This is a genomic window from Staphylococcus cohnii species complex 1663, assembly GCF_041008415.1.
GTDB classification, from domain to species: domain Bacteria; phylum Bacillota; class Bacilli; order Staphylococcales; family Staphylococcaceae; genus Staphylococcus; species Staphylococcus ureilyticus.
This window is the reverse complement of sequence record NZ_JBFDVL010000009.1, coordinates 1-57,671: the sequence shown is the minus strand read 5'-3', so window position 1 is coordinate 57,671 and position 57,671 is coordinate 1. Positions and strand designations below refer to the sequence as shown.

Sequence of the window (57,671 nt, the reverse complement as noted above, 5' to 3'; positions counted from 1 at the left end):
TGCAATCGTTGGACCGTCTCCTTGTGCACTAAATGTTGCGACAATACCATTTCTTCCAACGGGCGACCGCACCTCGCATGATAGTTGGCTGAGTTGATTTAGGATGTAGTCGCGTGTATGATACTCCTCAAATGATAATTCAGGATATTGATGCAAATAGCGACGTATTTGTATCATTCTGTTTTCCTTTTCTCTTGCTAGTTGAAACCAATCAAACAACTTCAACCCTTCTTCCTTAAAATGATTATTCTATTATATCATTTTAAATGACTTTACTGTAGAGACAATTATTGTGACTTTAATTAGATTGTAGAAAACGCTTTAATAAATCGTGTGATTCTACTTTCCTGATACAAGAAAATGGGTTATGATAGGATTAAATAGTAGATAACTCAAAGGGGGATTTCCAGTGGTACAGTCACTACATGGCTTTTTAGATGAAAATATTCAATATTTAAAAGATAATGGACTTTATAATGAAATTGATACAATTGAAGGTGCAAATGGACCAGAGATTAAAATAAACGGGAAAAACTATGTTAATTTGTCTTCAAATAACTATTTAGGACTTGCAACAGATGAAGATTTAAAACAAGCTGCCAAAGATGCCATAGACACTCATGGCGTAGGTGCAGGTGCAGTAAGATCTATTAACGGTACATTAGACCTTCATGACGAATTGGAAGAAACACTTGCGAAGTTTAAAGGTACAGAGGCAGCGATTGCATACCAATCAGGTTTTAATTGTAATATGGCAGCCATTTCAGCTGTGATGAATAAAAATGATGCTATCCTATCAGATGAATTAAACCACGCATCAATTATTGATGGATGTCGTTTATCTAAAGCGAAAATTATACGCGTCAACCATTCAGATATGGACGATTTACGCGCTAAAGCGAAAGAAGCTGTTGAATCTGGACAATACAATAAAGTAATGTATATTACTGACGGTGTATTTAGTATGGATGGCGATGTTGCTAAATTACCAGAAATCGTAGAAATTGCAGAAGAATTCGGTTTAATCACATATGTTGATGACGCACATGGCTCTGGTGTCATGGGTAACGGTGCAGGTACAGTGAAACATTTTGGCCTTCAAGATAAAATTGACTTCCAAATCGGTACATTATCTAAAGCGATTGGTGTTGTCGGTGGTTATGTAGCTGGTACACAATCATTGATCGATTGGTTGAAAGCACAATCAAGACCATTCTTATTCTCAACATCATTAGCGCCTGGTGATACAAAAGCCATCACTGAAGCTGTTAAGAAATTAATGGCATCAACAGAATTACACGACAAACTTTGGGAAAATGGTAATTACTTAAAAGACGGATTGAAAAAATTAGGTTTTGACATTGGTAATTCTGAATCACCAATTACACCAGTAATCATAGGTGACGAAAAAGAAACACAAGCATTTAGTAGTCGCTTAAAAGATGAAGGTATCTATGTGAAATCTATCGTCTTTCCAACAGTACCAAAAGGTACAGGTCGTGTTCGTAATATGCCTACAGCTGCACATACAAAAGAAATGCTTGATCAAGCATTAGCGGCATATGAAAAAGTAGGTAAAGAACTAGGTACAATTTAACGCTAACTCCAATTTATAAAACGAATGAATATAAAAATAAATGAAGCAACAAAATGCTAGACTGCTTATGTCCTATTTGTATGGGCATGGGCTGTCTAGCTTTTTTGATTTTAATCACTTTGATAGGGTATAAGTTTAACAATTATGAAAGTATATACATAAATCACAATTTATTTAGAGGATAGGGTGATACAATGACAAAACTAATATTATTAAGAGGTAACTCTGGTAGTGGCAAAACGACTATTGCCCGTAACTTACAAAGCATGTTGGGGAATGGTGTCATGCGCGTGGGTCAAGATGAAATAAGACGCCATATGTTAAACGTCTCAGATAGACCAGGCAATTTATCAATTGAGCTAATAAAATACATTACACTATTTGGCATAACACATTGCAAATATGTTATTGTAGAGGGTATTTTCAATAAAGAAAAATATGGTAATATGTTACAGAGCATTATTTCAAGTACGCATATTAAAAGCTATATTTATTATTTCGACTTACCTTATGCAGAAACCGTGAGAAGACATCACTCAAAAACATATACGGATTTCAGTGCACAAAAACTTGCAAGCTGGTTTGTTGAAAAAGATACACTAAATGTAAAAAACGAGAAATTGATTACTGAAATGATGACACAAAATGATATACTCACGATGATCTTGAATGACCTACATGACGAGTGAAAAACGTCCGTAGAAGTAGTTCATATTTTTAATAAATTAAAAGGTTGATTTTATGCCAAATGATGTTATAGTTTTGGTTGCTGACGCCTTATGTTAAGGGGTTTTTCAATGAAAAATAATTTAGGGTTGCATTTCACTACACAACGGCTTATCATTAGACCGTTAGAAGAAAATGATTATGAGTCATGGTTGTCAGGATTTGTTAATCGTTATCCTGCGCAATACAAGCATGATAAAGGCCAAGTCGACATGTCAGATGCTACGGAACCATGGTTTGCGGCAATGGTTTTAAAGCATCAACAAGCCATTAAAGATGATGATTTGTATATATTTGGCATCTTTGATAAAACGGGACGTCATCTTGGTATGCTTAACATTAAAAATTTAAGCCGCGATCAATTTCAATGGGCAGAAATCGGTTATTTTATCCATAATCAATACTGGCATCAAGGGTATGCTTATGAAGCTTTATCAGAACTTGTGAAACAAACGAAAGAGACTTTAAAGTTTCATAGAATAGAAGCACACATCAATTTGGATAATCAACCTTCTATTCAGTTAATTGAAAAATTAGGCTTTGCATTTGAATGTATTCGAAAAGGATTTATTTTCGAACATGGACAATGGACTGACAACTACGTGTATTATCTCAATACACATGACGAACCAATGGGATAGCAACTAAAAGGAAGGAGTGTCAACATGGTTGAATTTAGAGAGTTAACAATGGCTGACGAAACATTATATTGTGATTATATGAAAGAATGGATAGATCACGATGAAAAGGTAGTGCCTGAGATTACGAATATTACCAAATACAATAATTTTGAAGAAATTGTACATGAATTAGCAGATAACAAATCTAATGATGAGACAGTAGATAATACGACATTGTTTTTAATTGATGATGATAAGATTATTGGCGCTGCCAATATTCGCCATCATTTGAATGAAAAATTAAAAATCATTGGCGGCCATGTTGGCTACGGTGTTCGTAAGAGCTACCGAGGCAAGGGCTTTGGGAATAAAATTTTGAAAAAGTCATTAGACTACTTATCACGTATTGGCGTACAAGAAGCGCTGATTACTTGTGAAAAAGATAATGAAGCCTCTGCAGCTGTCATCTTACACAATGGTGGGGAAGAAATAGAATCTTCAACATTAGATGATGGCACAGTCGTTCGTCGCTTCCAGATAGAAATCGCATAAAAAACATAATAATTAAAAGTTGCCATGTAAGAAAATGGCAACTTTTTTTATATTTATTTATGAAAACGGCAACATGAAATAAAAGACTTCGCAAAAAATTTCAAGTATAATTGTTTTTAACACTAGGTATTAATTTTAAAAAAGAAGTGAGGTTATAACATGTCTAAAGTCATTCAAGACATACATACAGCATTTGAGCATTTAGAAAATGGCATGACAGTACTTGCCGGTGGTTTTGGGCTATGCGGGATACCAGAGCATGCCATTGAAGCGATTCGTACAAAAGGTACAAAAGGATTAACCGTAGTGAGTAATAACTGTGGTGTAGATGATTTTGGATTGGGCCGTTTACTTGAGAAAAAACAAATAGATAAAATGGTTAGCTCGTATGTGGGTGAAAATAAAATATTTGAGCAACAACTGATCAATGGTGAGTTAGATGTAACACTAACACCTCAAGGTACGTTGGCTGAAAAACTACGTGCAGGCGGTGCAGGTATTCCAGCATTTTACACAAAAACAGGTGTGGGTACTTTGATTGCTGAAGGTAAAGAATCACGAGAATTTGACGGTGAAACGTACATTATGGAACGTGCCATTACAGGCGATTTTGGTATTGTGAAGGCTCAAAAGGCGGATACATTTGGTAATTTAGTATTTGAAAAAACAGCGCGTAATTTTAATCCTTTATGTGCTATGGCCGCCAAGACTACTGTCGTTGAAGTAGAAGAAATTGTTGAATTAGGTGAAATTGACCCAGATGATGTACATCTGTCAGGTGTATATGTGGATTATATCTATCTAGGAAAACATTTTGAAAAACGCATAGAAAAACGTACAGTGAAGGAGGTACAACATGGATAAACAAACACAACGTAAGAAGATTATCCAGCGTGCAGCACAAGAAATTCATAGTGATATGGTAATAAATTTAGGTATTGGTATGCCAACACTTGTAGCAAATGAGATGAATGATCATGTGGAAAATGTCTTTTTCCAATCTGAAAATGGTTTGCTTGGTATTGGCCCATATCCTACTGAAGATGAAGTGGATCCAGATTTGATTAATGCAGGTAAAGAAACGGTTACTGCTGCTAAAGGGGCTTCCTATTTCGATAATGCAGAATCATTTGCGATGATACGCGGTGGGCATATTGATTTAGCAATTCTTGGTGGTATGGAAGTTTCGGAAACAGGTGATTTAGCAAACTACATGATTCCTGGCAAGCTCGTAAAAGGTATGGGTGGTGCGATGGATTTGGTGGTTGGAGCTCAAAAAGTGGTCGTTATCATGGACCATATGAATAAACACGGTGAATCTAAGATAAAATCAAAATGTGAGTTGCCTTTAACAGGCGCAGGTGTTGTTAATACGTTAATCACAGATTTAGCTGTTTTTAAATTTGAAGATAAAGTTATGAAATTGGTTGAACTTCAAGAAGATGCCACACTTGAACAGGTACAAACCCATACAGATGCTTATTTTATAAATTGCTTGAATCATTAGCTGTTTTCCACATATTGTACGATGTATTCATAGGTAGATTATTATCTATTTTTAAAAGATTAGCTCTTAATCAAACTTAAAATTCCGAGTAATTATGTTATTGTAACAATAGAGATTGAATTAATGACAAAGGTTCGGAGTTTGATATGAAGAAAAATGCAGAACTGAAAAGTATTGTAATCGCTATTATATTTGCAGCGGCTGCAGATGTGGTTCCTAACGCCATATTTCATAAAATCTTGTTGTTAATCGGTATTTTAGCATTTATTTATATGTTGATTACACATTTAAAGTTTACGTTATATCATATTAAAATAGAGGATAATCAGCAACAAACATGGTTTAGTGTGAAAACGGATTATTGGTTGCTGTTTATTAAAAATATGTTGGCCATAACGCTATTATTAGCGATATATTGTGTGTCTGTGTATGTCGATAATCATATGGCTTGGATTATCATTCCTTTACTTGTCGTTGGATTTATAGGAATAATCTTATTTGAAAATAAATTTGAAAAGAAGAGCAACATTTTAGAGTCAGAAAATGTAAAAGAATAGAGGTGGCTTATGAAATTTATTGATGCACATGAACAAGCTGAATTATTAAACATGGAAGAAGTCGTTGAAGCGGTCGCAGAATCTTTACAGGCCTATTCTGAAGGGAAGACGGATACCCCTTTACGTTATGTACTTCCTTTTAATGAAGACAATCGTTATCTAGTTATGCCGGCTTTATCTGATGAATTGAAAGTTGTGGGGCTTAAAACAGTAACAATGGCCCCTAATAATACAAAGATAGGTAAAAATACCATTGTTGGTTCTGTCATATTATCAGATTATGAAACTGGTGAAACATTAGCTGTATTAGAAGGTTCTTACTTAACCAAAATTCGTACAGGCGCAATTTCTGGCGTAGCTACAAAATACCTTGCTCGTCAAAATGCAGAAACATTATGTGTCATAGGCACAGGCGATCAAGCACAAGGATTAATTGAAGCTGTATTAGCTGTTAGAGATATCAAACATATTCAACTGTATAATAGAACTCACCGTAAAGCAGTGACATTTGCAGAAACGATTCAACAGCAATATCAATCCGTAGATGTGACAGTGATGGAAGATGTTGATGATGCTATAGCTAATGCTGATGTTATTGTCACTGCAACCAACGCCACGCAACCTGTTTTTAATAAATCATTAGAAGCTGGAGTGCATGTGAATGCTGTAGGTTCTTTTAAATCAGATATGCAAGAGTTGCCTTCACACGCTATAGCCAATGCAGATAAAGTAGTTGTAGAAGCATCGGAAGCGGCATTAGAAGAAACAGGAGATTTAATTACCCCAATAAAAGAAGGTCTGTTTGGAGAAAAAGATTTATATGGCGAACTAGGTGAAATTGTCAGTTCTCATTTAGCTGGACGCGAAAGTGATGATGAAATTACCGTATTTAAATCTGTAGGTGTAGCCATTGTAGATATTATTGTGGCTAACTATTTTTATCAAAAAGCACAGAAAAATAATGACGTGCAGTAATTTATATATAAGGTCGATAAAGTAAAATTTTGATAGGCTATAGTAAAATTATTAAGCGTTTCGCTGTATTGCTTTATAGTATAATGTAGGTATTATTTTATACTTTAAAGGATACTTATGGCGGAACGCTTTTTATAATGATTTTTAAAATCAAAATTTTCAAACTATACTTAGACCAAAAATAAAACATATTATAAATAACTTTATTTAAATAAGGATCAAAAGATTTTTTGTAAAGTTCTTGGTAGCATTATTCAATTATTATTACAATTTCACCTCGATTTCTTTTGATTTGTTCGTCAAAATTGTTAAACTCATACTAATATATAGAAGACGTAAATTAACTAAATTTATAATTTTATTTGTAATACTATTTTATTTTTATAATAAAAATCAGGTGTTCAACGTATTATATTAATAAAATTGACGATAAGTATATTATGACTTGAGTATATAGGAGGATGAAAAATGAAACTACTAATTACAGGTGGTGCTGGATTTATTGGCTCGCACTTAGCAGAACACTTTAACAAAGCTAATGAGGTGTTTATATTAGACAATTTAAGCACAGGGCATCGTTCGAATGTCGAATTTATAGATGATGCGCATTTCATTGAAAATGATGTAATTAATACATCATTTGTGACATCCTTAGTGGAGCAAGAACAATTTGATATCGTCATTCATTTAGCAGCCGTAGTTAGTGTTGTAGAAACAATAAATGACCCTATAAAGTCTCAGTCTGTCAATATAAATGGCACATTAAATCTCTTAGAAGCCAATCGTCAATATAATCATAATTTGAAGAAATTTATTTTTGCATCGTCAGCAGCCGTATATGGTAATACCGAAGGATTACCAAAACAAGTCGAAACGTTCATTGATCCTGAATCACCTTACGCTGTGGAAAAATATGCTGGGGAACAATATACAAAAATTTACAATACACTATATCAACTGCCAACAACTGCTTTAAGATTCTTTAATATATATGGACCGAGACAAGATCCTCATTCACCATACTCTGGTGTATTATCTATTATAGATAATAAATTTAAAAATAACGAAACATTCACATTTTTTGGGGATGGAGAGCAAACGAGAGATTTTGTATATGTAAAGGATTTGGTGCGAGCAGTTTCAATAGTGTTAGATAATGAAGTAACGAATGGCAAAATTTACAACTTAGCTACTGGTAAACAAATATCATTATTAGAAATTTTCGATAAGTTCAAAATGGTTTATAATAAAACTATAAATTATCAGTTTGCTGAATCAAGAAGCGGGGATATTAAACATTCTTGTGCTGATATCAAAGGTTTGGAAGCGCTAGGATTTAATCCACAATATGATATTATGTCAGGTTTAACTGAATATATTAATTACTCGAATACAGATAAGAAAAACTAAGAGGTGGAAGAATGATTGGTAAAACGAAAAAGTTTGTATTAAATCAGACAAAAAGAAAATTAAAATTCATTTCGGAACCATTGAAATTACAACTTAGAAGTAAATACACAAGAAATATTATGCATTATGCAAATCTATATAAAACGATTGAAGTAGATGACAAGCATATTTTGTATCAAGTTAGAGATGGACAAAGTATGACAGATAGTCCTTATGCAATATTTAAATATTTAATGAGCCATCCTGATTATCAAAAATATATACATATTTGGGTCGTAGCATCTCAAAAAATGCAAAAAGCATTTTCTAAAAAATATAATAAATATAAAAATGTAAAATTTATAGTTAAAGAAAGTGAAGACTATTTACATTATTTAACAAAGTGTAAATATCTCATCAATAATGCGACGTTTCCAACGTATTTTACGAAAAAGCCAAATCAAATATATGTTAATACTTGGCATGGTACACCTTTAAAAGCAATGGGGTTAGATATCAAACATAATTTATTAGAATCACAAAATACAATTCGTAACTTTTTAAGTTCTGACTATATTATTTCACCTAACCAACATACGACAGATATTTTTAAAAAAGCATTTAAATTAGACGGTTTAAATGATGAAGCAATTTTAGAAATTGGTTATCCTAGAATAGATGCAACGCTAAATGCACAGTCAAAAGAAGTTATGCAGAAATTAAAGCAACAAGGCATTAAATTAACAGATGCGCCGATTTTACTCTTTTCACCGACATGGCGTGGCCAAACGGTCAGTACACCAGAAGATAATATTGAAGAAATTGAAGCGCTGATTGAGTCATTAAATAAACAAACACATTATCAAGTGTTATTAAAAGTGCATCCGTTTATTTATAAAAAAGCAGTAGGTAATAAAAAATTAAAAAAATACTTAGTGGAAGATACATTTGATACGAATGAATTACTCAGTATTGTTGATTTGCTTGTAACTGATTACTCAAGTATCTTTTTTGATTATTTAGTTACAGATAAACCTATTATTTTTTATACACCCGATTATAAAGCCTATGAAGAAGACAGAGGATTTTACCTTCCTGTGGATAGTCTTCCAGGTCCAAGTGTGCACTCAATTGAAGCATTGGTAGCTACTGTCCAAGTGTCACAGCGCATGCTAGCACAATATAAGGGGAACTATCAAAAATATAAACAAAAATTTGTGAATTACGATGATGGACAAGTAACGGAAAGAGTTGTCAATCAAGTGTTTCATCATGATGCACCCAAAAATGGCGTTCAAAACAACAGAAAAGAGCGTATTTTAATATATCCAGGTGGTATGAAACCTAATGGCATAACAACATCGATCCTGAATTTATTAGAAAATGTTGATTATGATAGATATGATATTACGGTTTATCTTGGATTCAATAGAAATAAAGATGTGATAGATAATCTATATAGCTTAAATGACAATGTGAGGGTTATTTTAAGAAAAGGACCATTGTTGGCAAACACTTCAGAATACTATCGTAACCTATTGGTACGCAATAGAGGCATCAAATCGAAAATTGAAGAAAAAATTTATCCGGATGCATTGTATCAACGCGAATTTAGAAAAGTGTTTGGTAACTCAGCGTTTGATGTCGTTATGGATTTCAGTGGCTATGCGATGTTTTGGTCTGAAATCTTGTTAGCGAGCAAAGCTAAAAGAAAATTAATCTACTTGCACAGTGATATGAAAATGGATATGGAGCGTAAAGTGAACGGTGTGAGACCGCATTACGCTAATCTAAAAGGTGTGATGTCCTTATATCCTTATTATGATAAGCTCGTAAGTGTGTCTGAAGTGACTAAGCAGGAAAATGTTAAAAAAATAGCGAATAGAAAAACAAAAGATAAATTTAAATCATCGATGAATACTATTAACTTAGATAGAATTTATAATTTGGTGGATGAAGATAATGATATCTTTATGAAAAATGGGGAACGTGTCATTGTAAGAGAACAGGATAAGCAAATTACAAGCGTACCGTTCCATAAATCCGATTATAAAGTGATGACAATGGGAAGATTATCTCCTGAAAAAGGATTTGATAATTTGATTCAAGCGTTTAGCGGCGTGGTGGAAGCAAATCCTAACGCGAAATTATACATTTTAGGTGATGGCCCACTCAAAAATCAACTAAATAAACTAATTACGTCATTAGATTTATCAGAGCATGTATTTTTAATGGGACAAAAAAGAAATCCATTTAATATTATGAGAGATTGTGATCTATTTGTTTTACCGTCTTATTACGAAGGGCAATCAATGGTCTTATTAGAGGCGTTGACTGTTGGTATAGATATTCTGGCATCAGATATACCAGCCAATCAATATGTACTTGATTATGGCAAGTATGGAATGTTGAGTTTTAATGATGCTGAATCATTACAAACAAGCATACAACAGTTTATTAATAAGGAAACACCTGTTTATGCCAAATTTGATCCAGAATTATATAATAAAGAAGCGATTGAACAATTTTATCATTTATTAGATGACTAAAGTATCATATAACTGAGGGATGAGAAATAATGCTCAAGCCCAAAATAAAGGACGCATCCATATGAAATGGATGCGTCCTTTTTATATTTAAAAGCCTTCAATTTATACTGTGCTTGTTTATTTGAAATGCCATGTTTATATAGTAACTTTTACACTTTAACTATGATGTTTATAATTATTGATAACCATAGGGTGTAGTGTATTTCTTCCTACAACAATTCTTATATATGGAATAAAAGATAGTATTATCGCTAATCCAATACAAAATCCAAGTGTGAAAATAGAACTTAAGATTAAAAATAGTGGTGGGAATGTAACAAATGATGCTAGCGATCTAGAAATAAAATCTACAATGATTTGGTGTGCTAAGTATATGAAAAATGATATTTCGCTTATTAAAAACACAAATACTAAATTAAACCGAGTTAAAAATTTAGATAAATAGACGATAAATACAAAACTGATTGCAGAAAATAAGACTAAATCAAATCGATTAGACTCATTTAGATGTACGTCTAAATAAGAAAAATTAAATGCCATATAGGATAAAGCCAATAGCCAAATCAATAGAAGCCAAACTAAATGACGCTTTAAAAAATGAATAACAGTATCATAATATTTACCGAAGTAGAAACCAACAACAAAGTAAAATAGCCAATATAAAATAATGGTTCTACTGAACAAAGGATAAAAATCCCAGAATTCAAGATAAGCAGTACTGTAATACATTAAATAAGAATGTCCAAAACTAATGATAAAGGTAACAACAAGTACAAAAATAGGATTGGCTTTACTCAATAATTTATAAAATAAGCGATGTAATATATAAAACTGAAAAATAACAAGTACAAACCATCCGAAAAATTTACCTTCCACTACGATATTTAAAAAGATTTCCCAAAATGATTTATCTGAATTATCACCAAGAAATAGTCTAAAAGTGATAAATAAACCAAATATAGCATAAGGAATTAAAATAAATTTCAAACGCTTAAGTAAAAAGTTTTGCGGAATTTTAGTTGAATATCGCATACCTAATAATGTTTCGGACAAAATAATAAAGCAAGGTGTTGCAAATAATAAAATAACTTGTAAAAAACTATAAAATGATTTTTCAAATTGTGAAATGTGATAATCGTTTACTAAACCGGTTAAACAATGGACGATGACTATTGCGATACAAAATATCGCTCTAGCATAGGTGAGTTCCATTTTCCTCTCCAAAATAAAAACTCCTCTCAAAATCCATTCCATAATATGATAATTAGTATTAAAAGTAAAGTTTATATGAATTTATTTTTATAATAATTATATATAAAGCCTAGCACTTTCTAATATGAAATTTGGGTAAGTTTAAGAAAAAAATGATATGCTTACATATATTTAAAATAGTCACTGAAAAATAGCTACTAGCAGTTAATTAAAAAACTAAAAAATTGAAAGGAACAACGTTATGAAATCAATCTTACTAATTGGTCAATCAAATATGGCAGGAAGAGGATTTTTAGATAGTGTAAATCCCATCATTGATGAACGTATTTTTATGCTTAGAAATGGTAGATGACAAATGATGGAAGAACCGATACATAGCGATCGTTCTGTCGCTGGAATTGGACCAGCTGCATCGTTTGCAAAGCAATGGCTCGATGATCATCCAAATGAAACAATAGGGTTCATTCCATGTGCTGATGGAGGTACTTCTATTGAAGAATGGTCAGATGAAAGTATGCTGACGCGGCATGCTGTAAGTGAAGCGAGATTTGCTATGGAAACGTCTGAATTGATTGGTGTTTTATGGCATCAAGGTGAAAGTGATAGTCAAAATAATAAATTTCAAACATATGAAACAAAATTATCACACCTCATTGATTATTTTAGAGAAGCACTTGAATTGCCTAAACTTACTTTTGTCATTGGATTGTTAGGAACGTTTTTAGGAAAAGAAGGGTTTGGCGCTAGTGCTACAGAGTATCAAGAAATTAATAACAGTATCAAGAACGTCGCGCAGAAACAACATGATTGTTACTTTGTTACAGCAGAAGGCTTAACGGCAAATCCAGATGGTATTCATATAGATGGATTCTCACAACGCTTGTTTGGGATTAGGTATTATGATGCATTTTCAAAATCAAAGGACGTCGTCAATCCTTTAGATAATGAGAGCGAAAGAGAACAAGATTTATATAAAACTGAATTTACTAAAAATGAACAAATGTATATGCTTGTGGCTAGGTTATCTAAAAATGAAATCACGTATCAAGATTTTATCAATGAAATGTCACAAATGAATAAATAATAATCTGGAAAATTATCATTTTTAAAAATATTTATTTTTTTCGTTCAATCTATGTCTAAAAAGCCTTTCAAAACACACGAGATGTGTGTACATTTGAAAGGCTTGTTGTATTTTATCATCCCAATACGGTTATGTTAATCGTCCATGTGTGATTTTAGTAAGTGCGTCATTTGTAGCAAATATTTTAGCATTTACAGTTGGGACACCCATGGATTGTAGGCGCTCACTATGCATATTTAAATAGTTTTTAGCATTTTTGTAACTATCAAATGCATAAATGCCACCCGCTTCTTTTTCATCAGCATTTTCTGTCCAAATTTTCCATAAAAAACCTGGTTCTCCATTTATAGATTTCGCTAAATCAGCGAATTGTCTGGACATCTCTTGTCCAAAAGGACCATCGATTGGAAAATCAACTTGTAAAATATAGATCATGATAAACCATCCTTTTTAAATTATTTATTATGTTTACTATACCAATTAAAAATACATTGCAGTATGGTTTTAGCTCAAGCACTTTTCTAATATAAACAATAAAATGTTTAACATAACATCAAAGCTACATTAATAAAGTATTTTCATATTTAATTTGTACTAATCTTCATAAAAAGTGTAATTTTACTTGAAAATAAAATGGAGAGGTGTATGATGAAAGTGAACAATTACACTTTGCATATGGAAGACTACAAATAAGGAGTGATTTATTATGCGGAAAGTTGGAAAGTTAATTTCAGCAACTGTCGTTGTATCTACACTGGTTGTCGGTTCTTCAGCAGCATATATCTCAACGAGTAGTCCAACAGCGCAAGCAGCAGAGCAAGTCCAAAAGTGGGGACACGGTGAAGGTGGCGCAAGCGGTGCAAATAGTGAAAATGGTGTTCGTTCACAAGCACAAACAACACCTTGGTATAATTACGAAGGTTATACAACATATGATCCAACTTTTACACAAGATTATAACTTCGTACGTGCTTTAAAATATGACAATGTTACGATTGATGGTTATAAAGTTGACACTAATGCCAAGAAAGAATTTGATCATTCTAAGAAAATTTATGATACAAGCGTAGAATTTAATAGTGACAATGAAGTGGTGCAACTTACTTTCTTCACAAAACCTGATTCAGTATCTAAGTCAACATTTAAGAAGGCTCATACTTCAAATGAAATCATAGGAGAAGGTAAATTAGGCAATAAAGATGGCACTTATGTGAAATATGAAACAAATAATGGCTTTTATACTGCTTTCTTTGATCAAAATGATAATTTGGTGGAAATAACAATTGGTCAGTAGTTTAAATAGTATTAAAAAAGTTAAGATTCAACTCAGAGATGATTTGAAATCGCGCGTTTTTGAGATTATAACAACAGTTACTTTAATTGAAATTGTATGCTTTGGCTGGGGCAAATTAAATGTTTCAGCCTATTCTGTTGTATAGTCAATAAAATAAAGTATTTATTAAGAGTGAATGTAGCAGATTTTGTTGATGAAAAGCTTAATTGCAGTATTTTTAAATTTTAAAGTTACTGAAGGTATATATTTAGTCCCAATTATTTCTACTCGTTAATGGTTAGGCGTAATAAAGATAATTGTGTTTTGTTATATTTATGATTATAGTTAAACGTAAGTATAGCGTATTGCTTTCAAATGTGAATAGGGGGATTGAAAACTTGAAAAAATTCTATTTAAGTGCTTTGTTTGGGCTTTTTTTACTCACAGTGACAGGAATGGTTGCTGATGCAAAAAGTTTTGATCAAATAGAACAAGATAATGATACAATTATAGGGGTTTATGGTGTCAATACAGCTAATGGCAAAGTGGTACAGCACAGATCAGGTGAACGGTTTGCATTTGCATCTACATATAAAGCAATTTCAAGTGGTATATTATTACAAAACAGGCCAACGTCAGAACTAAATAAAAAAATAGCGATATCCAAAGGTGACATTGTCGCTTATTCACCCGTCACTGAAAAATATATCGGCAAGCAAATGACGTTAAAAGCATTAATAAAAGCTTCTATGTTGCAGAGTGATAATACAGCTAATAATAAAGTCATCGAAGAAATAGGTGGAATTAAAGAATTTCAACAATCACTCATACATCGTGGAGACCATATATCTAATCCACAAAGACTCGAACCAGATTTAAATTTATATGATCCACAAAGTACAGATGATACAACCACACCTAAAAGAGCTGCAACAACGTTCAATCATCTTCTACAGAGTGAAAATATGAGCAAAGCTAACCTTGAATTACTAAAGCATACAATGATTCATAATGAAACTGGAGATACGTTAATAAAAGCAGCTGTATCTAAGGATGATGTTGTAGGAGATAAAAGTGGTCAAGGTTTAACCTATGGTAGTCGAAACGATTTAGCTTTTATATATCCAAAAAAGCAAAATAAGCCAATTATTCTTGCTATTTACACGAAAAAATCAGATAAAGATGCGAAACCTGATGATAAAGTTATTCAAACAGCGGCAGAAACAGCTATTAAGTCATTAAAATAAATTCAAGTAAGCGAAACTTAGATTGGTGCAGAGGGGTTAAATATGGAAATAAAGCAAATGAAATATTTTGTAGAAGTTGTGAAAAATGGGGGGATGACACAAGCATCCGAGCATTTATATATTGCGCAATCTACAATAAGTAAAAATATTAAAAGTATTGAAGACGAATTTAATATCACTTTATTTGATAGAAGAAAAAAGCATATTATTTTAACGGATATCGGCCAGATTTTTTATGATAAATGCGTGGAAGCTTTAGCGGTGCTAGATGATTTATCATTAGAAATGGGAGATGTAACAAATTTAGAAAAAGGCCATATTAGAGTTGGTATATCAGCAATTATGAACGTGAGACTTTTTACAGAAAGTTTAAATCATTTTCATAGTAAATATCCAAAAGTGACATACGAAGTTATTGAAGGTGGAGGCAAAGCTGTAGAGTCTTATTTAAATAATGATGAAATTGATGTAGGCATTACTACGTTACCTGTAGATAATGATATCTACCATGCTATCCCACTATATAATGAAAAGTTATTGCTAGTCGTAAACAAAGATGCGATGCTTGCGAAACAAGGACCAGTCTATCTAGGTGATTTGAAAAATGAACGTTTTATTATGTTTCATGATGATTACTATTTAAAAGATCAAATTATTGAAAGTTGTAGAAAAGTTGGTTTTCATCCAAAAACGGTTGCTAAAATGTCTCAAATTACTTTTATTGAAAATATGATCCGAGATGGCATCGGTGTGAGTATATTACCAGAAAGTATCGTAAATATTTTAAATGAAGACCTTGTGGGTATAGAAATTTCAGGTGCAGATGTGTCATGGAATTTGGGAGTTATTTGGAAAAAAGATAGCTATATGAATTATGTAACTCACGAATGGATTAAATTTTTAAAAGATACTAGATAATGATGCTTAACAAAGCGATTATAGTTTATGAAATATGTATTCCATAAGAGAATGTTATATATTCCAACTATGTATTTTAATCATATTTCAGTGCGTAATATAATAGACATATAGAGGTAGTAAGTACTGATGATTAATAGAAGAATAAAAGTTAAAACATTTATGATAATCCCTAGCGCCAAAATATTAACTATATAAGCGTTTCATAATTTAAAGCTCATAACAAATTTATATAGAATTTAACTAATATAATAACTCTCCCCATTCATTCACTAAAATAAGGACACCCTATTCTTATTCATTATTATATTATTGAGCAATGATATTTAAAAACTAAGCTTATCTTCTAAATCAGTACAGTTTAATAAACGACCCTCTTGTCAAACATCAAACAAACATATAAACATGCCCAAACCTTAGCAATAGGTTTGGGCATGTTTATTTTAAATGTTTTTTTGTATTTTAGGGTGAAGATGATAGGCCGACTCAGTTGCTTCATCTTTAATAACTTTATCTAAAGTTGCTACAATCGTTTGAGCAATTTCAGCGGTTGGAACGCCAATCGCGTTGACTGGGTAATCTAATTTTTTAATTTGAGGGATATTGTCATAAGAATACAAGATAGGGTGATCTTGTGGTCCTAGTGCATTTATTGTACCGACTGTTATATCATAGCTGCCACAAATCACGCCTGGTGCAAGTGCGTGTGTTTGTAAAAATTGTTTAACGGCAGATTCCGTTTCAATTGCATTCAAACTTGTAGAATCAATGATACGATAATTTATCTTGTGTTTGTCACAATATTGAGCAATCGCTTCTTTTTTTGCGATTTGACGTGTATCATTTGTATGTATATCACCAATATAATCAATGTGATCAATGTCCTGATCGACCAATGCTTCAATTGCCATGATCATCGCTTCTGAATGGTTTACGTTTATAATCGGATAAGGGATGTCACGATCGACACCATAGGCAACGACTGGGACATTGTTATAAATTTCTGGAGATAAGTTTGTTGCGTCACCTTCATCAAAAATGACGATACCATCACAACCGAATTCAACAAATTTTTTCGAAGCGGCAGCGACATCGTCTATCGACACAAACATGACATAACCTAAATCTTTGATAGCGTGATTGATTTCTGAAATAAGGTGTGTAACCGCTACACGATCTACAGAAGGCCAGATTAATCCAATTGTGCCACTTTTCTTTGAAACAAGTGCTCTAGCAGAATGATTAGGTATATAATTCATTTCTAAAGCTTTTTGTTGAATTAAATTTTTGGTTTTTGGTTTTACGAGATGAGAATTTTTAAGTGCTTTACTAACTGTGGAATAGCTGACACCACAGGCTTCAGCAACATCTTTTAAAGTTACAGCCATAAAATTTCTCCTTGAAATTGATTGATTTAAATGCAAATTAATTATACCATAGAGATAAGCATTACAATATTTTTTTGTACAAAAATAACAACGTTGTTATTTTGAAGGGTATTGTAATTGATATCATTTTTGAGGGGTTGAAGACATGGATTCAATGAATACAATGAAAGAGATTCAACAAGGCAAACACATTGCTGTCATGCGAACTGAAGATGCAAAATCTTTTTTAGATATTGCACATACCATTATTGATAAAGGCCTACACACAATTGAGGTTACTTTAACAACGCCGAACGCTATAGAAATTATAGCTGAATTATCAAAAAGAGACGACGCATTGATTGGTGCAGGAACAGTGTTAGACAGTATTTCTGCACGTACTGCCATTTTAAATGGTGCGAAATTTATCGTTAGCCCATCTTTTGATAAAGAAACAGCGAAAATCGCTAACTTATATGATGTACCATATATTCCGGGCTGTATGACTGTTAAAGAAATGGTTGAATCATTACGTTATGGTTGCAAAGTCCTTAAATTATTCCCAGCAACGCAATTCACACCTAAGTCAATTAAAGATTTCAAAGGGCCATTACCACAAATTGAAATTGTGCCTACAGGTGGCGTTGGTAAAGAAAACCATAAAGCATGGTTAGATGCTGGAAGTTTTGCAGTTGGCATTGGAAGCGAAATAACAAAAATTTATCAACAAGAAGGAAAAGATGCTTTAGAAAGATATATTTCAGAAATAAAAAGTGAGGTATAACAATGACGGTCTATGGTTTTGGTGAAGTATTATTACGTTACACGCCACCAAATTATGAACAGTTGAAAGATGCCAATACGTTTAAAGTAAATGTTGGTGGTGCAGAATTGAACGCACTTGTGACATTAGCACAATTTGGACATACGACTGAAATGTTAACGGTATTACCCAATCACGCGCTAGGACATTTAGCATTACAAAAAATGTTTCAAACACGTGTAGGTACTGCTTCAGTGAAATATAATAATGGCCGAATTGGTACATATTATATGGAAGAGAGTTTCGGCTTTCGTAGTGGCAAAGTGATTTATGATCGCGAACATTCAACATTTGCGAATCATGGTGAAGATGTAATGGAAGAAATCAATGCTCAAAGTGGAGATTTCTTTGTATTTACAGGTATTACGTTAGCTGTAAATAAAATGATTCGTCATCAAATTGTCGATGTATTAAAGCAACTAAAGCAACAAGGCGTTAACATAGTGTTCGATATTAATTTTAGAAGTAACTTATGGTCAAAAGAAACAGCAGTACCAATAATAAAGTCAATTTTACCATTTGTCGATGTTCTATTTTTTGGAAAAAAAGATGCTACACATTTGCTCGAAACTAATGATTTAGATGATGATATACAGATATGTGCAAAAACAATTCGATCCGAATACGACATTGATTTGATGGCTTCAAGTAATAGAAATATAGAACAAAGTACATTACAAGGTATTATGCTGACAAAAGAAAAATATATTGAAGGCCAAGCATATACTTACACTGTTTTAAACAGAATCGGTGCTGGTGATGCATTTATGGCAGGTGTATTACATGGATTGAATAAAGCATGGCAACCAGAAGATACAGTAGATTTTGCAACAAAATGTTCTGTTCTACAACATACGACAAATGAAGATGCACTAAGTGTACAAGAAAGTGATGTATTTAATTTATCAACGCATTTTGGAGAACTGAAACGATAAAAATTGCAATATAAGGGGTATAATCTTTATGAAGAAATTTACACTCCTTCTTGTAAGCGCATTCTTTACGATGGGGATGGTATCGATGTTGCTTACAAATAAGGAGACGATTGCTAAAACAAAGACAAAAGAGATCATGTTAGCGCATAATCAGCCAACGGAACATCCTGTCCATAAATCTTTAAAAATTTTTAAAGATAGATTAGAAAAAGAATCACATGGTCAAATAAAAGTGAATATTTATCCGAATGGTCAGCTCGGTAGTGAGCGTGAAGCAATAGAAATGACACAGACGAATGCAATTCAAATGACTAAAGTTTCGGCTGGGGCATTGGAAAGTTTTTCGCCAACGTATTCATTATTTAATATGCCGTATTTATTTGAGTCAGAAGAAAATTATCGACACGTAATGAAACGTAAAAACGTACAAGACGCTTTCTTTAAATCGACAGGGGACCAAGGATTTTTAGGTATTACTTATTATGATGCAGGTATGCGTAGTATCTATACGAAAGACAAAGAAATCAAAGACAACAAAGATTTGAAAGGCTTGAAGATTCGTGTTCAGCCAGGCAAAACAAGTGTAGATTTAATTAAATCGTTAGGTGGCACGCCAACACCGATGGATTATGGTGAAGTGTATACTGCAATGCAATCAGGTGTTATTGATGCAGCAGAAAATAATGAAACATCTTTAACAACGAATAACCATGGTGAAGTTGCAAAAAATTATTACTACACAGAACATGCAACCGTACCTGATATTTTAATCATGAACAAAGAGACCTATGACAGCTTGACGAAACAACAACAAAAATGGTTAGAAGATGCAGCAGATTATTCCACAAAAAAACATGAAGTAATTTGGGATAAAGCAGTGAGCGATGCTAAAAAAACAGCGACAGAAAAAATGGACGTGAAGTTTCACGATGTAGACAAATCTACATTTAAAGCGACTTCAAAACCTCTTCAAGATGAATTTAAAAATAATCCGGATACGAAAGCGGATTATAAACTAATCGAGAAGGAGGAACAGCGCTATGAAAAAAGCAAAGCAAATCATTGATAAATTGTTGTTAACGCTAGCTGGTATAACGCTTTTTGTTATGGTTATTTTATCGGTTTATCAAGTTGCAACACGCTTTATTTTTAACACACCGAGTACGACGAGTGAAGAAATTGTTAGATTCTTGTTGATATGGTTTGGGTTATTGAGTGCAAGCTATGTCTTTGGAATCAAACAGCATATTGCCATTGTATTTATCAGAGAAAAATTGCCTGAGAAAGTACAGTTATACTTGGAAAAGATTTCGGACATTATATTAATTATCGTGGCACTCGTGCTCATGATTTGGGGCGGTTTTGAAGTTGTGAAGTTAACTTGGTCTCAAATCGCGCCGTCAACAGGTTTATCAATGGCTGCAATGTATGGTGCATTGCCAGTTTCAGGAATATTTATTATTTTCTATGCATTTTATAATTTATTTAGTAAAGAGACAATGACTACAATTCAAGCGCGTGATGAGCTTGAAGGCGGTGATGGCTTATGACAATGATTGCGGGATTAGTATTATTCATCACTTTCTTCATCTTTCTTATCATTGGCTTACCGATTGCATTAGCGATTATTTTAAGTTCTATTATTACGCTATTATTGATCTTACCATTCGATGTCACTATCGTAACTGCAGCACAGCGTATGGTTACGGGCATTGATGATTTTACAATGTTAGCGATTCCGTTATTTGTGCTAGCAGGTATCATCATGAATAACGGCGGCATTGCATTTAGATTAGTTAACTTTGCGAAGGTACTCGTTGGCAGATTGCCAGGATCATTAGCGCATACCAACATTGTTGGGAATATGCTTTTTGGTTCCATTTCTGGTTCTAGTGTTGCAGCAGCTGCTGCCATGGGTCGTATCATGGGACCAATGGAAAAAGCGCAAGGTTATAAAAAAGAATATTCAGCAGCAGCAAATATCGCTTCAGCACCTTCAGGTTTACTTATCCCACCAAGTTCACTATTGATTGTTTATTCATTAGTCAGCGGCGGGACATCCATTGCAGCGTTATTTATCGCGGGTTATATTCCAGGAATTCTATGGGGTATTGCTTGTATGATTGTTGCTTATGTCATGGCGAAAAAACAAGGTTATAAAGTATCAGAGAAAATTAGTTGGAAAGATAGATTATTCTTAACATTAGATGCATTACCGAGTTTATTTTTAATAGTAGTAGTGATTGGTGGTATTGTCGGAGGAATCTTTACAGCAACAGAAGGTGCAGCGGTCGCAGTTTTATATTCTGTAGTACTTTCGCTAATTTATAAAAGCTTAAAAATCAAACAATTATCCAACGTTATCAAAGAAACAGCTGAAATTAGCGGTATGATTTTATTTCTAATCACCGCTTCGGCGTTATTTTCACTTGTGATGAGTTATACCGGCTTACCGGAAGCAATATCCAATGGCATTATCTCAATGACTGACAATCCAATTGCACTGTTATTATTAATCAACGTTATCTTATTAGTCATTGGTACTTTTATGGACATTACACCAGCAGTACTTATATTTACACCAATCTTTTTACCGATTTCAGAAGTATTAGGTCTTGATCCCATTCATTTTGGTATCATTATCGCTTTTAACTTATGTATTGGTAATATCACACCACCAGTTGGTAGTGCGTTGTTTGTAGGAGCAAGTGTAGGCGGTGTACGTGTTGAATCAGTATTTAAATATTTAATTCCATATTTTGTAGCTTTAATTATTTTAATGCTAATCATTACTTTTATACCACAATTATCATTATTCCTTCCAAAACTATTAGGATTATAGAAAAGGAGCAATTATATGACTTTAATTAATGACAATTTTTTATTAAATAGTAAAACAGCAGTAAAACTATACCAGAAAGTTAAAGATTTACCGATTTATGATTTTCATTGTCACTTAGATCCAAAAGAAATTTACGAAAATAAAAATTATGACAATATTACACAGTTATGGCTAGGTGGAGATCATTATAAATGGCGTTTAATGAGAGCTTATGGCATTGAGGAAGCTTTTATTACAGGCAGTGTTGATGATTTTGATAAATTCCAAGCATTTATGCATATGTTACCGTATGCGATTGTAAATCCGATGTATCATTGGTGTGCATTAGAATTAAAACGCTATTTTAATGAGGATACAGATTTAGATAAAGTGAATATCAGTAAATTATATAAATCATTAAATAAAAAGTTAGCAAAACCTTCACATACACCACAAAATCTAATTAAGCAAAGTAATGTTAAGGTGGTATGTACGACAGATGATCCATGTGATGACTTAAAGTATCATAAGTTATTAAACGAAGATAGCAACGTTACATTTAAAGTTATACCTACATTTAGACCGGATAGTTACGTTTTCTTAAATCATGAATCTATCAATACAAAAATTGACCAATTGAATCAAGCGACTGATTGCGACATCCAAGATTTAAATACTTATATTGATGCATTAAAAGCACGTGTGCATTATTTTGATAGACAAGGTGCGCGCAGTTCAGACCAAAGTTTTGAAAAGACACCTTTAGTAACAGCAACGGTTGACACAGCAACTGAAATTTATAATGCGCTCAAACGTGGCGAACAAGTAACAGAAACTGAACAATATGAATTAGCAGGTTATATATTAACTGAAATTAGTAAAGTTTATGAAGAATTAGGTTGGGTTGTACAATTCCACCTTGGACCAACAAGAAATAATAACTCAAACATGTTTAAAATTACAGGACCAGACAGTGGTTTTGATAGTGTAGGTGAACAGTTGAGTGCTAAAAAATTAAATGCATTGCTAGATCATCTTGAGCAAAATCATGCGTTATCAGATACCATCATTTACCCAAATAATGGCAATGATCATTTAATGGTACAAGCAACTGCAGGGAACTTTACAAATAGTAATCACAAAGTCCAACTCGGTGCTGCATGGTGGTTTAACGATACAAAAGAAGGTATGGAACAACATTTAGTAGAGTATGCTAATGTCGGTTTATTATCTAAATTTGTAGGCATGCTCACAGATTCACGTAGTATGATTTCGTATACACGTCATGAGTACTTTAGAAGAATATTATGTAATTTCTTAGGAGATAGAATTGAAAAAGGTGAGATTCAATTATCAGAAGAAACTATCACTCAAATAGTGAAAGATATTTGTTATAACAATGCAGTAAAATTATTCAAAATAGAAGGCGTTGAGGAGGTATAACCATGGAATTATCATTTCGTTGGTATGGGGAAGATGACCCAGTAACATTAAATAATATTAGACAAATTCCAGATATGAAACAAATTGTTACAGCAATTTATGACATTCCAGTTGGAGAAGTTTGGACTAAAGAAAGAATTGCAGCATTAAAACAGTCAATTGAAGATGCAGGTTTGAAATTTGAAGTTGTAGAAAGTTTACCTGTCAGTGAGGAAATAAAGCTTGGTACAGAGAAACGCGATCAACTCATTGAAAACTATAAAACTTCATTGATTAATCTCGCAGAAAATGGTGTTAAAACAGTAACTTATAACTTTATGCCGGTATTTGATTGGACACGTTCACAATTAGACTATGACTTGTCAGATGGTTCCAATACACTGATTTATAACCATGATCAAATTAAAGATATTGATCCACTAACGACGAATTTAAATCTACCAGGTTGGGATGAAAGTTACTCGCGTGAAGAGATGAATCAACTGATTACATCCTATCGTGAAACCTCAGATGAACAATTATGGGACAATCTGAAGTACTTCTTAGATGCTGTGTTACCAACTGCTATCGAACATGATGTGGATCTGGCGATACATCCGGACGATCCACCTTGGCCGATATTTGGCATACCACGTATCATTAAAAACAAAGAAAGCTACGAACGCTTATTAGCTATTAGTAATGATACACATAATGGTATTTGTTTCTGTACTGGTTCATTAGGTTCATTAGCAGAAAACGATTTACCGAATATGATTCGTACATTTGGTGATCACATTCATTTTGTACACATGCGCAATGTTAAACGTATTGGTGATAATTCATTTATAGAAACAGGCCACTTATCTAAAGATGGCTCAGTAGATATGAAAGCTGTTACTGAAGCACTGAGAGATATTGATTACAAAGGGACTATCAGACCTGACCATGGACGTATGATCTGGGGAGAAACAGGTAAAGCTGGTTATGGCTTGTTTGATAGAGCTTTAGGTGCAACTTATATTAATGGCTTAATAGAAGGAGTGAGTAAATAATGGCAACACAATTCAAAGATGTTAATGTCGTTATTACAGGTGCGACAGGTGTGATTGGTTCTACTTTTGTCAAAGCACTTGTAGAAAAAGGTGCTAATGTAGGTATATTAGGTCGTTCAGAAGACAAAATTATAGAATTACAAGATGAAATTGATAAAAATAGACAACAAACTGTAGCGCTCGTTGCAGATGTGCTAGATAAATCAGCTTTAGAGCAAGCGAAACAAACATTCAATGATAAATTTGGTGCAATTACAATACTTATCAATGGCGCCGGTGGTAATCATCCTGATGCGACAACGAATGATGAAATGTACGATAAAGCAGGCGACAAAACGTTCTTTGATCTCACAGAAGAAGGTGTAGATAATGTATTTAAATTAAACTATACTGGAACATTTTTACCATCACAAGTATTCGGTAAAGATGTTGTGGCATCTGAAACAGGAACAATTATCAATATTTCATCTATGAACGCCTTTACGCCGTTGACAAAAATTCCAGCCTACAGCGGTGCAAAAGCTTCAGTAAGTAACTTTACTCAATGGTTGAGCACTTATTTTGCAGGGCAAATTCGTGTTAATGCAATTGCACCAGGATTTTTCGAAACAAATCAAAATAAGGCATTGCTAAGAAATGAAGACGGTTCTTATTCAGAACGTGCTCAAAAAATTCTTTCACAAACGCCAATGGATCGTTTTGGTGTACCTGAAGATATTTTAGGTACATTGTATTGGTTAATGGACCATGATATGAGCGGTTTTGTAACAGGTATTGTGGTTCCAGTAGATGGTGGCTTCTCATCATATTCTGGCGTATAAATTAAATAAAATAAATCAAATAAAAATCAACACTTTCATTGTTATAAGGATGAAAGTGTTGATTTTTTTGTTTGATTGTCTGGTTAACATTGTTGTTATTCTATGTGTCATGGTAAGTAATATTATTGCGATATAATACATCTTCTAATTTTTCTAAATTGGATAATGCATTAGCTGAAGTACGTCTGCCGAGTTCTAATACTAATGCATCAATCAGCGCAATAATTGGAATGATTGAAAAATGATCCTTCCTAACGGAAAGCTTTAAAGTAATAGTTGCATGTTCTAAAACTGGTGAAGAGTCATAATCTGTGATTAAAATAATATGGTTGCCTTGACGTTTTGTTTCTTTGACAGTTTGAATCACTGAATTTGTGTAGGGTTCAAAAGCAAAAACAATTAATATATCATTTTTAGTCATTTTAGTAATTTTATCAAAAATAGCATCAGTATCATTACTAAGCTGATGAATATTTAAATAAAATTCGTTTAGTAAATGCTCGAAATATAAAGCGGTCGCCCTATAAGGACGAGTGCCAAGGATACATACACTCGTTGCATTTTCTATATATTCAACAGCAGTAGCAAAATTTTCAATCAAATCAGGTTTTAATGACTGATTTAATAAATCAACGCTTTTATCCCAAACATCAGTCAATGCATAACCTTGTTCACGATTGATGTCTCCAAAAGCATTTTTAAGAGAAAACTTAGTTTCATTTGGTAAGGCTTCACTGTAAATATCTTTACGAAAATCATTGAAATTTTCATAGTCTAAAGCGTGCATGGTACGCATAACTGTAGAAACGCCTACTTCAGCCTGTTGAGACAATTCTTTAATTGTTATTAAGCCTAAGTCTTCAAAATGTTTAAGTATAAAGTCGCAGAGTTTTTGCTGTTTTTTAGGTAAACTTTTTTTAACTTTTACAATTTTTGATTTTAAATCTGGATTTTGATTCATAAAAACTAAGCGCCTCGTTTCTGTTGATTCAAATAACTTTATCTATATCATAACAAAGGTTTATTGCAAATAAAAATTCTGAAAAAGAACAAAAACAATCCCTTTATTAATGTAAGGGTTTACATTTATTCATATAAATGATAATATTCTATTTAATAAAAACAAGGGGGTATAATATTGTTAAATTATAAATTTGAAAATTTAAAACCAAAAGTGCAATCTTTTTTGAAAGAAGATATTCAACTTTATATTAATGGCGCTTATTGTAATGCAAAAAAAGGCAAGCTGTTTGAAGTTTTGGATCCTTCTACTGAAAAAGTAATAACTAAAGTTCATGAAGCAGATGAAGTAGATATTGATTATGCAGTTGATTCAGCTAGAGCAGCTTTTGATACTGGTGAATGGACAAAAATGGAAGCGCATACAAGGAGTAATATTATTTATGCTTTTGCACAGTTGTTAAAAGCGCATCGAGAAGAACTGGCTCAACTTGAGTCTATTGATAGTGGTAAGCCATATGATGTTGCATTAGCTGATGATATTGATGGAACAATTCAACAATTTGAATATTATGCTGGATTTGCAACAAAAATTAGTGGTAAAACCACTCAAATTTCAAATGATTTAGTCAGTTATACGGTTCATGAACCTATTGGGGTTGTGGGACAAATTATTCCTTGGAATTTCCCGTTATTAATGGCTTCCTGGAAATTAGGTGCCGCGTTAGCTGTGGGTTGTACGATTGTTATTAAACCAGCGACTGAAACACCATTATCGTTATTGTATGCAGCTCAGTTATTTAAACAGGCAGGATTTCCTGATGGGGTTGTTAATATTGTGCCTGGACCTGGTAACACAGCAGGTGAGGCTATCGTTAATCATTCTAAAATAGATAAAATTGCTTTTACTGGTTCTACAAATGTAGGCAAGAATGTCATGAAGGGTGCAGCAGATGAAATAAAAAATGTCACATTAGAATTAGGTGGTAAATCGCCAGCTATTTTATTGAAAGATGCTGACTTAGATGAAGCGATCGAAGGTGCATTTGCTGGCACAATGTATAACCAAGGACAGAATTGTAGTGCTTGTACACGTGTTTATGTTCATAGAGATATATATGAAACTGTTTTAGAGGGATTAAAGAAAAAAGCAGCGTCAATAAAACTAGGTCCAAGCATGGATGATAATTATAATATGGGACCATTGATTTCTAAAAGACAACAAGACAAGGTAATAGATTATATAGAAAAAGGAAAAAAAGAAGGTGCCAGATTAATATTTGGTGGTCAGCAAACATATGAACATGGCTATTATGTTGAACCTACTATTTTTGCAGATGTAGAAGATGATATGACCATTGCGAGAGAAGAAATATTTGGTCCAGTAATGTCTGTCTTTGTGTTTGATGATATTGATGAAGTCATTAATAGAGCTAATGATAGTCAGTATGGTTTAGCCTCTAGTGTTTGGACACAAAATATTAAACACGGTCATTATATATCTAAAAAGCTAGAAGCGGGAACAGTGTGGATTAACACGGTCGGTCTTGAAATAGAAACGATGCCATTCGGCGGTTATAAACAATCTGGTATTGGTAGAGAGATGGGCGGAGAGTATGGTTTACAAAGCTATACATCAGTTAAAAGTGTCATGATTAATATAGATTAAAATATAAAGAGATTAGGAGAATATATTATGTATAAACCTTATGGAATGATTGCAGCATTACCTACTCCAATGTTAGAAAACGGAGACATTGATTTTGAATCATTTGAAAAATTAATAGAACATGTGATTGCAGGTGGAATTCATGGTGTACTTGTCGGCGGTAGTACTGGAGAATATTCATTGATGACTTTCGAGGAACGGAAAAAAATCATAGCATTTGTAACATCCCAAGTGAATCAAAGAGTTCAAGTTATGGCTGGAACGGGGTGTCATAGGACACTTGATACAATCGAATTGACGAAATTTGCAGAACATGTTGGTGCAGACTCAGCATTAGTTATCAATCCGTATTATATGGTTACAAGTGACGATGGAATATTAGATCATTATAAAGCTGTAGCAAAAAACACTGACATTGGTATCGTTATTTATCATTATCCAGACGCAACAGGCGTAGAACTTTCACCTGAATTAATACATGAAATTAGTAAAATTGAAGGTGTGATTGGTATTAAAAATACAGCAGATGGTATTCATACATCTAAATTACTTAACCTAGTGAAAGATAATACAGATTTTGCGTTATTAAATGGTTTTGAAGATTTATTTTTACCTTCATTATCAATAGGAGCAAATGGTGCAATAGGGCTAGTACATAATTTAGTTCCGGATAAAATTGCAAAATTGTATGAGCTAGTCCAAGAAAATAATGTAAAAGAAGCTGCTGAATTAAATAAAAAATTACTGCCTTTATTTAATTTATTAGAAGAAGAAACTGTACCTGGAACAGTTAAAGCTGGTTTGAAAGCGTTAGGAATTTCAGACACTACATGTCGATTACCATTACAACCAGCATCTAAATCATTTGAGAAAAAAATGACACAATTATTGAATGAAATAAATAACTAAGTGCAAGAAAATTAGAATAAGAAGGTGCTAATATGAAAGATGTCATTATTATCGGTGGTGGATTGGCAGGATTATCAGCAGCATGGAGATTAAGTAACCACGATATACTATTATTAGAATCAGAAAATCGTGTTGGTGGACGCGTAATGTCTGAAAGACGTGGTAATTATTGGATGAATTGGGGTGGACACGTTTATGCTGGTGAAGGATCAGCAACTGACGATTTATTAAAATCGGTAGGTGTTAAATCATTACCAGTGCCTGGAAAACTATCTGCTATGCATTTAAATGGAAAACTTTTATTAGATGGTCGAGTAGAATTATATCCATTTAGAGTACCTATGTCATGGAAATCGAGATTAGCAATGTTAACTGCAGGTGCAAAAGTAAGAGCTGCAGTGATGAAATATGCAAAAGTTGCTCAAAAGAAAGAAGTTGAAGATTATTGTGTCCAACAACAACGTATTTTAGATTTTATGAATAATAAAACATTTTCAGAATTCACAGGAAAATTACCGATTGATGCAGATGCTATTTTTAGACCAACCGTAAGTAGATCAACAGGTGAACCTGAACAAATTTCGGCTGGAGCAGGCATCGGTTACTTTCATATGATTTGGAATAAAAAAGGCGGGCTATCTCAAAATATAATGGGTGGGCCATCTACATTAACAAACACAATAGCCAACCATTTAAAAAATAAAGTTGAAATCAATGCACACGTACAAGAAATCATTCATAACCAAGACTTTGTAACAGTAAAGTATCAACAAAATGGAACTGAGTTTGTGGAAACTGCAAAGTACGCCATCATAACTACGCCGGCACCCATCACACGTAAAATCACAAAAAATTTAAGTGCAAAGCTAGATTATGCACTTAGCCAAATTAAATATGGACCGCATGTAAGTGCGTCATTTTTAACGAATGAACAAGGTAAACAAATTTGGGATGATGTATACGCATTTGCTACGCCGAAGCGGTCATTTGATATATTAATACACAATTCTAATGTCATTCATGCCCAACAGAAAAATCGTGAACAGGGTAGTAGTTTTATGACATTTTCACCTGCGAATAGAGGTAAAGCATTGATTGACAAATCTGAAGATGAAATATTAGAAATATACCTGAATGATTTAGAAGAGATTCTTCCTGGTTTTAGAGATTATGTTATAGAAGCTAAGGTGAATAAATTTCCTTATGGATCGGCGTATGTGTATCCTGGACGCGCTGATATACAATCAACATTAATAGAACCAGAAGGACGTTTATTTTTAGCAGGTGATTATTTAGGTACGTTTTATACTGAAACAGCCATTCAAACTGGGTATACCGCTGCGCAAAATATTAATAGTCTATTAGGTTTTACCAAAAATGAAGATTTACGAGAAGTTTTGTAAGCGTTTACAAAAATGATGTGGAGGCTTTTTTATGACAAATAAATCTATGGAGGATATGCCCTTTTGCAAATTTCACATGAAAATCTTTTCTTATGCGAGTGGCAGTTCTTTTGTTGATGGCTATAGTTTAGGAATTATAGCCATCGCACTTTCAGTAATGCAAAATGATTTTGAAATGTCTGTGACGATGGTTGGCTTACTAGGTATGGGGACATTAGCTGGGATGATCATTGGAGGTTTAGTTGGTGGTTATTTTACAGACATATTAGGACGTAAGAAAATGTTTATTATTGATATGTTGTTATTAGGTGTTTTTACCACTGCGCAATTTTTTGTTACAGATCCAATGCAGTTAGTAGTGTTGAGACTGTTGATTGGTATTGCTCTAGGTACAGATTATCCTATAGCTGGTTCATTAATGAGCGAATTTGCGCCTAAAAAGCATAGAGGAGCATTGTTAGGCGGCATTAATGCGTTTTGGTTTATTGGCTATGCCATTTCATATCTTGTTGGTTATTTTATGCTTCCATTAGGTGCAGATAGTTGGAGATGGATGTTATTAAGCGGGGCTTTACCGATTATCTTTTTATTATTAGCTCGACTTAATATGCCAGAATCTCCACATTGGTTAACAAAACAAGGTAAAAGTGTAGAAGCAGCCCAGATTGTTAAAAAAATATTTGGTGACGACGTGATTGTTTCAAATACAAACCATGAACATAAAAAAACAAGTTTGGCAGATATTTTTAAAAATGGTTATGGCAGACGTACATTTTTTGTTTCCATGTTTTGGTCATTACAAGTGATGACTACATTTGCTATTGGAACGTATATCCCTGAGATTCTTTCACAATTTGGATTCCATGAAGGTTCACAAAAATATTTAGGATCTGCTGTTATTAATATGTTTTATTTAATAGGTATTTTTCCAGCATTATACTTAGTTGAAAAATATGGAAGAAGACCTACTTTGATATGGCCCTTCTTGATTACTGCGCTAGCTTTGTTATCATTAGGTATAGTATCTGGTGGCAACGCTCCATTTTTAATGATACTTGTACTATTTATTATTTACGGTATTTTCAATACAGCTATGGGCAGTCATCAATGGATTTATCCATATGAACTATTCCCTACATATGTACGTGGTACAGGTGGAGGTTTTACTACTACTGTGAGTCGATCAGCATCTGCTTTAAGTACATTTTTCTTTCCGATGATTTTAGAAAATTATGGATTAAGTGTAACAATGTATATTTCATCGGCACTATTATTTATTGGTTTTATACTGTCGATTTATATGGCACCGGAAACAAAAGGGAAAAATTTAGAAGAGGCAGGAGCTATTTAGGTTGAAATTTAAAGTGTTGTTGTGTTTTTTAAGCATCGCTAAATGGCCTTGATTTGATTGAATATGATTGTTATATGTTGAATGAAGTGAAAAGTTGACTAGATGAACTGTACTTTCATCCTAGTTACTTTTGTTGGGCGGGACAAAGGAATCTACTAGAAAAGTATGATGTTTGTCTCGCTCTTATTTGCTTCGACATATGTATTTTTAATCTTTTAGCACAATGATTGTTTGTTTTGAAAACCTGATAAATAGTACATAGTAACTAACTTCGAAGGGGATGTATGATCAATGAGTAAAGATAATAAGGCAGCAGTTAAGACTGCGCTCGCTTATCTTAGTTTTATAGTTGGCGCAGGATTTACAACTGGCCAAGAACTTTTACAATTCTTTGTTAACCATGGAAATTATGCATACATTGCAGTGATTCTTACAGGTATTATTGTAACGTTTGCGACTAGGCAAATTTCAAAAATTGGTTATCGCTTGGATGCGAATACATATGAAATTTCATTGAACCATATTTTCGGAAAGTATGTAGGTAAGATTATTGATTATTTAACTATTTTCTTTTTATTTGGCTTAACTGTTGTTATGATTGCAGGCGGCGGCTCTGCACTTTATCAAGGATTTGGGCTTCCAATGTGGACAGGTTCATTGGCAATTGTAATTTTACTTTTTATTGTACTACAACTTAGGTTTAATAAAATCATGACAATATTAAGTGTAGTGACACCATTTTTAGTCATCGCAGTTTTAGTGATTGCCGGCTATAATATTATCAATCCTACAATTCCATTTTCAGAGATAGAACATTACACAAAACCATCTAAAACATCTAGTTCCATATGGTGGTGGGATGCGATTGTTTATGGAGGATTAATCATTGGCAATAGCTTTAGTTTCTTAACCATCGTTGGTAGTGATGCTATGAGTCATAAAACAGCACGCAGGGGGGCATTTTACGGTGGCCTATCTTTTAGTATATTGTTATTAATTATGACGTGTGGATTAATGGCTAATATCCAAAACGCTAATAGTGTAGACATTCCTACATTATTATTGGCAAATGATATACACCCTTATATAGGTATATTTATGTCAGCGGTGATGATAGGTGTTATTTTCAATAGCTGTATCGGTATGTTGTATCCATTTTTAAGTAGATTTACACGACCAAGTAGTAAAGGTTATGTTGCACTATTAACAATTTCTTTAATTGTGGCTTTTATCTTAAGTTTTATTGGCTTTGTCGATCTAGTGAATTTCGTGTTTAAAACATTCGGTTATATCGGCCTGTTTATCAGTGCTGCGCTATTAGTTAGATGGGTTTATAATAAATTTAGTGAAAAACGTTTAATGTAATCACTAAAAACATAAATAAAAGACGTATAGTAACCAATTTTGTATATAATTGGGCTATACGTCTTTTTTATTTAAGATAGAAAGCTAGTAATTGCGTCGACTAGACTATAAAGACCTAAGAAAGTAACGATTAAAACGACAACAAAACCGATAATATTAAGCCAAATGTTATTGACAAAACGGCCCATTAGATTTTTCTTGTTGATGATAATAAAAATTAATATAGCAACGATGGGTAAAATAATACCATTTAAGGCTTGTGCCACTAATAATACTTCTAATGGTTCAAATCCGAGTGAGGATGTTGTAATACCAATAAGGATAATGACTGCAAAGACAATCTTGTATTTTTTGCTTTCCATGCCACCTTTCCACCCTAATAAGCTGCTTATTGTAGCTGCCGCTCCAGTAGGGGAAGCAATAGCAGATGAAAGCCCTGCTGCAAACAAACCGATGCTAATTGCAAAGGGAGCGGCATCGCCTAAAACAGGTTTGAGTGGACCAGAAAGTTGAATAATACTTTTGACTTCATCACCACGAATTAATGTGGCAGCAGCAATAAGAATAGCTGCTGAAATGATACCACCAACAGTAATCGAAATAATAGTATCCCAACGCGCAAATTTGAGTTCTTTTATACCATTAAAACGTTCGTGTACCGCTGTGGAATGGATGAAGAAATTATAAGGAACTACAGTCGTTCCGATTAATGCTATGACAGTTATTATAGAACCGTTCGGAATTGTAGGTACAAATACACCTTTTAAAATACCAAAAATATCAGGCTTAATGACGATCATAGTTGTAATAAAGATAATGCCCATGATGACCATCAAGAAAATCATTATTTTTTCTAAAAATTTATAATTACCAAATAACCCGATAAGTAAAATAATAAAACCGATAATAGGTGCTACTAGGTTTTCTGGTAAATTTAATAGATATGCTGCACCAAGTGAAGTTCCAATTAAATCGCCACTGATGTAAGCAGCACAACCAATGGTTACAGCTATTAATGTAAACCATACAATAATCAGTTTTCCTACTTTATGGGCAAATAATTCTTGTATTGCTTCGCCTAAACCTTCTCTTGTTACGAGTGATAGTCGAATAATCATTTCTTGGAGCACGATGGTTGCAACAATTGAGAAAACAACAGCCCATAACAGGCTATAACCAAACCCCGCACCACCTTGTGTCATCGTTGTAACGGTTCCGGGACCTATAAATGAAGCGGTGATAATCATACCAGGACCGAGAGATTTAATAATCTTCCTTACATTTTTGACCAATGTCATCACCCCTCATTTATTTTGTGTTATTTAAATAATTCACATGGCCCGCAAGTACATATAATACAGCTGTTGAAACGAAATGGGCAGAGTTTTGGTTAGTGTCTTGCATTGGGTAAACTTCAACATAATCCATACCGCATAAGCCTAATGCACCAAATTCATATATCATTGTTAATAGCTCATAAGAACTTAGTCCATTGCCATCTACTGGCCCGCCTGGATTAAAGGCAAAGTCTAGTACATCACTACATATTGTTAAATACACGACATCTACATCTTTACTCGCCTGTGCATAAATATCTCTAGCATATTGTTTTAAATCCTTAGCAGCTCTAATATCATTGATCGTAAGTGTTACTGCACCAGCTTCTTGAGCGTAACGGCCTGTTTCTGGTTTGTTTCTAGGACCATGAATACCTGTATGAATGATACTTTCATTACGTATACCATCTGTTTCATATAGTCTCATGAATGGAGTGTTACGTGCGTAGGGTTCTCCTTCATAATCGGGCATGTTATCATAATGCGCATCCAAATGTATAATGCCCACTTTTTTACCCGTTTCCGCCAGTGACTTCAGAATAGGGTAAGTGACACCATGTTCACCACCAAAACCAACTAAAAATTTCTCGCTTTCCCATAGCTTTTTAGTGAATTTTTCAATATTTTCGTAGCTTTGTTGATTATTGTGCGCAACAAAAGGCACATCACCTACATCGCCCATTGTTAAATGTTCACTAATATCAATATGGTTTAATTCTGGTAAATATTGACTGTAACGTGCTGAGCAAACTCTAATTTGCTTTGGACCTAATTCAACGCCAGTATAGTCACCCCAAGTGCTTTCACCTTCAAAAGGCGCACCATAAATTATGACATCTGTATCTAAATTATCTGTAGATGTGAGATTTTTACTATTTAAAAAGCATGGTACATTACCATAAATATTGTTTTTCATATTGTATAACCTCCCCTTTATTGTAAATAAGTATATATTGGATGATTTTTTATTTCAAATAAATTCAGAAAATTCTATTTTTAAACCTTTTGAAAATGAAAATATTTCAATAGGAAAGTATTTTTATATAGAAATATAGTCTGAGTGTGAAAATTAATGTATAAAAAATAAGCTGATTCAAATTTGAATCAGCTTTTTGCAACATGGAATAGGGAATAAAGTATTATGCCCAACCACGGAAACGCGTTGCTTCAGCCGTACGTTTTAGACCTACAACATAAGCTGCTAAACGCATATCCATTTTTCTATTTTCTGCTAAATCATAAATTTTATTAAATGCTTCAACCATTTTTTCTTCAAGTTTCGTGATGATTTCTTCTTCCGACCAATAATAGCCTTGATTATTTTGCACCCATTCGAAGTAAGACACTGTTACACCACCTGCACTAGCAAGTACATCTGGTATGATTAAAACGTCACGGTGGGTTAATATTTTAGTCGCTTCTTGTGTCGTAGGGCCATTAGCTGCTTCTGCCACAATCTTAGCTTGAATTAAATGGGCGTTTGCTTCTGTGATTTGATTAGATAGTGCAGCAGGAATCAAAATGTCGCAGTCGAGTTCAAATAATTTTTCATTAGGAAGGACGTCTTCAAATAATGGTGTTACACGACCATGTTGTTCTTTTAATGCTAGAAGATGTTCAATATCCAGCCCCTCAGGATTATATAAAGCGCCTCGACTTTCTGATATCGCGACAATTTTAGCCCCTTTATCATGCAAAATTTTAGCAATAAAACTTCCGGCATTGCCAAAACCTTGAATCGCTACACGAGAATCTTCGATATTAATATTTCGATGTTTCGCAGCTTCTTCAATTGTGATTACAGCACCTAGCGCTGTGGCTCGATTACGTCCTTGTGAACCACCTAATGAAAGCGGTTTGCCTGTAATAAATGCAAATGCATTTGAGCGGTTGATTTTACTGTATTCGTCCATCATCCAAGACATGATTTGTGGGTTTGTATAAACATCTGGTGCTGGAATATCACTGGCAGGTCCTACAAATTGTGAAATAGCTTTAACATAACCACGTGATAAACGTTCTAGTTCTAAATTACTCATTTCTCTTGGATCACATATGACGCCACCTTTACCACCACCAAAAGGTAAGTTTGTGATGCCGCACTTCATTGTCATCCACATGGATAATGCTTTCACTTCCTCAACATTCACATCAGGATGGAAGCGGATACCACCTTTGGTAGGTCCTACGGCTTGATTGTGTTGTGCACGATAGCCTTTAAAAGTTTTAACAGTGCCATCATCCATACGTACAGGAATTCGTATTTCTAAAAATCTTAAAGGCTCTTTGACAAGTTCATACATACCATCGTCAAACCCTAATTTATGTAAGGCTTCTTTCATAATTTCTTGAGTCGAAGTTACTAAGTTATTGTTTTCTGTCATGTTTATCTCCTCTATCATTACTTCAATACTTATAAGTTACTTATATATAAATGTTATCGATAATAAGATATAAAATCAATACATAATGACTGAATTTTTATAAAAGTTTGAAAATTCAATTAATACAAAATATATGACTTTTTGGAGAGAAATTGTCTAGTTTTATGCTTGGATAGGGGGTGATTATAGCCGAGAACTTTAAGTGATTGCTTATAGTGTTGAAAAACAGCGTCGTATAATTGATTAATTATACTGAAAAATTAATAGATATAGAAAGGTATATGATGTTGTAGATAGTAAAATTTAATGTTACTTAAATATGAGTAATCGTTTATAGTTACAATCGATTTATAGGGATGAGTAAATGGATAGTAATGATTAAATACATGTATATCTATTAGAAAGGCTATATTTTTTGTTACACATTGTACTGTGACTTGTCTATCTGAGTTAAGAACTATGCCATAATGTAACTACTTTATTATAGCTGTGAAGCATTAAGAGACATACTTTTTTAATATGAATTATTTACAATTACCATAGACTTTAACACACAACGAAGATATAGCACGCAAATATCATGATGTACAATGAAAGTAAAAATAAATAAAATAGTAATTCACTAATAAACTTTATAGTATAAATGAAACAATAGTGTAATAACACATTTTTATTTAAAATAATTTTGAAGAATAGTTGTAATTTTCAGAAAAAAATAATATTATACAATCAAACATTTTTGATTTATAGTATTTTGCAATTTGAAATTAAGGGGTATGATTTTAAGTTCTATATGTTGATTATGTTTTAAAACAAAGGAATTGGAGCAAATTTATGACAAATAAATTAAACAGAGAGTTAAGCAATAGACACATTCAACTTATTGCTATTGGTGGCGCCATTGGTACTGGCCTATTTTTAGGGGCGGGTCAGTCTATCAGTTTGACTGGACCATCGATATTACTCACTTACATAATTGTAGGTTTTGTTTTATTTTTATTTATGCGCGCAATGGGGGAAATGTTACTTGCTAATACGAAATACAAAACATTTGCTGATATAGCTCATGATCAAATTGGAGCTTTTGCTGGTTTTATAACAGGATGGACGTACTGGTTAACATGGATAACTTCAGGTATGGCAGAAATTACAGCTGTTGCTAAATATGTAGAATATTGGGTTCCAGATTTACCAAATTGGATTACATCATTAGCTTGTATCTTGATACTCATGACTTTCAACTTAACGAGTACAAAAATGTTTGGTGAGTTAGAATTTTGGTTTGCCATTATTAAAGTTGTGACTATACTAGCACTCATAGTTGTAGGTGTAGTGATGATTATATTTGCGATTCAAACGCCATTTGGAAAAACGAGTATATCTAATATTTATAGTAATGGTGGATTATTTACACATGGTGCTTCAGGTTTCTTTATGTCATTTCAAATGGTTGTTTTTTCATTTACAGGTATAGAAATTCTAGGTATTACAGCAGGGGAAACGAGAAATCCACATAAGACGATACCTAAAGCAATCAATAGTGTGCCTATACGTATCTTATTGTTTTATGTAGGGGCCTTAGCAGTTATGATGTCAATTATTCCTTGGCAAGATATAGATCCGAACAATAGTCCATTTGTCAGCTTATTCGCATTAATAGGCGTACCATTTGCAGCTGGTTTAATCAATTTTGTAGTACTTACTGCAGCATCATCAGCTTGTAATAGTGGTATTTTTGCGAATAGTAGAATACTATTTGGACTATCAGAAAAAGGTCAAACACACCATTTGCTAATGAAGACGAATCATAGAGGTGTCCCTTTTGTTGCAATACTTGTCACTTGTGCATTACTGTCTATAACTGTACTGTTAAATTATTTTATTCCAAATGCGACTCAAGTATTTTTCTATGTAACGGCAATTTCAACTATTTTGTTAGTTGTTGTATGGATGTTCATCATGCATGCGTATGCAAAATATGTGAAATCAAATCCTAACCATCACAAAGAAAGTCAGTTTAAGTTACCAGGTGGTATTCACACTGCAAGATTTGTACAATTATTCTTTGTCTTTGTGTTGTTGATATTATTTATTGTACCTGACACAAGAATGGGTGTTGTATTATCACCAATATGGTTTATCTTACTGGGGCTTATCTATTTTAATTACACGAAAAAAGAAAGAGCGATTCAATCACAAGTTAAAGAAAAAGTATAATAAAAATAATTTTAGGGAATATAACCAAAGTAATGATTACTGATAGGTTATATTCCTATTTTTAGGAGGGAAAAAATGGCAATACAGTATGCTAAAGATAAATCAGGCGTTTATCAAACAATAAATTTGAAAATTAAGAGTGACGTGCATCGTATTTTTGATTATTTAAGTACTACAGAAGGGATACAGCAATGGTTTCCGCAGTTGTCATTTCAAGAACGAATAGAAGGCGGGAAAATGTTGTTTCACTTAGACGATAGTGAAGATTTAGAAATGCGTATTACACATTTCGAACCAAATAAAACGATTGGTTTTACATGGGATATTGGAAAAGTGAAATTTGAATTATTTGAACATCAATCATATGTAGAACTCATTTTTTATGAATATTTACCTTTTGAATTTCCACATATTACATTAGATTTTGCTGGTTGGCAATTTCAAACCGAAAGTATCAAAAGTATTGCCGAAACAGGCAAGCCATTATCACAACAGGATTGTGATTTTGATGCGAAAAAAACTGAAATTGAAGCCAGCTTAGCTGTGATTTAAAGTGAAAGGCATTAAAAATGCTTCCAAAACATAAGGCAAGCAAACGACAGTTCGTTTTCGTTTGCTTGCCTTATTAATGTGATATAAGTATATGGTAGATGACAAATTTTGTTACATCCACATTTAGATGATTAGATTAGATTATAAATGATTATATTAATAATTGTTGTTTTTAGCTGCTTTTTTTCCATGTAATAGGAAATAAAGTACAATTGATAAAATAACGAGCGCAGCCATGGTGATATATAGGTTACGATAACCCATAATTGGAATAATCACACCTAAAATAAATGGTCCTATACCAGCGCCGAAATCTGCAAACATATAGAATGTAGAAGTCGCGAGTCCAATTTTTTTAACTGGAGACTGTTGTATAGCAATGGCTTGTGCGCTTGGAATGATAGTACCATATCCAACGCCAATGAAAATTGCTGAAATAAGCAATAATAAACTTGTGTGTGTTGCGCTTAAAAGTATAAGTCCAAGCATGAAACTAATTAATACTGGATACATCACTTTATTTTCACCGTAATGATCATAAATTTTTCCAGTAAACGGACGTGTAACAAATGTACTCACTGCATATACAATAAAGAAGAAACTAGATGCCGTAGCAAGATTGATTTGTTCTGTATAAACAGTTAAAAATGATAGTACACTAGAATAAGCGATACCAACGAAGATGATTACAACAGATATTGGTAATGCTTCTTTTTGGATATAAGCACTAAGTCCTTTTTCCTTGGAATTATTGTCTGTTGTTGACGGTTCTGCTTTTGGTAACCCTTTGATAAACAATGAGATAACAAAAGCGAAAATAATGACTGCCAAGCTAACGATAAAAATAGATTCAAAACCAAATCTTTGATTTAATATAATACCAGTGAATGGTCCGATTGCTGAAGCGGTCGTTACGCTTAATGCATAATAACCGATACCTTCACCTTTTCGTTTATCTGGAATAATTCTAGATGAAATGGTTCCAGTTGCAGTTGACGATAAACCAAAAGCAATACCATGCAGTAATCTTACGATCATTAATATAAGAAGACTATTGATTGCAAAGTATAAGCCAACTGTAATAATTGAGAAAATAATACCATATATTAATACTTTTTTAGGCTGCAGATTATCGATGATTCTTCCAGAAACTAAGCGTCCAAATAACATACCGATGATAAATATACCAGCTGCTAAACCACCCATACTTTCTGAAGCGTGGTATTTATCAATTGTAAATATAGTGACAGTGACGATTAATGTATAATGGATTAAATACATTAAAAAGTTTGTCATTGTAATGAAGATAAAATCTTTTGACCAGAGTTTATCGTACATATTTAATACCGTCCTTTAATATAAATTTTTTCAACCATCATTTATTATAATAGATAATGTATACTAATGTATAATTAGAATTTTTTAAGTTTACATAAGCTTTACTGATATAAGGAGGATACAATGAATTTTGAACAATTATCGTATGTTAAAAAGATTTATGAGTTAGAATCTATTGTTCACGCTTCGGAAGCAATGCATATTAGCCAATCAGCGATGAGTCAGTCTATTGCTAATTTAGAGTCAGAGTTAGAGTATAAAATTTTTAATCGTTCACGTAAAGGGACATTGCCAACGGAAGTTGGAAAGCGACTTATACCTTTAATTATAGATATTTTAGAAGCTCAGACGAGTTTATTATCGGAAGTAGAGGCATTGCATAGTAATATCAAAGGTTCATTAAAAATAGCGACGATACCAACCTTATTTAATAAAATTGTACCAAAAGCTTTATCAAATTTTAAAAAAGACTATGCGCATATTGATGTAGAAGTATTTGAAAGTGATAGACAAGAAATTATAAAAATGATTGAAAATAATGAGATTGATATCGGACTTATAGGGAAAACTGAAAATGAAACTTTTAGTCATCACATCGTCCCACAACCATTGAATTTATCTACTGACTTTAAATTAATTGTACCTAAAAAATCTAAACTATCATTAAAAAGCATGGTTGAAATGGAATCAATTAAACAATTTCCTTTTGTCTTGTATGATCGCAATTTTTATCATAATAATTTTAAAGCATTTGAAGATGAAAATGGTCCATTAAAAATTGTGTTTAGAACGAATAATCCAAGTGTATTGATTAAAACAGTTTCCGAGGGGTTGGGTGTAAGTATTGTATCGAGTTTGATGCTAGAAGATGATCCGTTCATACTTAATGGTTTGATTGAGATGCTCCCCATTGGCTCACCATTTGATTATTATATTTATTTTACAGCTTTAACAAATGTTGATCGCGTGAACGAACAAACCATTCGTACTTTTATTGAGTATTTGAAAAATTAAAGTCCCACTTCCCAACTAGTTGGGTTAGTGGGACTTATGCATGAGCGAAAGCTCAAGTAATTCTTTGTATTTTGAAGTTAAAGTACTAACATAATAATCATACTAGCGGAACTATAAAACTTATGAGTGGATTTTATCGACGAATTGATAAAATTGTGTAATATCCGACAATTGTTGATTACATTTGATACTGTCAAAACAAATATAGTCACCTTTTTTGGTATATTGTCCATCACCAGAAGTACGTGTTTTACGCATAAATAGAGCGACATTAGATTCTTTATTACAAATTGCGCAATAGCCCTTAACGGTTTGGTTAGCAATGTCGCCATAAAAACCTGTTAAAGTTCCTTGCTCGTTATAATAGATGATAAATTTTCTGTTTGAAGCGATATCGTTCCATCCGATATAAGTACTTTCCAATAGAATTTCATCACTAATAAGCGGTGATTTAAGCTTTTTAATTTTACGAAAAGTTTTTTCGACTTGTTTTTTTGAAGGGTGTTCAAAGGGTATAACGTATGTCTGTAAAGTTTCTAATATTTTATCTACTTGTACTTTAGTAATACGTATGTTCATTAATTTTTCAATCGCTTCAGTCAACGTATCATCTGTTTGATGAAACTGCTGATAAATGTCTATTTTAGTTGTTTCTTTTATAGAAGCAATTGTATTTAAGTCATTTACTGATTTATAAGCATTAAGTAAATGTGCGATTCGTTCTTTAATATAGTTAAATTGATATGGATAAATTTGTTTTTCCAATTTTTTTAAATTCCTTTCACATTATAATTCTTAAAAGCAAAAGATGCTTTGTGAAAAGAAATTTTAAACAAAGCATCATACTATAGACAGTAATTGCTTTGTATTAATAATGAAGCATTGTTATGCAACATATCATCATCTCCACATATTGTATTTGTTTGTTTTATATCAAATTACCAAAGAAATGTCAAAATCTATATATTATAAAATTTTCCTATATAGCGAGAAGTCAAAAGCTTAACAATCATCAGCTTGCAACGACAATACCGGTAAAATATAATTAGTCGATTCATGTACACGCGTAGTATACAAAAAAGCGCTTTTATAGTACAATATTTGTAAATGATAGATGTTTGTCCACTACGAAAATACATTACGATTTCTGTAATAAACAAGGGAGTTTTTGATTATGAAAAAGATAATGATTACAGGTGCTTTAGGTCAAATTGGTACTGAGCTCGTAGTAAAATGTAGAGCGTTATATGGCAATGATAATGTACTTGCCACAGATATTAGAGAGCCAGAAACAGGTTCGGCGATTGCTAATGGACCATTTGAAATTTTAGATGTTACAGATAAAAACAGAATGACGGAAATTGTTGAGTCTTTTAAACCAGATACATTTATGCATATGGCGGCATTATTATCTGCAACAGCTGAAAAAAATCCACAATTTGCATGGGATTTAAATATGGGTGGTCTTTTAAATGCTTTAGAAGTAGCTCGAGAATATGACTTACAGTTCTTTACACCAAGTTCAATTGGAGCTTTTGGACCTTCAACACCGAAAGTGAACACACCACAGGTTACGATTCAACGACCAACTTCTATGTATGGCGTTAACAAAGTTGCTGGTGAGTTATTATGCCAATATTACTTTGATAAATTTGGTGTAGATACAAGAAGTGTTAGATTCCCTGGATTAATATCACATATTAAAGAGCCTGGTGGCGGTACAACAGATTATGCAGTAGATATTTATTTTAAAGCAGTTCGTGAAGGTCAGTATACAAGCTATATTGCTAAAGATACATTTATGGATATGATGTATATGGAAGATGCAATTGACGCTATTATCAAGTTAATGGAAGCAGACGGCGTAAAATTAATTAATCGTAACGCCTATAATTTGAGTGCGATGAGCATTGAACCAGAAATGGTCAAAGCGGCAATTCAAGAGCATTACCCAGATTTTAAATTAAATTACGAAGTTGACCCAGACAGACAAGGTATTGCTGACAGTTGGCCAAATAGTATTGATACAAGTTGTGCTAGAGCAGAGTGGGGCTTTAATCCTAAATATGATTTGACTAAAATGACAGAAGTTATGCTTAAAGAAATCTCAAATAAAGATAAAGTAAGATAATTACTTTTGAAATAATCGATGACAAAGCGATTAAGGTATAAACTTTTAAAAAGTAAGAGCGCTAATTCACTTTGGATTAGTGCTTTTTATATTTGAAGTTATATCATCATGTACGTGAATGCTTCTTGTCTGATATATGGTTTAGCCATATAATCTTGCAGTTATGACGTTCCTTGAGTGTTAGTGTTGTACAATACCTTTGTACAGCTTTTAATACTCAAAAAAGCCTTTTCCCTATCGTTCACTACACAATATCAATGAAAATTTTGAACTTAGTTACTAATATTAATAGATTGTGATATATCAATATCGATTTCCGTAGTATCTCAAAAGATGTGAACGTTCATGCTTTAATCAGTGACATCTATGTATTATCTTCTATATGATGTTACACTTGAATCAATTAATTTCATTAGTTTAACCAAAGATGTTGTTATTTTTTAAATTTTTTGAAAATTATTGAATGAAACTATTCTGATTGGTATAATTTAATGTATTAGTTATTAATAGAACATTGGAGGAAACAGTCATGTCAGAAAAAATAAAATTGATACAGCGTGAAAGCCTTAAAGAAAAACCAGATCCAAGTAATTTAGGATTTGGGGAATATTTCACAGATTATATGCTAAGTTTCGATTACGATACTGATCAAGGATGGCATGATTTGAAAATTGTGCCTTATGGACCGATTGAACTTTCTCCAGCGGCCCAAGTATTACATTATGGACAAGCAGTATTCGAAGGATTGAAAGCTTATAAACATGACGGCGAAGTAGATTTATTCCGTCCATCTGAAAATTTTAAACGTATTAACAATTCTTTAGCACGTCTAGATATGCCTCAAGTTGATGAAGATACGTTATTAGAAGGTTTAAAACAATTAGTAGATATCGAACGTGATTGGGTACCAGAAGGAGAAGGCCAATCATTATACATACGACCATATGTATTTGCTACAGAGGGTATTTTAGGTGTACGACCTTCATATTCATATAAATTATTAATTATTTTATCACCTTCAGGTTCTTATTACGGTGGTGACTCTTTAAATCCGACAAAAATTTATGTAGAAGATGAATATGTACGTGCAGTCCGTGGTGGTGTTGGTCATGCAAAAGTAGCTGGTAACTATGCGGCTAGCCTTTTAGCACAAACAAATGCATCAGCACAAGGCTATGACCAAGTACTATGGTTAGATGGTGTAGAGCAGAAATATGTGGAAGAAGTCGGCAGTATGAATATCTTCTTTGTAGAAAATGGAAAAGTGGTAACACCTGCATTAAATGGTAGTATTTTACCAGGTATCACACGAAAAACAGTTATTGAATTAGCGCAAAACTTAGGTTATGAGGTAGAAGAACGTCGTGTATCTATCGATGAATTGATTGAAGCGCATCATAATGGTGAATTGACTGAGGTGTTCGGTACTGGAACAGCAGCGGTGATTTCACCAGTTGGTCAATTAAAATACGGCGATACTGAAATCGTTATTAATAATAATGAAACAGGAGAAGTAACTCAAAATTTATATGATCATTATGTTGGTATTCAAAGTGGTAAGCTTGAGGATCCGAATGGTTGGAGAGTAGTCGTACCAAGATATTAAATTTCTCCCCAAAAGATAACAATAAACAGCACAATAAAAGGAGCAAGTCAGAAATCTCACGTTACTAAAGATTTCAGCGTCTTGCTCCTTCTTTTTTGTTGAAAACTATTAACAGACAGTCTGCGATGGTTTAACTTAATGCCAATATTTAAATAGCGGGCCATCTTTGCCATATATTGGATCTGTGTCAGGTAAACTTACGTTTTTGATGTTCTCTATATTTTGTGGCCATTCGTCAGGGTTTCCAGTACAAAAATCATAATCTTGACCATTTGGATAGGCACCTATTACTGCAAAATTATGATAACTGTGAACTCGTTTATGACCATAACCAGCTGGTATGATAATGACATCGCCTTGCTGAATATCTACATGAGGCCCCAATTCACCACCTAGTTGTACGATGGCATTTCCTGAAACGACAATTAGGACTTCATGTGTATTGCTATGATAATGATGTATTGGAAATATGCCGCTACGCCAAGCGTTTGACCAATTGTTTTTATTTAAAATATCTAGAGATCTTTCTTCTTGTTTGATTACATTTTTATATAGCAGCACGGCATATTTAGGGTTATTGGGAATTGAATCATCACTGTCGCAAGAAATGGTTTCAATTTGAACATTAGGGTTAGGCGCCAAACTATTCACCTCTTTTATAGGTATTACTATATCTCATAACCTAAATATTAGGATTTTAAACGGTGTTCACAATCGGTATGTTAGTTGAGTTATTTGTTTTAAGAACGATTTTTATATTAAAATTAAGTAGTAAGTTGAGGGATACATATTGTTAAACATAGGAGCTGTTTAAAACATGGAATGGATATTATTTGATAAAGATGGCACAATCATATATTTTGATCGCAGTTGGATGAAAATCGGATTGCAACTCGTTGATGATTTTATGGCAACATATAAGGATGCAATTGACGATATAGATGAAGGTTACGCGTATTTAGGTGTTATAGATGGTGAAATTCAACCAGGTACGATTATGGCTTCAGGCGCATTAGATGAAATGATTGAGGCATTTTGTAAAATTGCAAATCAAGATGTAACAAGTTGGGCTCAACAAAGAAGTCAAGTGCTCGTCGATAATAGGGTGCCAGAAAATGTTTTAGTTGAAGGCATCAGTGAAACATTAGATACGTTAAAGCAAAGAGGTTACAAACTAGGTATTGTGACAAGTGATTCTAAAAGAGGGGTAGAACAATTCTTGGAATACACGCAATTCGACCATTACTTCGATATTGTGATTTCTACTGAAGCGGATGCAGTTGAAAAACCAAATCCTGAAGTGCTAAATCCACTTTTTTATAGATATGATGTAGAACCTGAAAATGTAGCCATTATCGGTGATACTGCGAATGATATCCAAACTGGCATCAATGCTAAATTAGGGTTGAAAGTTGCAGTTTTAACAGGTGTTGGTTTAAAAGAATCATTTACTAAAGCGGATTATATTTTTGAAACTGCAAATAGTGTAGTGGACATATTATAATAATAGGACTAATCCACAAAATATAGGAGCGGGACAGAAATCTAATTTTATTAAATAGATTTCGTCGTTCCACCTTGGCAAGTATGGCTAGAATTGAAAAAACTTGATTTAAAGCGCATTTTGAGTTCAATCACCTACTGTCAATATGGGATGGGGTTGGTACGAATCCATTATATCTTAGTCTCTATTTGTAAAAAAACGTAAACGAGGTGGTTGAATGATTGATGGAAGATATGCAAATTATCGCGGTGAAACATATAAAGTTGTAGAAATTGTAAGTAATGAAGTATTGTTAGTCACTGAGGATGAACGAGCTACGGAACATGGTTTTGAAGCACAAACGCATCGTCACGCTGCACATACATTATATTATAAACATGTAGCGAGAGATGATGTTGATGAACTTTATGAACTATATCAAGAAGCGAGATATAGTGGTGCTATTTTTGATTTATATCAAGACTTAGAGGGGCAATTATATATAGGTACTGAAGACGAAGATAAAGCAAGTACATTTGGTCTCGACCAAACTGATGAATATTATTATAGTAAGTATGTAGATGAAGACGAGATAGAAAAGATTATTTATCGTAAACATATTGAATAAAGTCCCACTTCCCAACTTGTTGGGTTAGTGGGACTTATGCATGAGCAGAAGCTCAGGTAAACCTTTAAAGCACTTCCCAACTTGTTGGGTTAGTGGGACTTATGCATGAGCAATGGCTCAGGTAAACCTTTAAAACACTTCCCAACTTGTTGGGTTAGTGGGACTTATGCATGAGCAGAAGCTCAGGTAAACCTTTAAAGCACTTCCCAACTTGTTGGGTTAGTGGGACTTATGCATGAGCAATGGCTCAGGTAATGGGTTAACTTGATGGTGCGTGCAGGAAAGAATTGATTTCTTTCAAAAGATATTGTTGTCCTGCGTTTTGTTCTACATTACAAAATCTGTTTTATATGGTACTATTCTTGATTTTGCAAATGTTTTAAGCAACAAACGTATTATCGTTGATCTACATTTCTATAAGTTTCAATAATGTGACGGATTTTATCAATAACAGGATTTAGTGATTCTGGATCTGCATGTAAATCATATTCATTGATGTTCACTCTTACAACTGGACACGCATTGAATTCACTAATCCAATCTTCATATCGTTTGAATAATTTTTTCCAATATTCTGGATCTGTTTCAATTTCCATTTGTCGACCACGTTGTTTGATGCGATCAATCACTTCATCATAATCACATTCTAAATAGATAAGTACATCTGGTTTTGGGAAGTATGGTGTCATGACCATAGCATTAAATAGTTCGGAATATGTGTTGAAGTCTTCTGGACTCATTGTCCCTTGTTCTTCATGCATCTTAGCAAAAATATCAACATCTTCGTATATAGAGCGATCTTGGATAAAGCCGCCGCCATATTCAAACATACGTTTTTGTTCTTTGAAGCGCTCTGCTAAAAAATAAATTTGTAGATGAAAGCTCCAACGTTCAAAATCATGATAAAACTTATCTAGATAAGGATTGTGATCTACATTTTCAAACGATGTTTTGAAATTTAATCTTTGTGCCAATGCTTTCGTTAATGTTGATTTTCCAACGCCGACTGTACCAGCGATTGTTATCACAGCATCTTGAGGGATACCGTATTTATTCATCATCTTTTCCTCCAATCAATGGTTGCACTAAATCTAAAATATAATTATAATCATTTTCTTGCTTCATAAAATCTAAATCAGTCGTATCTATTCGAATGACACTTTCACCATCTGCTTTTAACGAACGATAATAGGCATTGTAATCACGTTTTAAATTAAGTAAGTAGTCGTCTTCAATCTGATGTTCGAAGCTACGATTACGTAACGCGATACGCTTTTTCAATATTTCTAAATCTGCATCTAGAAAGATAATCACATTTGGCATTTCTAAATCTTCAGTTAAAATATCATAAATTCTAGAAAATTTATTGAATTCAGAAGGTGTTAAAGTATTATTTGCAAATATTTTATTTTTATAAATATGGTAATCACTTACAATACCTGTAGAAATTGCTTCAAGATCTTGAAATTGTTTGTAACGATTACATAAAAAGAACATTTCTGTTTGAAAACTCCATTTGGAAATATCTTCATAAAAATCGGATAGAAAAGGATTTTCATTTACGATTTCTTTTTCTTCATAATAATTAAAAGTCTGGCTAAGTTTATGTGCTAATGAAGATTTACCGACGCCAATCGGCCCTTCAACAGCAATAAATTGTTTTTTCATGTTTTTACCGCTCCAATGTTAAAATAGACAATAAATATTGTACCATATGTGAGGTGATAGACACATGTATACTGACCAATTTTATATGAAAATTGCGCTAGAAGAAGCGCGGAAAGCTGGTGCTATTGGAGAAGTACCAATTGGAGCTATTGTCGTGAAAGATAATGAAGTTATTTCACGAGCGCACAATTTACGAGAATCCACTCAAGATCCTACTGCACATGCTGAACATATTGCGATTCAAAAAGCTGCAAAACAACTTAATAGTTGGAGGTTAGCGTCCTGTAAACTTTATGTTACTTTGGAACCTTGTGTAATGTGTTCAGGTGCAATCGTCATGAGTCGTATTCCCGAAGTAATCTATGGTGCACAAGACTTAAAAGGTGGTTGTGCAGGTAGTTTGATGGATTTGTTGCAAGAATCGCGATTTAACCATCAGGCCAAAGTTACTACAGGTGTATTAGCAGAGGAATGTAGCCATTTATTGAAGACATTTTTTAAAGATATTAGACAAAAAAAGAAAATCATACGAACAGAGGATAATACAAATAGTGAAACATTTGGTAAAATATGAAATGTGTTACAAAATTATGGCAATTTGTAAATGAGTATTCAATCGGTGTTTTGAGATAAAGTAGAAACGAGGTAAATCAATGATAAATTTAATTGCAACAGATATGGATGGTACGTTATTGAACGCTGCACATGAAATATCAGAAGAAAATATCCAAGCTATCAAATATGCACAATCACAAGGCATAACTGTAGTCATTGCTACTGGTCGGGCATTTTATGAAGCAAATGCACCAATCAATCAAACAGACTTAAAAGTGCCATATATTTGTTTGAACGGTGCAGAAGTCAGAGATGAATCATTTAATATTATGAGCACTTCAAATTTAAATAGAGAACTCATAAATCGCATTACGGTAGAATTAAATAAAGAAAACATTTTCTATCAAGTGTATACAAACTTAGGCATCTATACTGAGAATCCATTACGAGACTTAGAGATTTATATTGATATTGCACAACGTGCTGGTCAAGAAGCAGATGTAGAAAAAATTAAAAGTGGCATTCAAAAACGTATAGATAACGGTACATTAAAAGTAGTTGAGAATTATGACAAAATTCAAGATACACCTGGTGAAATTGTGATGAAAATATTAGCTTTTGATAGTGATTTAGAAAAAATTGATCGAGTAAGTGAAACATTAGCAAAATCAGAAAGTTTGGCAATTTCTTCTTCATCACGCGGAAATATAGAAATTACGCATTCAGATGCACAAAAAGGTATTGCTTTAAACACGATTGCAGAGCGTCTAAATATTGATATGGAAAATGTTATGGCAATCGGTGATAATATGAATGATGTTTCAATGTTGGAACGCGTCGGTTATTCAGTTGCAATGGAGAATGCAGCTCCAGAAGTTAAAGCAATCGCAAAATATGAAACTGACTCTAATGAACAAAGTGGTGTTGGTAAAGCGATAATGAAACTACTTAGAGAAAATAACAAATCATAGCATGAGGTGAAAGGATAAATGAAAGGATTAATCATAATAGGGAGTGCTAAAATGGGCTCGCATACAAATGCTTTAGCTCATTATTTAAAAGGTCATTTTGAAGACCAATATTTTGAGGTTGAGATCTTTGATCTAGCGGAACACCCAATTCATCAACTGGATGTCTCTGGCGTTTCTTCACCAAGTGAAGTGTATAAAAATAATTTAACATTATTACAAACGAAAGCGCGAAATGCAGATTTCTTTATATTAGGAACACCAAACTACCATGGGTCATATTCTGGTATTTTAAAAAATGCATTGGATCATTTAACGATGGATGATTTTAAAATGAAACCAGTTGGATTAATCGGTAACAGTGGTGGAATTGTAAGCTCTGAACCATTGTCTCATTTACGTTTGATAGTACGTTCATTACTCGGAATCGCAGTACCAACGCAGATTGCGACGCATGATACAGACTATAATAAATTAGATGATGGTACGTATTACTTGGATAACGAGGAGTTTCAATTACGTTCAAGACTATTTGTGGATCAAATTATTTCATTTGTGAAAAATAGTCCGTATGAACACTTGAAATAATGTGAAGTCATTTTTGAATAGGGGTTACGATGCAAGTTGTATCTCACTATGTACATAATCTAAAGGGTTTTGGAGCGCATATGAAATCAAACATTACTTTGATTTCATAATGCGCTCTTATGTTGCTGAGGTTTAATTAGGCAGTACTGTGAAGTATTGAATTAACTATTAAATGATACTGTTCAATCAGCTGTTTAATTTCTTCTAACTTGATATCATGCAAATAAATACATCTTTCATCAGATTGATCTCGAGATTTTTTTAAAAGGTTAAGTTCGATAAAATGGTTGATTTGTGAAGAAACAGGTGAATTTTGGACTTGTAATAACTTTTTTAATTCAATGGCATTTATTTTATTCTTATTAAGATAGAGCAATTTATCCAAAATGATTACCTCAGAAATCGTAAGATTCAAATTTTGTTTCACTACTTTATTAATCAATCCTCTTTTTTCTTCATAAATAATTGTATTCATATTGTCACCACACTTTTAATATTTTGCTTTTATGCGTTAAATTGAAATTGTTGATAGAAATAGAATTTTAAATGTTGAATTACTGACTAGTTTCTTATGGTATTTAAAATCAGAAGGTTGGCAACCAATAATATTATTGAACAGATAACAATATTCATTTTGACTACGAAAATCATAGCGTTGTTGAACAATGTTTAAATGATCACCATTAAGCAAATCACATATGGAAGCATGAATTTTAGATGACGTAATATATTGAGATAACTTACAGTTCATCAATGTTGAAAATTCTCTTGATAAAAAGCTATTATTTACAAAAAAATAATTAGCAATTTCTTTACAGGTAATTTTAGTCGTTAAATGCGTATTAACATATTGTACGACATCTTTAATTAAAGATGTTTTATAACTGCATTGTAATTCAGAACTTTGAAAATTTTGATGCTCAGAATATTTTATACTTTTAATTAAATCTTTAATGGCATTGTTCGGATTGGTTATAGATTGATGTTGAATCGCATCAATTATATCTAATAATTTGAGGCGTATCTCTTTTTTTAACGATATATGTTTAAACGTGTTAAAATTTAGTTGCTGGAAGTATTGATAATAGTAAAAATTATTTAGTGAAAGACAGATTAAACTACCGTTAAAAGAGATTTGTTTAATGGATTCATAGTCGTGGATATGAAATATGTCACTTACTTTAAAATGATGGAAAGTAGTGTTTTTCAAAGCCACAAATTCTCCTTCTGTTACTAAAAAAATATGTAGAAAATGAGGTCTGCTTAATTGGCTTATAGAGCCATACTGCGCATGTTTTATTTTAAAAGTATCATCCATTTTATTGGTTTCACCACTTACATCAAAATAAAAATTAATTATAAACTACTACTGTAATTATTTTAATATGAAAATTGTATATAGAACATTAATAAAATTTAACAGTTAATATACATTATTTTATAATTAGTTGTAGATGGATATATTTAGTGGTGGTATTTTTAAATGAACCATTAAAATTTTACTATTACAAATTTAACTAATGAATTTGGAGAAAAATAACATTATTTAGTAAGGATGGAAAGTTTAATTGTTGAGAGAATGTTTTGAAATTAAAATAAAAATTGAATAAAAAATAATAGGCTACTAAACTTCTATATCATTTAGAAATTAAGTAGCCTATTTTTGATGATTTGCTGTGTTAATTTATAGTTATAATTACTATTTTCTATATTTTATTTTTGCAAAAGCGTCATGTTGGTGAATAGATTCTTCGTTTCTACACTCAATGTCAAAGCCCTCTATCCAATCAAAATCGACTAAATCTGCTGCGATTAGGCGAATTAAATCTTCAACAAATCTTGGATTTTCATAAGCGCGTTCTGTGACACTTTTTTCATCTGGTCGTTTTAATATAGGGTAAAGTATAGAACTTGCGTTGGCTTCCATTGCATCTAAAATTTTTTCTTTGTAGTCATCTGTTAAAATAGTTTCGTTATTCAAAATTGCTTTAACGGTAATGATACCGCGTTGGTTATGCGCCGAGTACTCACTGATTTCTTTTGAACAAGGGCACAATGTTGTAACTGCAGCTTGTAGTGTAATTTCTTTTCTTGTAATATTTTCTTTGTTTACCGCCATACCATATGTCACATCTGCATGGCCTACAGCTTTGATATTCGTGATTGGACTGTAGCGATCAAAGAACCATTTAGCTGAAACATCAACGCCAGCAGCATTTTGTTCCATGCGTTCTTGTAAGCTACGCAAAAGACGATACAAAGAATCGAAATCTAATTCAATGCCGTTGTCATAGTGTTTTTCAACACTTTCTAGAATACGGCTCATATTTATACCTTTTTCATCTTGATTAAGGCTTGTTGAGAAACTGAAGTTTCCAGCTGTTTGAAAACGGTCAACTAATACAGGATATACAAGATTTTTAATACCTACTTCTTCAATTTCAAATAAGTAGTTTTTGTTCGTACTTTGCAAATCTTTCATTTCTTCTTTAACGGTTGGTTTTGTACCTTCGATTGGATCAACTGAACCAAAATGTTTCCATCGACCTTCTCGAGTTGATAAATCAAATTCTGTCATGATATTGCCTCCACTTAAGATTCAAAGTTATAAGTCCAATAAGGTTCAACTTCTAAAAAGCTTTGCGCTTCTCCAGAAACATCAGGTGTAGCAAGTTGTTTCAAGAATGGTCCTGTTTGAGATGCGTGTGCTTCAAATGCGCGAAGTTTTACCTCTTTATAATCACTGATCTCATTTAGAATGTCAGGTTCACCCAATTTTTCAGGCGCATCATTACTAAATGCAACAAGTTGTAGACGGGGTCTTTCTGATGGCTTCATGCGTCCCACAGTTCTCACGACTGCTTCTGCTGTAGCTTCATGGTCTGGGTGCACTGCAAATTGAGGGTAGAACGATATGATGACGGATGGATTTAATTCATCAATTAATGACTGTACCATCTCATCCATTTCGTCGTGAGGTTCAAATTCTACAGTTTTATCACGTAAGCCCATTTTGCGTAAATCAGTTATACCGATGGCAGCCATCGCAGCTTCTAATTCTTTTTCACGAATGTCAGGTAAAGATTCACGAGTGGCAAATGGTGGATTACCTAAATTACGTCCCATTTGACCTAATGTTAAACAAGCGTATGTGACTGGTACACCGTTATCTATATAACGTGCCAATGTCCCTGCAGATGAGAATGATTCATCATCTGGATGTGGAAAAATAACTAATACATGGCTTTCCTCTGTCATGATTCATCCTCCTTATGCTTTAAATGGTTGAGTGCTTATTTCTAAAGCAGCAGCTAGTTGACCTTCATAGTTAAAGCCAGCTAATAGAAATTCACCTTGCTCATTTATTTCGTAATGTGTTAAACCTTGAACGTAGACCCAACCGCCATCTTTTAGTTTTAAACCTACACGATATGGGTCTTTATTACCACCTTTAAGCTGTGCATGCTCAAAAGTGACTTGAATATTTCTTAAAAAAGTGCCCGCGTTAAATACACGTTGGTCAAAATGTGCAGCATATGCACCATTCGTCGTCTCTACATGTAAATACACGGGTTTATCTTCATATGAAGAAAGTAATGTTTGTACTTTTTCATCTATTATTGATTCCAAACTTTTTGCCTCCTTGATTCCAAACCCCTATACTTTTATGCAATAAATTGTACGATACAAGTGTTAATAAAAATAATCAGTCTAATCTTTAGTGTAAACTGACTTTGAAACATTTTCTACCTGAAAAATGAATTTCAACTTAGATTTATACATAAAATTTTGATTATCTATTTATTTTACTAAAAACAGCGATGAAAATGTATTAGTCTGCTCATTATACTTTTAGTCATTTTAAACAATCATTACAATTTATCAAATATCGATTTTCTGTAAAAACGATTAAAAGCACGTATAATAGAAGTGTATTCACATTTTGTTTATAGCTAATGACAAATTCAATATATTTGGGAGGGCAATAACATGAAAATCACAAATTTAGGGTCTAGTGCATATGCTTCATTTTATGTTGCATGTGAATTGTTTAAACAAATGAGTCAACAACCACATAGTAAATTAGGATTAGCTACAGGTGGGACAATGGTAGAAGTTTACGAATTTCTAGTTAGTTTACTGCAAAAGAATCAATTAGATGTATCTGGAATAGAAACATTTAATCTAGATGAATATGTTGGTTTATCTGCGACGCATGAACAAAGTTATCATCGTTATATGAATGATATTTTATTTAATCGTTATCCACATTTTACGAAATCTTTGATACACATTCCTGATGGAGCTGCAGAAAACTTAATGGAAGAAACGAAGCGATATGAAGATTTAATCAATCAAAAAGGACCAATGGATATACAAATATTAGGTATTGGTGAAAATGGTCATATCGGTTTTAATGAACCAGGGACTGATATGAATAGTACCACTCAAGTTGTGGATTTAACTGATAGTACAATCAATGCAAATAGTCGTTATTTTGATAATGAAAGTGAAGTACCTAAACAAGCTGTGTCCATGGGTTTAGCTTCAATTTTAAAAGCGAAAAGAATCATTTTGTTAGCATTTGGAGAGAAAAAAAGAGAAGCAATTGAACAATTAGCTAAGCATGAAGTTAATAAACAGGTTCCAGCTACGATTCTGCTTGCACATCCTGATGTTGAAATTTACGTTGATGACGCTGCAGCACCTCGCTTATAATCTCTCAGTTTAAATTATTACTTTAAGGGTAAAGCATTTATGCGTAAGTTTTTTAAATAAAGTAAGTTAGGTCATGATTTCCATGCCTATCATTAAATCAAGAAGGGATGATCATTTTGGAATTACAACTAGCAATTGATTTATTAAATAAAGAGGAAGCGGCAGAACTTGCAAATAAAGTTAAAGATTATGTTGATATTGTAGAAATTGGTACACCTATTGTGATTAATGAAGGTTTACCGGCTGTTCAACATTTAGATAATAATATCGATGGTGTGAAAGTACTTGCAGATTTAAAAATTATGGATGCGGCAGATTATGAGGTAAGCCAAGCTGTTAAGTATGGTGCAGATGTAGTTACAATCCTAGGTGTTGCAGAAGATGCATCTATTAAAGCTGCGGTAGACGAAGCACATAAAAATAATAAAGAATTACTTGTAGATATGATTGCAGTACAAGATTTACAAAAACGTGCGAAAGAATTAGATGAATTAGGTGCAGATTATATCGCTGTGCATACTGGTTATGATTTACAAGCAGAAGGTGAATCACCATTAGAAAGCTTAAGACAAGTTAAATCCGTAATTAACAATTCTAAAGTTGCTGTAATTGGTGGTATTAAACCAGATACAATTAAAGAAGTGGTAGCTGAGGACCCAGATTTAGTTGTAGTTGGTGGCGGCATTGCTAACGCAGATGACCCAGTTGAAGCAGCAAAACAATGTAGAGATGCGATTGAAGGTAGATAAGATGAGTGAAATTACAAATTATCGTTTGATTTTAGACGAGTTAGATCATACGTTATCTCATGTTAGAGATAGTGAAACACAAGCTTTTTTATCGCAAGTGACTAAAGCAAAACATGTATTTGTAGCAGGTAAAGGACGTTCTGGATTTGTAGCAAATAGTTTTGCTATGCGTTTAAATCAACTTGGGAAATTTGCTTATGTTGTTGGAGAATCAACAACACCTTCAATTACTGAAAATGATTTATTTATTGTCATTTCAGGTTCAGGTTCAACGGAACACTTGAGATTATTAGTTGAAAAAGCAAAATCTGTTGATGCAGAAGTTGTGTTATTATCTACGAATCCAAATTCGGCAATTGGCGCATTGGCAAACACTGTTATAGAACTTCCTGCAGGTACAAAATATGATGCAGAAGGATCTGCACAACCCTTAGGTAGTTTGTTTGAACAAGCAGCGCAAGTCTTTTTAGATAGTTTAGTACTAGATTTAATGAACGAACTTAATGTCGATGAGGAAACGATGCAAAGTAATCATGCTAATTTAGAGTAGTGTATTAGAATAAAACGTTTTTCGTTGAGGATGTGAAAGTTAAATCTCATTCTCATAGAAAAAGAGCTAATCTCAAA

57 protein-coding genes and 1 pseudogene (1 of these 58 running past the window's edge) are annotated in these 57,671 nt (G+C 33.1%); 40 read left to right on the top strand and 18 right to left on the bottom strand.

Translation table 11 applies throughout. The features are described 5' to 3' along the window. Window positions 1-219 carry the start of a M20 family metallopeptidase gene (locus AB1J10_RS11050; protein ID WP_070039466.1) on the bottom strand. 954 nt of this gene lie to the left of the window's left edge, so the window shows 219 of its 1,173 coding nt (coding positions 1-219); it begins with the start codon at window positions 217-219; its stop codon lies off the left edge, out of view. 190 nt (window positions 220-409) lie between these two features. On the opposite strand from AB1J10_RS11050, the gene AB1J10_RS11045 reads away from it, so the two are divergent. The 10 genes from AB1J10_RS11045 to AB1J10_RS11000 all read left to right on the top strand — a co-directional run bounded on the left by AB1J10_RS11045 (window position 410) and on the right by AB1J10_RS11000 (window position 10,472). Then, window positions 410-1,597 (top strand): glycine C-acetyltransferase, encoded by a 1,188-nt coding sequence (locus tag AB1J10_RS11045; RefSeq protein ID WP_046207675.1) that lies wholly within the window; start codon window positions 410-412, stop codon window positions 1,595-1,597. Between the two features lie 194 nt (window positions 1,598-1,791). After that, a complete protein-coding gene (locus AB1J10_RS11040; RefSeq protein WP_070039464.1) occupies window positions 1,792-2,286 on the top strand; it encodes an AAA family ATPase in 495 nt (164 codons plus the stop codon). Between the two features lie 108 nt (window positions 2,287-2,394). Then, entirely contained in the window at window positions 2,395-2,964 is a 570-nt protein-coding gene (locus AB1J10_RS11035; RefSeq protein ID WP_070039463.1) for a GNAT family N-acetyltransferase, read from the top strand. Window positions 2,965-2,988: 24 nt separating this feature from the next. Then, window positions 2,989-3,495 carry a GNAT family N-acetyltransferase gene (locus tag AB1J10_RS11030; RefSeq protein ID WP_070039462.1) on the top strand — a complete coding sequence of 169 codons (507 nt, stop codon included), beginning with the start codon at window positions 2,989-2,991 and terminating at the stop codon, window positions 3,493-3,495. Between the two features lie 159 nt (window positions 3,496-3,654). Then, a complete protein-coding gene (locus tag AB1J10_RS11025) occupies window positions 3,655-4,359 on the top strand; it encodes a CoA transferase subunit A (protein ID WP_070039461.1) in 705 nt (234 codons plus the stop codon). Then, entirely contained in the window at window positions 4,352-5,002 is a 651-nt protein-coding gene (locus tag AB1J10_RS11020; RefSeq protein ID WP_070039460.1) for a 3-oxoacid CoA-transferase subunit B, read from the top strand. The genes AB1J10_RS11025 and AB1J10_RS11020 overlap by 8 nt, the downstream gene beginning before the upstream one ends. A gap of 146 nt (window positions 5,003-5,148) precedes the next feature. After that, entirely contained in the window at window positions 5,149-5,559 is a 411-nt protein-coding gene (locus AB1J10_RS11015; RefSeq protein ID WP_070039459.1) for a hypothetical protein, read from the top strand. 9 nt (window positions 5,560-5,568) lie between these two features. Further along, complete coding sequence (locus tag AB1J10_RS11010) at window positions 5,569-6,534, top strand: ornithine cyclodeaminase family protein (RefSeq protein WP_070039458.1); 966 nt, start codon at window positions 5,569-5,571, stop codon at window positions 6,532-6,534. Between the two features lie 468 nt (window positions 6,535-7,002). Then, entirely contained in the window at window positions 7,003-7,944 is a 942-nt protein-coding gene (locus AB1J10_RS11005; protein WP_070039457.1) for an NAD-dependent epimerase/dehydratase family protein, read from the top strand. Window positions 7,945-7,955: 11 nt separating this feature from the next. After that, entirely contained in the window at window positions 7,956-10,472 is a 2,517-nt protein-coding gene (locus tag AB1J10_RS11000; RefSeq protein WP_070039456.1) for a glycosyltransferase, read from the top strand. Between the two features lie 156 nt (window positions 10,473-10,628). Here the strand turns inward: AB1J10_RS11000 and AB1J10_RS10995 are convergent, their stop codons facing one another. Beyond that, window positions 10,629-11,684 carry an acyltransferase family protein gene (locus tag AB1J10_RS10995; protein ID WP_369003120.1) on the bottom strand — a complete coding sequence of 352 codons (1,056 nt, stop codon included), beginning with the start codon at window positions 11,682-11,684 and terminating at the stop codon, window positions 10,629-10,631. A 241-nt stretch (window positions 11,685-11,925) separates the two neighbouring features. Between AB1J10_RS10995 and AB1J10_RS10990 the strand changes: the two are divergent. Next, window positions 11,926-12,768, top strand: a pseudogene (locus AB1J10_RS10990) (sialate O-acetylesterase). A 129-nt stretch (window positions 12,769-12,897) separates the two neighbouring features. Here AB1J10_RS10990 and AB1J10_RS10985 read toward each other — a convergent pair. Next, window positions 12,898-13,203, bottom strand: a complete 306-nt coding sequence (locus AB1J10_RS10985) for a monooxygenase (protein WP_040029905.1) — start codon at window positions 13,201-13,203, stop codon at window positions 12,898-12,900. 271 nt (window positions 13,204-13,474) lie between these two features. On the opposite strand from AB1J10_RS10985, the gene isaB reads away from it, so the two are divergent. The 3 genes from isaB (at window position 13,475) to cidR (ending at window position 16,206) form a co-directional block, all read left to right on the top strand. Beyond that, window positions 13,475-14,062 (top strand): immunodominant staphylococcal antigen IsaB family protein, encoded by a 588-nt coding sequence (isaB, locus tag AB1J10_RS10980; protein WP_046207225.1) that lies wholly within the window; start codon window positions 13,475-13,477, stop codon window positions 14,060-14,062. Window positions 14,063-14,439: 377 nt separating this feature from the next. Then, window positions 14,440-15,288: a class A beta-lactamase gene (bla, locus tag AB1J10_RS10975; RefSeq protein WP_070039452.1), complete on the top strand. Its 849-nt coding sequence runs from the start codon at window positions 14,440-14,442 to the stop codon at window positions 15,286-15,288. A gap of 42 nt (window positions 15,289-15,330) precedes the next feature. Next, window positions 15,331-16,206, top strand: coding sequence for a cidABC operon transcriptional activator CidR (gene cidR / locus AB1J10_RS10970; RefSeq protein WP_040029908.1), 876 nt, complete (start codon window positions 15,331-15,333; stop codon window positions 16,204-16,206). A gap of 443 nt (window positions 16,207-16,649) precedes the next feature. Here the strand turns inward: cidR and AB1J10_RS10965 are convergent, their stop codons facing one another. Beyond that, window positions 16,650-17,594, bottom strand: a complete 945-nt coding sequence (locus tag AB1J10_RS10965) for a LacI family DNA-binding transcriptional regulator (RefSeq protein ID WP_064209878.1) — start codon at window positions 17,592-17,594, stop codon at window positions 16,650-16,652. Between the two features lie 145 nt (window positions 17,595-17,739). On the opposite strand from AB1J10_RS10965, the gene eda reads away from it, so the two are divergent. From eda to AB1J10_RS10925, 8 genes are read left to right on the top strand one after another with little or no spacing between them, the layout of a single operon-like run. Beyond that, a complete protein-coding gene (gene eda / locus AB1J10_RS10960) occupies window positions 17,740-18,357 on the top strand; it encodes a bifunctional 4-hydroxy-2-oxoglutarate aldolase/2-dehydro-3-deoxy-phosphogluconate aldolase (protein WP_046207228.1) in 618 nt (205 codons plus the stop codon). Between the two features lie 2 nt (window positions 18,358-18,359). Next, the gene (locus tag AB1J10_RS10955; RefSeq protein ID WP_070039450.1) at window positions 18,360-19,331 is read left to right on the top strand and encodes a sugar kinase; all 972 of its coding nucleotides are present in this window, start codon (window positions 18,360-18,362) and stop codon (window positions 19,329-19,331) included. Window positions 19,332-19,359: 28 nt separating this feature from the next. Beyond that, on the top strand, window positions 19,360-20,397 hold the full coding sequence (locus AB1J10_RS10950) for a TRAP transporter substrate-binding protein (protein WP_070039448.1): 1,038 nt from the start codon (window positions 19,360-19,362) through the stop codon (window positions 20,395-20,397). Next, window positions 20,372-20,881: a TRAP transporter small permease gene (locus AB1J10_RS10945; RefSeq protein ID WP_064209875.1), complete on the top strand. Its 510-nt coding sequence runs from the start codon at window positions 20,372-20,374 to the stop codon at window positions 20,879-20,881. Before AB1J10_RS10950 ends, AB1J10_RS10945 begins: the two co-directional genes overlap by 26 nt. Further along, entirely contained in the window at window positions 20,878-22,173 is a 1,296-nt protein-coding gene (locus tag AB1J10_RS10940; RefSeq protein WP_046207232.1) for a TRAP transporter large permease, read from the top strand. The genes AB1J10_RS10945 and AB1J10_RS10940 overlap by 4 nt, the downstream gene beginning before the upstream one ends. A 15-nt stretch (window positions 22,174-22,188) precedes the next feature. Further along, window positions 22,189-23,595: a glucuronate isomerase gene (gene uxaC, locus AB1J10_RS10935; RefSeq protein ID WP_070039447.1), complete on the top strand. Its 1,407-nt coding sequence runs from the start codon at window positions 22,189-22,191 to the stop codon at window positions 23,593-23,595. A gap of 2 nt (window positions 23,596-23,597) precedes the next feature. Beyond that, window positions 23,598-24,629 carry a mannonate dehydratase gene (gene uxuA, locus AB1J10_RS10930; protein ID WP_046207233.1) on the top strand — a complete coding sequence of 344 codons (1,032 nt, stop codon included), beginning with the start codon at window positions 23,598-23,600 and terminating at the stop codon, window positions 24,627-24,629. Next, entirely contained in the window at window positions 24,629-25,450 is an 822-nt protein-coding gene (locus AB1J10_RS10925; protein WP_046207234.1) for an SDR family oxidoreductase, read from the top strand. The genes uxuA and AB1J10_RS10925 overlap by 1 nt, the downstream gene beginning before the upstream one ends. Window positions 25,451-25,550: 100 nt before the next feature. Here AB1J10_RS10925 and AB1J10_RS10920 read toward each other — a convergent pair whose 3' ends face one another. Next, on the bottom strand, window positions 25,551-26,411 hold the full coding sequence (locus AB1J10_RS10920) for a MurR/RpiR family transcriptional regulator (RefSeq protein ID WP_070039446.1): 861 nt from the start codon (window positions 26,409-26,411) through the stop codon (window positions 25,551-25,553). Window positions 26,412-26,588: 177 nt separating this feature from the next. Between AB1J10_RS10920 and AB1J10_RS10915 the strand changes: the two genes are divergently transcribed. From AB1J10_RS10915 to AB1J10_RS10895, 5 genes are all read left to right on the top strand, one after another. Beyond that, window positions 26,589-28,079 (top strand): aldehyde dehydrogenase family protein, encoded by a 1,491-nt coding sequence (locus AB1J10_RS10915; protein ID WP_070039444.1) that lies wholly within the window; start codon window positions 26,589-26,591, stop codon window positions 28,077-28,079. A 27-nt stretch (window positions 28,080-28,106) separates the two neighbouring features. Further along, window positions 28,107-28,988 carry a 4-hydroxy-tetrahydrodipicolinate synthase gene (gene dapA / locus AB1J10_RS10910; protein ID WP_070039443.1) on the top strand — a complete coding sequence of 294 codons (882 nt, stop codon included), beginning with the start codon at window positions 28,107-28,109 and terminating at the stop codon, window positions 28,986-28,988. Window positions 28,989-29,020: 32 nt separating this feature from the next. Then, the gene (locus AB1J10_RS10905; protein WP_070039441.1) at window positions 29,021-30,391 is read left to right on the top strand and encodes a flavin monoamine oxidase family protein; all 1,371 of its coding nucleotides are present in this window, start codon (window positions 29,021-29,023) and stop codon (window positions 30,389-30,391) included. Between the two features lie 31 nt (window positions 30,392-30,422). Then, window positions 30,423-31,742, top strand: coding sequence for an MFS transporter (locus AB1J10_RS10900; RefSeq protein ID WP_064209868.1), 1,320 nt, complete (start codon window positions 30,423-30,425; stop codon window positions 31,740-31,742). A gap of 291 nt (window positions 31,743-32,033) precedes the next feature. Then, window positions 32,034-33,107 carry a YkvI family membrane protein gene (locus tag AB1J10_RS10895; protein WP_070039440.1) on the top strand — a complete coding sequence of 358 codons (1,074 nt, stop codon included), beginning with the start codon at window positions 32,034-32,036 and terminating at the stop codon, window positions 33,105-33,107. A 71-nt stretch (window positions 33,108-33,178) separates the two neighbouring features. Here the strand turns inward: AB1J10_RS10895 and AB1J10_RS10890 are convergent, their stop codons facing one another. The 3 genes from AB1J10_RS10890 to AB1J10_RS10880 all read right to left on the bottom strand — a co-directional run bounded on the left by AB1J10_RS10890 (window position 33,179) and on the right by AB1J10_RS10880 (window position 36,828). Next, entirely contained in the window at window positions 33,179-34,354 is a 1,176-nt protein-coding gene (locus AB1J10_RS10890; protein ID WP_371090922.1) for an Nramp family divalent metal transporter, read from the bottom strand. A gap of 61 nt (window positions 34,355-34,415) precedes the next feature. Continuing rightward, complete coding sequence (locus AB1J10_RS10885) at window positions 34,416-35,360, bottom strand: agmatinase family protein (RefSeq protein ID WP_070039439.1); 945 nt, start codon at window positions 35,358-35,360, stop codon at window positions 34,416-34,418. 223 nt (window positions 35,361-35,583) lie between these two features. Next, window positions 35,584-36,828, bottom strand: a complete 1,245-nt coding sequence (locus AB1J10_RS10880) for a Glu/Leu/Phe/Val family dehydrogenase (protein WP_070039438.1) — start codon at window positions 36,826-36,828, stop codon at window positions 35,584-35,586. Between the two features lie 834 nt (window positions 36,829-37,662). Between AB1J10_RS10880 and AB1J10_RS10875 the strand changes: the two genes are divergently transcribed. Next, entirely contained in the window at window positions 37,663-39,045 is a 1,383-nt protein-coding gene (locus tag AB1J10_RS10875) for an amino acid permease (RefSeq protein WP_070039436.1), read from the top strand. Window positions 39,046-39,120: 75 nt separating this feature from the next. After that, the gene (locus tag AB1J10_RS10870; protein WP_040029923.1) at window positions 39,121-39,597 is read left to right on the top strand and encodes an SRPBCC domain-containing protein; all 477 of its coding nucleotides are present in this window, start codon (window positions 39,121-39,123) and stop codon (window positions 39,595-39,597) included. A gap of 156 nt (window positions 39,598-39,753) precedes the next feature. Here AB1J10_RS10870 and AB1J10_RS10865 read toward each other — a convergent pair whose 3' ends face one another. Further along, the gene (locus AB1J10_RS10865) at window positions 39,754-40,935 is read right to left on the bottom strand and encodes an MFS transporter (protein WP_070039435.1); all 1,182 of its coding nucleotides are present in this window, start codon (window positions 40,933-40,935) and stop codon (window positions 39,754-39,756) included. Window positions 40,936-41,058: 123 nt separating this feature from the next. Between AB1J10_RS10865 and AB1J10_RS10860 the strand changes: the two genes are divergently transcribed. Beyond that, window positions 41,059-41,949, top strand: coding sequence for a LysR family transcriptional regulator (locus AB1J10_RS10860; RefSeq protein ID WP_070039434.1), 891 nt, complete (start codon window positions 41,059-41,061; stop codon window positions 41,947-41,949). 120 nt (window positions 41,950-42,069) lie between these two features. Here AB1J10_RS10860 and fusF read toward each other — a convergent pair whose 3' ends face one another. Beyond that, a complete protein-coding gene (fusF, locus tag AB1J10_RS10855) occupies window positions 42,070-42,714 on the bottom strand; it encodes a fusidic acid resistance EF-G-binding protein FusF (RefSeq protein ID WP_040029926.1) in 645 nt (214 codons plus the stop codon). A gap of 409 nt (window positions 42,715-43,123) precedes the next feature. On the opposite strand from fusF, the gene AB1J10_RS10850 reads away from it, so the two are divergent. Next, window positions 43,124-44,080: an NAD-dependent epimerase/dehydratase family protein gene (locus tag AB1J10_RS10850; RefSeq protein ID WP_046207245.1), complete on the top strand. Its 957-nt coding sequence runs from the start codon at window positions 43,124-43,126 to the stop codon at window positions 44,078-44,080. Window positions 44,081-44,609: 529 nt separating this feature from the next. Continuing rightward, on the top strand, window positions 44,610-45,686 hold the full coding sequence (locus tag AB1J10_RS10845) for a branched-chain amino acid aminotransferase (RefSeq protein ID WP_040029928.1): 1,077 nt from the start codon (window positions 44,610-44,612) through the stop codon (window positions 45,684-45,686). Between the two features lie 135 nt (window positions 45,687-45,821). Here AB1J10_RS10845 and AB1J10_RS10840 read toward each other — a convergent pair whose 3' ends face one another. Next, window positions 45,822-46,337, bottom strand: coding sequence for a cupin domain-containing protein (locus AB1J10_RS10840; RefSeq protein WP_438873768.1), 516 nt, complete (start codon window positions 46,335-46,337; stop codon window positions 45,822-45,824). Window positions 46,338-46,503: 166 nt separating this feature from the next. On the opposite strand from AB1J10_RS10840, the gene AB1J10_RS10835 reads away from it, so the two are divergent. Then, window positions 46,504-47,190 (top strand): HAD family hydrolase, encoded by a 687-nt coding sequence (locus AB1J10_RS10835; protein WP_046207247.1) that lies wholly within the window; start codon window positions 46,504-46,506, stop codon window positions 47,188-47,190. Between the two features lie 217 nt (window positions 47,191-47,407). Beyond that, window positions 47,408-47,797 carry a hypothetical protein gene (locus tag AB1J10_RS10830; RefSeq protein WP_046207248.1) on the top strand — a complete coding sequence of 130 codons (390 nt, stop codon included), beginning with the start codon at window positions 47,408-47,410 and terminating at the stop codon, window positions 47,795-47,797. Between the two features lie 395 nt (window positions 47,798-48,192). Here the strand turns inward: AB1J10_RS10830 and AB1J10_RS10825 are convergent, their stop codons facing one another. Both AB1J10_RS10825 and AB1J10_RS10820 read right to left on the bottom strand, forming a co-directional pair. Beyond that, entirely contained in the window at window positions 48,193-48,855 is a 663-nt protein-coding gene (locus tag AB1J10_RS10825; protein ID WP_040029931.1) for a deoxynucleoside kinase, read from the bottom strand. Further along, window positions 48,848-49,465, bottom strand: a complete 618-nt coding sequence (locus AB1J10_RS10820) for a deoxynucleoside kinase (RefSeq protein WP_046207250.1) — start codon at window positions 49,463-49,465, stop codon at window positions 48,848-48,850. Before AB1J10_RS10820 ends, AB1J10_RS10825 begins: the two co-directional genes overlap by 8 nt. Window positions 49,466-49,529: 64 nt before the next feature. Here AB1J10_RS10820 and tadA point away from each other — a divergent pair, with 64 nt between their 5' ends. From tadA to AB1J10_RS10805, 3 genes are all read left to right on the top strand, one after another. Then, window positions 49,530-50,039 (top strand): tRNA adenosine(34) deaminase TadA, encoded by a 510-nt coding sequence (gene tadA, locus AB1J10_RS10815; protein ID WP_070039431.1) that lies wholly within the window; start codon window positions 49,530-49,532, stop codon window positions 50,037-50,039. A 79-nt stretch (window positions 50,040-50,118) separates the two neighbouring features. Beyond that, window positions 50,119-50,991, top strand: coding sequence for a Cof-type HAD-IIB family hydrolase (locus tag AB1J10_RS10810; protein ID WP_046207252.1), 873 nt, complete (start codon window positions 50,119-50,121; stop codon window positions 50,989-50,991). 18 nt (window positions 50,992-51,009) lie between these two features. Further along, window positions 51,010-51,576: an NADPH-dependent FMN reductase gene (locus AB1J10_RS10805; protein WP_046207253.1), complete on the top strand. Its 567-nt coding sequence runs from the start codon at window positions 51,010-51,012 to the stop codon at window positions 51,574-51,576. A 136-nt stretch (window positions 51,577-51,712) separates the two neighbouring features. Here the strand turns inward: AB1J10_RS10805 and AB1J10_RS10800 are convergent, their stop codons facing one another. The 5 genes from AB1J10_RS10800 to AB1J10_RS10780 form a co-directional block, all read right to left on the bottom strand. After that, window positions 51,713-52,051, bottom strand: a complete 339-nt coding sequence (locus AB1J10_RS10800) for a transcriptional regulator, SarA/Rot family (RefSeq protein WP_046207254.1) — start codon at window positions 52,049-52,051, stop codon at window positions 51,713-51,715. A gap of 36 nt (window positions 52,052-52,087) precedes the next feature. Continuing rightward, complete coding sequence (locus tag AB1J10_RS10795) at window positions 52,088-52,894, bottom strand: transcriptional regulator (protein ID WP_369003119.1); 807 nt, start codon at window positions 52,892-52,894, stop codon at window positions 52,088-52,090. 381 nt (window positions 52,895-53,275) lie between these two features. After that, window positions 53,276-54,154: a GTP cyclohydrolase FolE2 gene (folE2, locus tag AB1J10_RS10790; protein ID WP_070039427.1), complete on the bottom strand. Its 879-nt coding sequence runs from the start codon at window positions 54,152-54,154 to the stop codon at window positions 53,276-53,278. A gap of 14 nt (window positions 54,155-54,168) precedes the next feature. After that, the gene (bshB2, locus tag AB1J10_RS10785) at window positions 54,169-54,834 is read right to left on the bottom strand and encodes a bacillithiol biosynthesis deacetylase BshB2 (RefSeq protein ID WP_019468220.1); all 666 of its coding nucleotides are present in this window, start codon (window positions 54,832-54,834) and stop codon (window positions 54,169-54,171) included. A 12-nt stretch (window positions 54,835-54,846) separates the two neighbouring features. Beyond that, complete coding sequence (locus tag AB1J10_RS10780) at window positions 54,847-55,206, bottom strand: YojF family protein (protein WP_040029939.1); 360 nt, start codon at window positions 55,204-55,206, stop codon at window positions 54,847-54,849. Window positions 55,207-55,566: 360 nt separating this feature from the next. On the opposite strand from AB1J10_RS10780, the gene AB1J10_RS10775 reads away from it, so the two are divergent. The 3 genes from AB1J10_RS10775 to hxlB all read left to right on the top strand — a co-directional run bounded on the left by AB1J10_RS10775 (window position 55,567) and on the right by hxlB (window position 57,594). Then, window positions 55,567-56,295: a glucosamine-6-phosphate deaminase gene (locus AB1J10_RS10775; protein WP_046207259.1), complete on the top strand. Its 729-nt coding sequence runs from the start codon at window positions 55,567-55,569 to the stop codon at window positions 56,293-56,295. 116 nt (window positions 56,296-56,411) lie between these two features. After that, window positions 56,412-57,044, top strand: coding sequence for a 3-hexulose-6-phosphate synthase (hxlA, locus tag AB1J10_RS10770; protein WP_070039425.1), 633 nt, complete (start codon window positions 56,412-56,414; stop codon window positions 57,042-57,044). Window position 57,045: 1 nt separating this feature from the next. After that, window positions 57,046-57,594 (top strand): 6-phospho-3-hexuloisomerase, encoded by a 549-nt coding sequence (gene hxlB, locus AB1J10_RS10765; protein ID WP_046207261.1) that lies wholly within the window; start codon window positions 57,046-57,048, stop codon window positions 57,592-57,594. Window positions 57,595-57,671 lie beyond the last annotated feature (77 nt).

Excerpts from the sequence above, each read along its gene's own strand:
- AB1J10_RS11040 (WP_070039464.1), top strand. The coding sequence starts at position 1,792 with ATGACAAAACTAATATTATTAAGAGGTAACTCTGGTAGTGGCAAAACG.
- AB1J10_RS11035 (WP_070039463.1), top strand. The coding sequence starts at position 2,395 with ATGAAAAATAATTTAGGGTTGCATTTCACTACACAACGGCTTATCATT.
- AB1J10_RS11030 (WP_070039462.1), top strand. The coding sequence starts at position 2,989 with ATGGTTGAATTTAGAGAGTTAACAATGGCTGACGAAACATTATATTGT.
- AB1J10_RS11025 (WP_070039461.1), top strand. The coding sequence starts at position 3,655 with ATGTCTAAAGTCATTCAAGACATACATACAGCATTTGAGCATTTAGAA.
- AB1J10_RS11020 (WP_070039460.1), top strand. The coding sequence starts at position 4,352 with ATGGATAAACAAACACAACGTAAGAAGATTATCCAGCGTGCAGCACAA.
- AB1J10_RS11015 (WP_070039459.1), top strand. The coding sequence starts at position 5,149 with ATGAAGAAAAATGCAGAACTGAAAAGTATTGTAATCGCTATTATATTT.
- AB1J10_RS11010 (WP_070039458.1), top strand. The coding sequence starts at position 5,569 with ATGAAATTTATTGATGCACATGAACAAGCTGAATTATTAAACATGGAA.
- AB1J10_RS11005 (WP_070039457.1), top strand. The coding sequence starts at position 7,003 with ATGAAACTACTAATTACAGGTGGTGCTGGATTTATTGGCTCGCACTTA.
- AB1J10_RS11000 (WP_070039456.1), top strand. The coding sequence starts at position 7,956 with ATGATTGGTAAAACGAAAAAGTTTGTATTAAATCAGACAAAAAGAAAA.
- AB1J10_RS10995 (WP_369003120.1), bottom strand. The coding sequence starts at position 11,684 with ATGGAACTCACCTATGCTAGAGCGATATTTTGTATCGCAATAGTCATC.
- AB1J10_RS10985 (WP_040029905.1), bottom strand. The coding sequence starts at position 13,203 with ATGATCTATATTTTACAAGTTGATTTTCCAATCGATGGTCCTTTTGGA.
- isaB (WP_046207225.1), top strand. The coding sequence starts at position 13,475 with ATGCGGAAAGTTGGAAAGTTAATTTCAGCAACTGTCGTTGTATCTACA.
- cidR (WP_040029908.1), top strand. The coding sequence starts at position 15,331 with ATGGAAATAAAGCAAATGAAATATTTTGTAGAAGTTGTGAAAAATGGG.
- AB1J10_RS10965 (WP_064209878.1), bottom strand. The coding sequence starts at position 17,594 with ATGGCTGTAACTTTAAAAGATGTTGCTGAAGCCTGTGGTGTCAGCTAT.
- eda (WP_046207228.1), top strand. The coding sequence starts at position 17,740 with ATGGATTCAATGAATACAATGAAAGAGATTCAACAAGGCAAACACATT.
- AB1J10_RS10955 (WP_070039450.1), top strand. The coding sequence starts at position 18,360 with ATGACGGTCTATGGTTTTGGTGAAGTATTATTACGTTACACGCCACCA.
- AB1J10_RS10950 (WP_070039448.1), top strand. The coding sequence starts at position 19,360 with ATGAAGAAATTTACACTCCTTCTTGTAAGCGCATTCTTTACGATGGGG.
- AB1J10_RS10945 (WP_064209875.1), top strand. The coding sequence starts at position 20,372 with ATGAAAAAAGCAAAGCAAATCATTGATAAATTGTTGTTAACGCTAGCT.
- AB1J10_RS10940 (WP_046207232.1), top strand. The coding sequence starts at position 20,878 with ATGACAATGATTGCGGGATTAGTATTATTCATCACTTTCTTCATCTTT.
- uxaC (WP_070039447.1), top strand. The coding sequence starts at position 22,189 with ATGACTTTAATTAATGACAATTTTTTATTAAATAGTAAAACAGCAGTA.
- uxuA (WP_046207233.1), top strand. The coding sequence starts at position 23,598 with ATGGAATTATCATTTCGTTGGTATGGGGAAGATGACCCAGTAACATTA.
- AB1J10_RS10925 (WP_046207234.1), top strand. The coding sequence starts at position 24,629 with ATGGCAACACAATTCAAAGATGTTAATGTCGTTATTACAGGTGCGACA.
- AB1J10_RS10920 (WP_070039446.1), bottom strand. The coding sequence starts at position 26,411 with ATGAATCAAAATCCAGATTTAAAATCAAAAATTGTAAAAGTTAAAAAA.
- dapA (WP_070039443.1), top strand. The coding sequence starts at position 28,107 with ATGTATAAACCTTATGGAATGATTGCAGCATTACCTACTCCAATGTTA.
- AB1J10_RS10905 (WP_070039441.1), top strand. The coding sequence starts at position 29,021 with ATGAAAGATGTCATTATTATCGGTGGTGGATTGGCAGGATTATCAGCA.
- AB1J10_RS10900 (WP_064209868.1), top strand. The coding sequence starts at position 30,423 with ATGACAAATAAATCTATGGAGGATATGCCCTTTTGCAAATTTCACATG.
- AB1J10_RS10895 (WP_070039440.1), top strand. The coding sequence starts at position 32,034 with ATGAGTAAAGATAATAAGGCAGCAGTTAAGACTGCGCTCGCTTATCTT.
- AB1J10_RS10890 (WP_371090922.1), bottom strand. The coding sequence starts at position 34,354 with ATGATTATCACCGCTTCATTTATAGGTCCCGGAACCGTTACAACGATG.
- AB1J10_RS10885 (WP_070039439.1), bottom strand. The coding sequence starts at position 35,360 with ATGAAAAACAATATTTATGGTAATGTACCATGCTTTTTAAATAGTAAA.
- AB1J10_RS10880 (WP_070039438.1), bottom strand. The coding sequence starts at position 36,828 with ATGACAGAAAACAATAACTTAGTAACTTCGACTCAAGAAATTATGAAA.
- AB1J10_RS10875 (WP_070039436.1), top strand. The coding sequence starts at position 37,663 with ATGACAAATAAATTAAACAGAGAGTTAAGCAATAGACACATTCAACTT.
- AB1J10_RS10870 (WP_040029923.1), top strand. The coding sequence starts at position 39,121 with ATGGCAATACAGTATGCTAAAGATAAATCAGGCGTTTATCAAACAATA.
- AB1J10_RS10865 (WP_070039435.1), bottom strand. The coding sequence starts at position 40,935 with ATGTACGATAAACTCTGGTCAAAAGATTTTATCTTCATTACAATGACA.
- AB1J10_RS10860 (WP_070039434.1), top strand. The coding sequence starts at position 41,059 with ATGAATTTTGAACAATTATCGTATGTTAAAAAGATTTATGAGTTAGAA.
- AB1J10_RS10850 (WP_046207245.1), top strand. The coding sequence starts at position 43,124 with ATGAAAAAGATAATGATTACAGGTGCTTTAGGTCAAATTGGTACTGAG.
- AB1J10_RS10845 (WP_040029928.1), top strand. The coding sequence starts at position 44,610 with ATGTCAGAAAAAATAAAATTGATACAGCGTGAAAGCCTTAAAGAAAAA.
- AB1J10_RS10835 (WP_046207247.1), top strand. The coding sequence starts at position 46,504 with ATGGAATGGATATTATTTGATAAAGATGGCACAATCATATATTTTGAT.
- AB1J10_RS10830 (WP_046207248.1), top strand. The coding sequence starts at position 47,408 with ATGATTGATGGAAGATATGCAAATTATCGCGGTGAAACATATAAAGTT.
- AB1J10_RS10825 (WP_040029931.1), bottom strand. The coding sequence starts at position 48,855 with ATGAATAAATACGGTATCCCTCAAGATGCTGTGATAACAATCGCTGGT.
- AB1J10_RS10820 (WP_046207250.1), bottom strand. The coding sequence starts at position 49,465 with ATGAAAAAACAATTTATTGCTGTTGAAGGGCCGATTGGCGTCGGTAAA.
- tadA (WP_070039431.1), top strand. The coding sequence starts at position 49,530 with ATGTATACTGACCAATTTTATATGAAAATTGCGCTAGAAGAAGCGCGG.
- AB1J10_RS10810 (WP_046207252.1), top strand. The coding sequence starts at position 50,119 with ATGATAAATTTAATTGCAACAGATATGGATGGTACGTTATTGAACGCT.
- AB1J10_RS10805 (WP_046207253.1), top strand. The coding sequence starts at position 51,010 with ATGAAAGGATTAATCATAATAGGGAGTGCTAAAATGGGCTCGCATACA.
- AB1J10_RS10800 (WP_046207254.1), bottom strand. The coding sequence starts at position 52,051 with ATGAATACAATTATTTATGAAGAAAAAAGAGGATTGATTAATAAAGTA.
- AB1J10_RS10795 (WP_369003119.1), bottom strand. The coding sequence starts at position 52,894 with ATGGATGATACTTTTAAAATAAAACATGCGCAGTATGGCTCTATAAGC.
- folE2 (WP_070039427.1), bottom strand. The coding sequence starts at position 54,154 with ATGACAGAATTTGATTTATCAACTCGAGAAGGTCGATGGAAACATTTT.
- bshB2 (WP_019468220.1), bottom strand. The coding sequence starts at position 54,834 with ATGACAGAGGAAAGCCATGTATTAGTTATTTTTCCACATCCAGATGAT.
- AB1J10_RS10775 (WP_046207259.1), top strand. The coding sequence starts at position 55,567 with ATGAAAATCACAAATTTAGGGTCTAGTGCATATGCTTCATTTTATGTT.
- hxlB (WP_046207261.1), top strand. The coding sequence starts at position 57,046 with ATGAGTGAAATTACAAATTATCGTTTGATTTTAGACGAGTTAGATCAT.